50 protein-coding genes and 2 pseudogenes (2 of these 52 running past the window's edge) are annotated in these 56,645 nt (G+C 61.8%); 22 read left to right on the top strand and 30 right to left on the bottom strand.

The window, feature by feature from the left end:
• Both AC3WJP_RS09815 and AC3WJP_RS09810 read right to left on the bottom strand, forming a co-directional pair.
• Positions 1–1,444, bottom strand: the 5' portion of a protein-coding gene (locus tag AC3WJP_RS09815; RefSeq protein WP_493720716.1) for a sugar ABC transporter ATP-binding protein. The gene continues 83 nt to the left of window position 1, outside the view; only the first 1,444 of its 1,527 coding nucleotides appear in the window; it begins with the start codon at positions 1,442–1,444; its stop codon lies beyond the left edge, outside the window.
• A gap of 19 nt (positions 1,445–1,463) precedes the next feature.
• Complete coding sequence (locus AC3WJP_RS09810; protein ID WP_493720715.1) at positions 1,464–2,540, bottom strand: ABC transporter substrate-binding protein; 1,077 nt, start codon at positions 2,538–2,540, stop codon at positions 1,464–1,466.
• 144 nt (positions 2,541–2,684) lie between these two features.
• Between AC3WJP_RS09810 and AC3WJP_RS09805 the strand changes: the two genes are divergently transcribed.
• The 4 genes from AC3WJP_RS09805 to AC3WJP_RS09790 all read left to right on the top strand — a co-directional run bounded on the left by AC3WJP_RS09805 (position 2,685) and on the right by AC3WJP_RS09790 (position 6,689).
• The gene (locus AC3WJP_RS09805; protein ID WP_493720714.1) at positions 2,685–3,374 is read left to right on the top strand and encodes a GntR family transcriptional regulator; all 690 of its coding nucleotides are present in this window, start codon (positions 2,685–2,687) and stop codon (positions 3,372–3,374) included.
• A 111-nt stretch (positions 3,375–3,485) separates the two neighbouring features.
• The gene (locus tag AC3WJP_RS09800) at positions 3,486–4,562 is read left to right on the top strand and encodes a lactonase family protein (protein ID WP_493720713.1); all 1,077 of its coding nucleotides are present in this window, start codon (positions 3,486–3,488) and stop codon (positions 4,560–4,562) included.
• A 33-nt stretch (positions 4,563–4,595) separates the two neighbouring features.
• Complete coding sequence (locus tag AC3WJP_RS09795; protein WP_493720712.1) at positions 4,596–5,510, top strand: NAD-dependent epimerase/dehydratase family protein; 915 nt, start codon at positions 4,596–4,598, stop codon at positions 5,508–5,510.
• Between the two features lie 18 nt (positions 5,511–5,528).
• Entirely contained in the window at positions 5,529–6,689 is a 1,161-nt protein-coding gene (locus AC3WJP_RS09790) for an alpha-hydroxy acid oxidase (protein WP_493720711.1), read from the top strand.
• Between the two features lie 132 nt (positions 6,690–6,821).
• Here the strand turns inward: AC3WJP_RS09790 and AC3WJP_RS09785 are convergent, their stop codons facing one another.
• Complete coding sequence (locus tag AC3WJP_RS09785) at positions 6,822–7,328, bottom strand: SRPBCC family protein (protein ID WP_493720710.1); 507 nt, start codon at positions 7,326–7,328, stop codon at positions 6,822–6,824.
• Between the two features lie 84 nt (positions 7,329–7,412).
• Here AC3WJP_RS09785 and AC3WJP_RS09780 point away from each other — a divergent pair, with 84 nt between their 5' ends.
• Positions 7,413–8,324, top strand: a complete 912-nt coding sequence (locus AC3WJP_RS09780) for a LysR family transcriptional regulator (RefSeq protein WP_493720709.1) — start codon at positions 7,413–7,415, stop codon at positions 8,322–8,324.
• Positions 8,325–8,437: 113 nt separating this feature from the next.
• Positions 8,438–9,184: an IclR family transcriptional regulator gene (locus AC3WJP_RS09775; RefSeq protein ID WP_493720708.1), complete on the top strand. Its 747-nt coding sequence runs from the start codon at positions 8,438–8,440 to the stop codon at positions 9,182–9,184.
• 31 nt (positions 9,185–9,215) lie between these two features.
• Here the strand turns inward: AC3WJP_RS09775 and AC3WJP_RS09770 are convergent, their stop codons facing one another.
• From AC3WJP_RS09770 to AC3WJP_RS09755, 4 genes are all read right to left on the bottom strand, one after another.
• Positions 9,216–10,361, bottom strand: a complete 1,146-nt coding sequence (locus AC3WJP_RS09770; RefSeq protein ID WP_493720707.1) for a mandelate racemase/muconate lactonizing enzyme family protein — start codon at positions 10,359–10,361, stop codon at positions 9,216–9,218.
• Positions 10,358–11,722, bottom strand: a complete 1,365-nt coding sequence (locus AC3WJP_RS09765; protein ID WP_493720706.1) for an MFS transporter — start codon at positions 11,720–11,722, stop codon at positions 10,358–10,360. The genes AC3WJP_RS09770 and AC3WJP_RS09765 overlap by 4 nt, the downstream gene beginning before the upstream one ends.
• A 68-nt stretch (positions 11,723–11,790) precedes the next feature.
• On the bottom strand, positions 11,791–12,468 hold the full coding sequence (locus tag AC3WJP_RS09760; RefSeq protein ID WP_493720705.1) for an RraA family protein: 678 nt from the start codon (positions 12,466–12,468) through the stop codon (positions 11,791–11,793).
• 18 nt (positions 12,469–12,486) lie between these two features.
• Positions 12,487–13,461, bottom strand: a complete 975-nt coding sequence (locus AC3WJP_RS09755) for a C-terminal binding protein (RefSeq protein ID WP_493720704.1) — start codon at positions 13,459–13,461, stop codon at positions 12,487–12,489.
• A gap of 253 nt (positions 13,462–13,714) precedes the next feature.
• On the opposite strand from AC3WJP_RS09755, the gene AC3WJP_RS09750 reads away from it, so the two are divergent.
• From AC3WJP_RS09750 to AC3WJP_RS09735, 4 genes are all read left to right on the top strand, one after another.
• Positions 13,715–14,263, top strand: a complete 549-nt coding sequence (locus AC3WJP_RS09750; RefSeq protein WP_493720703.1) for a 2,4'-dihydroxyacetophenone dioxygenase family protein — start codon at positions 13,715–13,717, stop codon at positions 14,261–14,263.
• Positions 14,264–14,344: 81 nt separating this feature from the next.
• The gene (locus AC3WJP_RS09745; protein WP_493720702.1) at positions 14,345–15,670 is read left to right on the top strand and encodes an MFS transporter; all 1,326 of its coding nucleotides are present in this window, start codon (positions 14,345–14,347) and stop codon (positions 15,668–15,670) included.
• Positions 15,667–16,392, top strand: coding sequence for an SDR family NAD(P)-dependent oxidoreductase (locus AC3WJP_RS09740; protein WP_493720701.1), 726 nt, complete (start codon positions 15,667–15,669; stop codon positions 16,390–16,392). Before AC3WJP_RS09745 ends, AC3WJP_RS09740 begins: the two co-directional genes overlap by 4 nt.
• A gap of 9 nt (positions 16,393–16,401) precedes the next feature.
• Positions 16,402–17,196 (top strand): IclR family transcriptional regulator, encoded by a 795-nt coding sequence (locus AC3WJP_RS09735; RefSeq protein WP_493720700.1) that lies wholly within the window; start codon positions 16,402–16,404, stop codon positions 17,194–17,196.
• Between the two features lie 161 nt (positions 17,197–17,357).
• Here AC3WJP_RS09735 and AC3WJP_RS09730 read toward each other — a convergent pair whose 3' ends face one another.
• Positions 17,358–18,419 carry an MsnO8 family LLM class oxidoreductase gene (locus tag AC3WJP_RS09730; RefSeq protein WP_493720699.1) on the bottom strand — a complete coding sequence of 354 codons (1,062 nt, stop codon included), beginning with the start codon at positions 18,417–18,419 and terminating at the stop codon, positions 17,358–17,360.
• Between the two features lie 3 nt (positions 18,420–18,422).
• Positions 18,423–18,902, bottom strand: coding sequence for a nuclear transport factor 2 family protein (locus tag AC3WJP_RS09725; RefSeq protein ID WP_493720698.1), 480 nt, complete (start codon positions 18,900–18,902; stop codon positions 18,423–18,425).
• A gap of 477 nt (positions 18,903–19,379) precedes the next feature.
• Here AC3WJP_RS09725 and AC3WJP_RS09720 point away from each other — a divergent pair, with 477 nt between their 5' ends.
• Positions 19,380–20,492, top strand: coding sequence for an alkene reductase (locus tag AC3WJP_RS09720; protein WP_493720697.1), 1,113 nt, complete (start codon positions 19,380–19,382; stop codon positions 20,490–20,492).
• Between the two features lie 51 nt (positions 20,493–20,543).
• On the opposite strand, the gene AC3WJP_RS09715 is transcribed toward AC3WJP_RS09720, so the two are convergent.
• From AC3WJP_RS09715 to AC3WJP_RS09700, 4 genes and pseudogenes are all read right to left on the bottom strand, one after another.
• On the bottom strand, positions 20,544–21,497 hold the full coding sequence (locus AC3WJP_RS09715; RefSeq protein ID WP_493720696.1) for a LysR family transcriptional regulator: 954 nt from the start codon (positions 21,495–21,497) through the stop codon (positions 20,544–20,546).
• Between the two features lie 438 nt (positions 21,498–21,935).
• The gene (locus AC3WJP_RS09710) at positions 21,936–22,535 is read right to left on the bottom strand and encodes an MmgE/PrpD family protein (RefSeq protein WP_493720877.1); all 600 of its coding nucleotides are present in this window, start codon (positions 22,533–22,535) and stop codon (positions 21,936–21,938) included.
• Between the two features lie 63 nt (positions 22,536–22,598).
• Positions 22,599–23,257, bottom strand: a pseudogene (locus AC3WJP_RS09705) (MmgE/PrpD family protein); the annotation flags it as partial.
• Positions 23,258–23,443: 186 nt separating this feature from the next.
• A complete protein-coding gene (locus AC3WJP_RS09700; RefSeq protein ID WP_493720695.1) occupies positions 23,444–24,922 on the bottom strand; it encodes an MmgE/PrpD family protein in 1,479 nt (492 codons plus the stop codon).
• 106 nt (positions 24,923–25,028) lie between these two features.
• On the opposite strand from AC3WJP_RS09700, the gene AC3WJP_RS09695 reads away from it, so the two are divergent.
• Positions 25,029–25,934, top strand: a complete 906-nt coding sequence (locus AC3WJP_RS09695; RefSeq protein ID WP_493720694.1) for a LysR family transcriptional regulator — start codon at positions 25,029–25,031, stop codon at positions 25,932–25,934.
• 262 nt (positions 25,935–26,196) lie between these two features.
• Here the strand turns inward: AC3WJP_RS09695 and AC3WJP_RS09690 are convergent, their stop codons facing one another.
• A complete protein-coding gene (locus AC3WJP_RS09690; protein ID WP_493720693.1) occupies positions 26,197–28,611 on the bottom strand; it encodes a membrane-bound PQQ-dependent dehydrogenase, glucose/quinate/shikimate family in 2,415 nt (804 codons plus the stop codon).
• Between the two features lie 125 nt (positions 28,612–28,736).
• Here AC3WJP_RS09690 and AC3WJP_RS09685 point away from each other — a divergent pair, with 125 nt between their 5' ends.
• Both AC3WJP_RS09685 and AC3WJP_RS09680 read left to right on the top strand, forming a co-directional pair.
• Positions 28,737–29,027, top strand: a complete 291-nt coding sequence (locus AC3WJP_RS09685; RefSeq protein ID WP_493720692.1) for a hypothetical protein — start codon at positions 28,737–28,739, stop codon at positions 29,025–29,027.
• Positions 29,024–30,028, top strand: a complete 1,005-nt coding sequence (locus AC3WJP_RS09680; RefSeq protein WP_493720691.1) for a LacI family DNA-binding transcriptional regulator — start codon at positions 29,024–29,026, stop codon at positions 30,026–30,028. Before AC3WJP_RS09685 ends, AC3WJP_RS09680 begins: the two co-directional genes overlap by 4 nt.
• Positions 30,029–30,172: 144 nt before the next feature.
• On the opposite strand, the gene AC3WJP_RS09675 is transcribed toward AC3WJP_RS09680, so the two are convergent.
• The 5 genes from AC3WJP_RS09675 to AC3WJP_RS09655 form a co-directional block, all read right to left on the bottom strand.
• Positions 30,173–31,693, bottom strand: coding sequence for an amino acid ABC transporter permease/ATP-binding protein (locus tag AC3WJP_RS09675; protein WP_493720690.1), 1,521 nt, complete (start codon positions 31,691–31,693; stop codon positions 30,173–30,175).
• Between the two features lie 65 nt (positions 31,694–31,758).
• Entirely contained in the window at positions 31,759–32,589 is an 831-nt protein-coding gene (locus AC3WJP_RS09670) for an ABC transporter substrate-binding protein (protein ID WP_493720689.1), read from the bottom strand.
• 29 nt (positions 32,590–32,618) lie between these two features.
• Entirely contained in the window at positions 32,619–33,779 is a 1,161-nt protein-coding gene (locus AC3WJP_RS09665) for a M24 family metallopeptidase (RefSeq protein ID WP_493720688.1), read from the bottom strand.
• Between the two features lie 42 nt (positions 33,780–33,821).
• Positions 33,822–35,051: a M20 family metallo-hydrolase gene (locus AC3WJP_RS09660; RefSeq protein WP_493720687.1), complete on the bottom strand. Its 1,230-nt coding sequence runs from the start codon at positions 35,049–35,051 to the stop codon at positions 33,822–33,824.
• Positions 35,048–36,238 (bottom strand): diaminopropionate ammonia-lyase, encoded by a 1,191-nt coding sequence (locus tag AC3WJP_RS09655; protein WP_493720686.1) that lies wholly within the window; start codon positions 36,236–36,238, stop codon positions 35,048–35,050. Before AC3WJP_RS09655 ends, AC3WJP_RS09660 begins: the two co-directional genes overlap by 4 nt.
• A gap of 81 nt (positions 36,239–36,319) precedes the next feature.
• Here AC3WJP_RS09655 and AC3WJP_RS09650 point away from each other — a divergent pair, with 81 nt between their 5' ends.
• Complete coding sequence (locus tag AC3WJP_RS09650) at positions 36,320–36,829, top strand: Lrp/AsnC family transcriptional regulator (RefSeq protein ID WP_493720685.1); 510 nt, start codon at positions 36,320–36,322, stop codon at positions 36,827–36,829.
• Positions 36,830–37,158: 329 nt separating this feature from the next.
• Positions 37,159–38,028, top strand: a complete 870-nt coding sequence (locus AC3WJP_RS09645; RefSeq protein ID WP_493720684.1) for a sugar phosphate isomerase/epimerase family protein — start codon at positions 37,159–37,161, stop codon at positions 38,026–38,028.
• A 15-nt stretch (positions 38,029–38,043) separates the two neighbouring features.
• Here the strand turns inward: AC3WJP_RS09645 and AC3WJP_RS09640 are convergent, their stop codons facing one another.
• The 11 genes from AC3WJP_RS09640 to AC3WJP_RS09590 all read right to left on the bottom strand — a co-directional run bounded on the left by AC3WJP_RS09640 (position 38,044) and on the right by AC3WJP_RS09590 (position 50,512).
• The gene (locus tag AC3WJP_RS09640; RefSeq protein ID WP_493720683.1) at positions 38,044–38,373 is read right to left on the bottom strand and encodes a Dabb family protein; all 330 of its coding nucleotides are present in this window, start codon (positions 38,371–38,373) and stop codon (positions 38,044–38,046) included.
• 36 nt (positions 38,374–38,409) lie between these two features.
• Positions 38,410–39,600: a multiple monosaccharide ABC transporter permease gene (gene mmsB, locus AC3WJP_RS09635; RefSeq protein WP_493720682.1), complete on the bottom strand. Its 1,191-nt coding sequence runs from the start codon at positions 39,598–39,600 to the stop codon at positions 38,410–38,412.
• Positions 39,597–41,132 carry a multiple monosaccharide ABC transporter ATP-binding protein gene (mmsA, locus tag AC3WJP_RS09630; protein ID WP_493720681.1) on the bottom strand — a complete coding sequence of 512 codons (1,536 nt, stop codon included), beginning with the start codon at positions 41,130–41,132 and terminating at the stop codon, positions 39,597–39,599. Before mmsA ends, mmsB begins: the two co-directional genes overlap by 4 nt.
• 53 nt (positions 41,133–41,185) lie before the next feature.
• Positions 41,186–42,256, bottom strand: a complete 1,071-nt coding sequence (chvE, locus tag AC3WJP_RS09625; RefSeq protein WP_493720680.1) for a multiple monosaccharide ABC transporter substrate-binding protein — start codon at positions 42,254–42,256, stop codon at positions 41,186–41,188.
• A 108-nt stretch (positions 42,257–42,364) separates the two neighbouring features.
• Positions 42,365–43,456, bottom strand: coding sequence for a Gfo/Idh/MocA family protein (locus tag AC3WJP_RS09620; RefSeq protein ID WP_493720679.1), 1,092 nt, complete (start codon positions 43,454–43,456; stop codon positions 42,365–42,367).
• A gap of 51 nt (positions 43,457–43,507) precedes the next feature.
• Positions 43,508–44,503 carry an inositol 2-dehydrogenase gene (gene iolG / locus AC3WJP_RS09615; protein ID WP_493720678.1) on the bottom strand — a complete coding sequence of 332 codons (996 nt, stop codon included), beginning with the start codon at positions 44,501–44,503 and terminating at the stop codon, positions 43,508–43,510.
• Between the two features lie 50 nt (positions 44,504–44,553).
• Positions 44,554–45,429 carry a sugar phosphate isomerase/epimerase family protein gene (locus AC3WJP_RS09610; RefSeq protein ID WP_493720677.1) on the bottom strand — a complete coding sequence of 292 codons (876 nt, stop codon included), beginning with the start codon at positions 45,427–45,429 and terminating at the stop codon, positions 44,554–44,556.
• Positions 45,430–45,473: 44 nt separating this feature from the next.
• Positions 45,474–46,370 (bottom strand): intradiol ring-cleavage dioxygenase, encoded by an 897-nt coding sequence (locus tag AC3WJP_RS09605; protein ID WP_493720676.1) that lies wholly within the window; start codon positions 46,368–46,370, stop codon positions 45,474–45,476.
• A 78-nt stretch (positions 46,371–46,448) separates the two neighbouring features.
• Complete coding sequence (locus tag AC3WJP_RS09600) at positions 46,449–47,882, bottom strand: sugar porter family MFS transporter (RefSeq protein ID WP_493720675.1); 1,434 nt, start codon at positions 47,880–47,882, stop codon at positions 46,449–46,451.
• A gap of 177 nt (positions 47,883–48,059) precedes the next feature.
• Positions 48,060–49,415 (bottom strand): carbohydrate porin, encoded by a 1,356-nt coding sequence (locus tag AC3WJP_RS09595; protein WP_493720876.1) that lies wholly within the window; start codon positions 49,413–49,415, stop codon positions 48,060–48,062.
• A gap of 182 nt (positions 49,416–49,597) precedes the next feature.
• Positions 49,598–50,512, bottom strand: a complete 915-nt coding sequence (locus tag AC3WJP_RS09590) for a LysR family transcriptional regulator (RefSeq protein ID WP_493720674.1) — start codon at positions 50,510–50,512, stop codon at positions 49,598–49,600.
• 172 nt (positions 50,513–50,684) lie between these two features.
• On the opposite strand from AC3WJP_RS09590, the gene AC3WJP_RS09585 reads away from it, so the two are divergent.
• The 6 genes and pseudogenes from AC3WJP_RS09585 to AC3WJP_RS09560 form a co-directional block, all read left to right on the top strand.
• Positions 50,685–51,509, top strand: coding sequence for a dioxygenase (locus AC3WJP_RS09585; protein WP_493720673.1), 825 nt, complete (start codon positions 50,685–50,687; stop codon positions 51,507–51,509).
• Between the two features lie 89 nt (positions 51,510–51,598).
• Positions 51,599–52,666 (top strand): maleylacetate reductase, encoded by a 1,068-nt coding sequence (locus AC3WJP_RS09580; protein WP_493720672.1) that lies wholly within the window; start codon positions 51,599–51,601, stop codon positions 52,664–52,666.
• Positions 52,667–52,846: 180 nt separating this feature from the next.
• Positions 52,847–52,954: pseudogene (locus AC3WJP_RS09575) on the top strand (short-chain dehydrogenase); the annotation flags it as partial.
• Between the two features lie 246 nt (positions 52,955–53,200).
• Positions 53,201–53,704, top strand: coding sequence for a sigma-70 family RNA polymerase sigma factor (locus AC3WJP_RS09570; RefSeq protein ID WP_493720671.1), 504 nt, complete (start codon positions 53,201–53,203; stop codon positions 53,702–53,704).
• Between the two features lie 14 nt (positions 53,705–53,718).
• The gene (locus tag AC3WJP_RS09565; RefSeq protein WP_493720670.1) at positions 53,719–54,654 is read left to right on the top strand and encodes a FecR domain-containing protein; all 936 of its coding nucleotides are present in this window, start codon (positions 53,719–53,721) and stop codon (positions 54,652–54,654) included.
• A 75-nt stretch (positions 54,655–54,729) separates the two neighbouring features.
• A protein-coding gene (locus tag AC3WJP_RS09560; protein WP_493720669.1) for a TonB-dependent siderophore receptor crosses the window boundary here: on the top strand, positions 54,730–56,645 show its 5' portion. The gene runs 478 nt beyond the window's last position; the window shows 1,916 of its 2,394 coding nt (coding positions 1–1,916); its start codon is at positions 54,730–54,732; its stop codon lies off the right edge, out of view.

The following is a 56,645-nucleotide window of genomic DNA, read 5'->3' as shown; positions in this document are numbered from 1 at the left end:
GCTCGGCGACGATGACCCGGCCCTTGATCACCAGCACGCGATCGGCGACGCCTATCACTTCCGGCAGCTCCCGTGAGGTGAACAGCACCGTGCCGCCCTTGGCGCAGAACGCGCGCAGGGCGTTGTAGATCTCGGTCTTGGCGCCGACATCGACACCCCGGGTCGGCTCCTCGATCAGCAACACTTTGGCGCCTACCGCCAGCCAGCGCCCGAGCATGACCTTCTGCTGGTTGCCACCCGAGAGGTTGATCACCGCGAGGGAGGTGCTGCTGGCGCGGATGCTCAACTCCTTGACCAGCCCGGCGACCACGCCGGAGCAGCGCTGGGCCAAGGTCCACGGCCTGCACCGCTGGTGAATACCGAGCGTGAGGTTGGCATGGATGGGCAAATCCAGGTAGAGACCTTCGCCCTTGCGGTCCTCTGGCATGAATGCCAGCCCGTGCCGCAGCGAGCGAGCACTGCCGCTACCCGGGTTGAACTGGGCCACTGCCCCCGTGCCATCGCGCACCTTGACCTTGACCTGGGCCTGACCATGCAACTGAACACCGGCCAAAGTCCGCACGATCTCGCGCTGACCCTGCCCTTCGAGCCCGGCCAAGGCGACGATCTCGCCGCGCTTGAGGTTGAAGCTCAACGGCGTGGCCTGCTTGTCCACCTGCAATCCATCGACCTCCAGTACCGCGTCGCCCAGTACCTGCGCCTTGGGCGGGTACAGCTGCGACAGGTCGCGCCCGACCATCAGCGACAACAGCCGGTCGGGGTTCAACTCGCGGGTGGCGTAGCTACCCACCAGCTTGCCGTCCTTGAGCACCGTGGTGGTATCGCACAGCTCGAAGATCTCGCGCATGCGGTGGGAGATGTAGAAGATGCATTTGCCGCGGTCGCGCAACGCCTTGAGCAGCGTTTCCAGGCGCGCCACTTCCTGGGTGTTGAGGGCCGCGGTGGGCTCGTCGAAAATGAAAATCTGCGCATCGACGGTCAGGCCCTTGGCGATTTCCACCGACTGCTGCTCGGCGACGGTCAGCGAACTGACACTGCGCCGCGGGTCGATTGCCAGGCCGACCTGGGCCAGGGCCTTCTCGGCCGCCGCGTTCATTGCCGCACGGTCCAGCTGCGGGCCACAACGCAACTCGCGCCCCAGGAACATGGTCTCGGCCACGGTCAGGTTGGGCACCAGAGAAAACTCCTGGAACACTGTCGAGATCCCCGCGTTCAGGGCATCGAGCGGCGATCGGAACGTTACCGGCCGGCCCTGCAGGAACAGCTCGCCCTCCGACGGCTTGACCACGCCGGCGATGATTTTCATCAAGGTCGACTTGCCTGCGCCGTTCTCACCGGTCACGGCATGAATCGAACCGGTCCGGCCTTCGATCGCGACCTGGGTAAGCGAAGGCACACCGTCATAGCGTTTGGAAATGTTGCGCGCTGCAATAAGGGTTTGCATTACCAGATCTCCCGGTCAGTCATTGCTTGCCGTAGAGTTTTTTCAGCTGATCGTCCGGCAGGCCGCTCGGTACCCAATAGTTGTCATTCAGATCGGGACGGTAGTACTGGTCGAAGGTCGCTTTGGTGACCGGATCCGGCAGGGCGACGTAGCGTTTGTGCAGCGGCTTGCCGTCGAGCAGCGCCAGCGCCGCGCGAATACCAGCAGAACCCTGCTCGGAGGGGAACAGCGCGGCCATGGAGTTGGCGCCGCTGTCTTTCCAGGCCTTGAGGAAACCGTTGTTGCCTTCGCCGGTGATCGGCGGCACGGGGCGGCCGAATTCCTTGAACACATCGATGCAGGCACGGCTCATGTCGCCGCCCGACGACCAGATGCCGTCGACATCCGGGTTGCTCAGCATGAGCGCCTCGCAGACCTGCTTGCCCTTGTTATAGGACCAGTCGCCGTACTGCTCGGCGGCGATCTTGATATCCGAACCCTTCAGGCCCGCCAGCAGACCTTGATAGCGCTGGGTATCGGCAGCGATGCCGGCCTGGCCGCGCAGTACCCAGATATTGCCTTTGCCCTTGAGGGTATCTACCAGGAACTTGCCTCCCACCTCACCGAAGTGCAGGGCGTCACCCTGGATCTCGACGGTAAATTTGTCGGTGTCGATTTCAGTGGAATGGATGATGACTGGAATGCCCGCCGCTACGGCTTTCTCGATCACCGGAGTGAGCGCTGTGTAGGACACCGGGGCAATGATGATTGCATCGACCTTCTGGGCGATCATGTCTTCGATATCGGCGATCTGCTTGGCCGGCTTGGACTGGGCATCGGCGAACACCAGTTGCTTGATGTCTTTGTGCAGCGAAGCTTCGTAACGCGACTCATGCACCATCTGGGTCATCCAGGTGTTGCCGAAACCCCATATGCTCAAGCCGATGCGATAAGGCGCGGGCTTCTTGTACTGGTTGGCGGTGGTCATGGGGTTATCCCCCGCGCGCACCGTCAAGCCTTTCATCAACGCGGTGGCGTCGTCTTCCGCCATGGCAGGCAGGTTGAACAGCGCGCAAAAACTCAAAGCCAGGGCACAGATGATCTTTTTGTTCTTCATGGGCGGTCTTCTTTATTATTGGTTTGGAGATGACGCTTGCAATGTCACATCTGACGTGTAACATATTAGACATTAGATGTGGTGTCAAACAGCGTTCACCGTGATCAGCGCGTCCACTGACGAAGACGCTGCAGGAGAAATTCAATGAGCTCGACATGGACCCCGATCCAGCACACCCACCTCACCGACCAGGTGTACGCCGCTGTGCGCGACCGCATTCTGTCGCGCCTGATCAAGATCGATGAGCAGGTCAACGTGGAGGAAATAGCCGCCGAGCTGCGCGTCAGCCGCACGCCCGTGGTCGACGCCATCAAGCGCCTGGCCGCCGAGGGCCTGGTCGAAGTCAAGGCGCGCCGCGGCACTTATGTGCGTGGCATCAGCGAGCACGACCTGATCGAGATCTTCCAGATTCGTGAAGCACTGGAGCTGTTCGCCCTGCGCCACGCCATCGAAAGCGATGTGCACGACCAGGTGGTGGAGGAGATGTCGACATTGCTGCAAGCCATGGGCGACAGCATCGATGGTGACACCTTCAGCGATTATTCGCGCTTCACCATGGCCGACCGCGCCTTCCACACCGTGATGATCGACTCGTGCGACAACCAGCGCATGAAGGATGCGTACGAGAACCTCAACATCCACCTGCACATCATGCGCAGCCACTTCTTCGAAGGCCTGGAGCCGCCAAAGCGCGTGCACGCCGACCATACGGAAATCCTCGAAGCGCTAATCGCTCGCGACTATGCCAGCGCTGAAAAGGTGGTGCGCAACCACCTGAGCTCGATTCGCACCAAGATGATCGACAACATTCGCAAGGCCGGCGGCATGTTGTAAGCCGCCGGCAGGATCCTCAGGCGCGGCCTGAGCCAGCGTCCGGAAAATGAAGACTCGCCCGCCGTTGAAGCAACGGCGGAGCACAATAAAAAACCAGCGAGAGTCATGACCATGAGCACTGCAAACAATCCGTTATTGGCGGTTGGTACCTACACGCTGAAAATGCCCCATGTCGACGGTAAAGGCCGCGGTATCGAACTACTGCGCTTCGACCCGGCCACCGCCACGCTGAGCCCGGCGGGCGGCTACCCCGACCTGACCAACCCCTCTTACCTCTGCGTGTCCCAGAACCGGCGCCACCTGTACAGCGTTCGCGAGATCGGCGCCGACGGTGATCCCGGCATCGACGTATTCACCCTGGATGCCCGTGGCGCGACCTTGCAGCTCGAGCAGCGCATCTCCAGTCCCGGCGAGTGGCCCTGCTACATCGCCGTGGATGCCAGCAGTCAGCTGCTGTTGCTCTCCAACTACCTGAGCGGTGAAGTACTCGCCTACCCTTTGGCCACCGATGGCCAGGTGATCGACACCCCTACCGTGCTGCAACGCAGCGGCCAGGGGCCGAACGCCGAGCGCCAGGAAGGTCCCCATGCCCACTGCGCGCTGGTCAGCCCCGATGGCCGCTTCGCCTACCTGGCCGACCTGGGCATCGACGCCGTGGTGCGCCATGCCATCGACGCCGGCAAGGTCAACCCCGAGCCCGACCTGGCGCTCCCCGCAGTGCCCGGCGCCGGCCCGCGTCACCTGGCATTCACCGCCGATGGCAAACACTTGCTGGTCAACCACGAGCTGGGCTCATCGGTGAGCCTGTACCGCCTCGATGGCCCGCAGGTGCGGCGCCTGGCGGAAGTCTCCAGCCTGCCGCCAGCCTTCGATGGCCAGAGCGGCGCGGGCGGCATGCACTTGCACCCCAACGAGCGCTTCGTGTACGTGGCCAACCGCGGCCATGACAGCGTTTTTGCAGCGCGGGTGGATGTCGAAAACGGCAGCCTCACGCCCATCGGCACTTGGCCCTCGGGCGGTCGCACACCTCGCGACTTCACTTTCTCGCCCGACGGCGGCCACCTGCTGTGCGCCTCCCAGGATGACGCCGTGATCCGCATTTTCAGCATCGACCCGCACAGCGGCGAACTCACTCACGTGGGCGAGGATTACCCGATCGCCAGCGCGGTCTGCCTGCAGTTCATCTGACCCAGCCTCTCTACAAGAACAAGGACAATCGGCATGCCAACCACAGCACAACGCCCACGCACGGTGATGGTCACTGGTGCGGGGGGCAACCTCGGGCAAAAAGTCGTCGAAGCCCTGGCCCGCGAGCCCTGGTGCTCGAAAGTCATCGGCATCGACCGCAGCGGCGACTATTCGAAATTTTCCGCCGAGGCCCGCGAGCGCCTCGAACTGGTCAAGGGCGACCTCACCGTACGCGGCGGCGCCTGGACCACCGCCATGGCCGAGGTCGACACGGTGATCCACTTCGCCGCCCTGCACCCACTGCCAGACGCCAGCTGGGAGCAGGCCCTGGCGTCCTACGACATGACCCTTAACTTGCTGCTCGAAGCGACCGCCAACGGTGTCGAGCGGTTCGTCTTCGCTTCGTCCAACCACGCCATGGGCGCCTACAAGGACCTGCCCCTGGCCGCGCAGATGGGTCCCGGGAAACTGACCGCCGAACTGCCACCCGCTCCCGGCACCCGCTGGCACAACGGCGACCACGAAGAGCATTCGCTGGCCTATGGCACGTCCAAGGTGATGGGTGAAAAGCTCTGCGCCGCGGTCGCCGAACTCGCCGCTGGCAAACTCAGCGCGGTGTCGGTGCGGGTGGGCTGGTCACTGACCGGCGCCAACGACCCCCGCGACATTACTCATTCCGGCTCGCCCGCCTCTAGCGCCGATGCGCAGCAATTGGATGATGACGCCAAACGCGCGCTGCGATGGTTCCGCAACATGTGGCTGTCCAATGGCGACCTCGAGCGCCTGTTCATCGCCGCGGTACTGGCCGACAGCAGCCACTGGCCGGCGCCGGCAGTGATCGTCAACGGCGTGTCGAACAACCGCGGCATGGACTGGGATCTCAGCAGCGCCGCCCGATACCTCGGCTACCAGGCCCAGGACGACCTCTACCGCCATGTCGATGCTTGACCCGCCCAGGTACCGCACATGATCAACGCCAACGTAGAGGACCTGCGGCGCAGCGCGCGCCGCAAGCTGCCGAAGATGTTTTTCGATTACATCGACGGCGGCGCATTCAGTGAGCACACGCTGGGCACCAACGTCAGTGACTTCGACCAATGGTGGCTGGAGCAGGAGATCATGGTCGATCTCAGCGAGCGGCGCTTGAACACGCGCCTGCTGGGCAACGACCACGCCCTGCCCTTCATGCTTGCGCCGGTCGGCTTCGCCGGCATGTTCTGGCCCCAGGGCGAGGTGGCGGCGGCGCGCGCGGCGAGAGCGGCAGGCATCCCCATGTGCCTGTCGACCTTCTCCATCAATTCCATGGAGCAGGTGGCGGCCGCGCTGCCCAAGGGCCTGGCCTTCCAGCTGTATGTGTTCAAGGATCGGCAACTGGCGGAAGAAATGATTGCCCACGCCCTGGCGGCGGGAATCGATACCCTGTTCCTGACCGCCGACACCGACATTTCTTCGGTACGTGAGCGCGACACCCGCAACGGTTTTCGCACTGCGGCCAACCTCAATCTCAGCGCCCTGCTCGACTTCGCCTCACGCCCCGGCTGGTGCCTGCGCATGGCCCGCAATGGCAAGGCGCAGCTGGGCAACGTCGGCCACCGCCCGGAGCTGGCCGGGGATTTCATGTCCCAGGCCTCGTACCTGTCCGGCAACGTAGATCCGAGCATGACCTGGAAAGACCTCGAGTGGCTGCGTCAGCGATGGCCCGGGCGGTTGGTGCTCAAGGGCGTGCTGTCGGTACGCGATGCCGAGCGCGCGTTGAACGCCGGTGTCGATGCCATCGTCGTCTCCAACCACGGTGGCCGGCAACTCGACGGCGCGCGTTCGAGCATCACGGCGCTGCCAGAGATCGCCGCTTGGGTCGACGGCCGTATGGAGATTCTGTTCGACGGCGGCATCCGGCGTGGCAGCCAGATCGTCAAGGCGCTGGCCCTCGGCGCCGACGGCGTACTGCTGGGCCGGGCGTTCGCCTACGGCCTGGCAGTGAATGGCGAAGCAGGGGTGCGCGAAGCGATCGAATTGCTGCGCGCCGAGACCGACATCACCCTGGCGCTGATGGGCATCACCAGCATAGACGCGCTCAAAGCCAATCGCCACAGGCTGATCAAACGCAAGGATCAGCCCGAACGATAGGGGCGCAACGCTCGATAGCTATCGCGATTCGCTTGCAGGATCGACCCCGCCGCACGTTCGCAGGATACCGACTTCTTGCTCGAGGCCTGCGAAAATGCGAATCGACAGGGACATGCACAGCGGCATGGATGGTTACCTGGCCTGGCGCGCCGCGCCGACCAGCCCGTCCAGCCAGTCCTGGTGGCCGTTGATCATCGGGTTGGGCTTGGCCTTGGCCAGTTCCTCGGCAGGTTTGCCCTTCTGGGTTTCCTGGGTGAGGATGCGCACGCGGCCCTCGGACAGGTCTTCTATCAGCCAGGCGTGGTGCACGTCCAGGCGGGTGTCGCCCTCGCCGGCCCAGCCATGCCAGGCGACGCGGCCGGGCTGGCCTTGAGTGGGAGGCACATGTTCGGTGCACTGAGCCTCAACCGGGAAGCCGAAGGTTTCGAAATAAAAACGCACGCCCTCAGAAAGCTCCGGGCCTTTGTCGTCGTAAAAACGGATGTTCGCCGCATTGGAGTAGTAGGTTGGCCACTTCGGGGCGAAGCTGAGCAGCGGCCAGATGTCAGCAGCGCTGAGGCCGGCGACGATAACTTCGTTGGAACAGAAGTTTTCGGTGAAGCCCGGCAGATAGTCTTGTGGCCAGATGATTTCGTGCATGTCCGATACTCGATGGGTTAGACGTGGCCCATCTTGGCTGCTAGCCTGAAATAACGCCAATCGCCATATTTTATCCTAGACATCATGAATCCTGATATCAGACATCTAGACTTCAATCTGCTCAAAACGCTGGATGCGCTGCTGGACGAGCGCAGCGTCACCCGGGCCGCCGAGCGCCTGGCCCTGACCCAACCGGCGGTGAGCGGCATGCTTACGCGCCTGCGCGAGAGCTTTGGCGACCCGCTGTTCGTGCGCGCGCAACGCGGCATGGTACCGACCCTGCGCGCCGAACAGTTGGCCGGGCCGGTCAAGCAGTTGCTCAGTGACATCGAAGCGATCCTGCAACCCGAAGCGTTCGAGCCGGCAACGGCAAGCATGACCGTGACCCTGGCGTCCACCGACTATGCCTTGCGCGCCGTGGTGGTGCCCTTTCTGGCCGCGCTCAGGCTGCAGGCGCCGAATATACGCGTGGCGGTTCAGGCGATCGACAATCAAGCGCTGCTCACGCAACTCGACCGCGGCGATGTTGACCTGGCACTGGTCACGCCGGACTTCACCGCGCCAGGTCTGCACGCTCAGGCGCTTTTCGATGAACGCTACGTGTGCGTCATGCGCGCCGACCACCCGGACGCCGCCATCGGCACGTTGTCGCTGGAGCGTTTTTGCGCGCTGGATCATGTATTGGTGTCCTCCTCGGGGGGCTCATTTCATGGGGTCACGGACGAGGCCCTGGAAAAGCTCGGACGGTCGCGGCGCGTGACAATCTCGGTGACCAGTTTTCTGGTGCTGCCAGAGATCCTCGCCGTCAGCGACATGATCGCTGTCGTGCCTCGGCGATTGGCGCTGCACCGCAATGATCTGGCGATGATCGAGCCACCGCTGGCCATCCAAGGCTTTAGCAAGACCGTCGCCTGGCATGAACGCACGCACCGCGATGCAGGTCAGCGCTGGTTGCGCTCGTTACTGATCAAGACCTGCTCGCAGCACGCTCGATGACGGTGCCGATGCGTAGGGTCGCAGGTGCAAACGGGGTATCATGAGCGCCGCTGTCGCCCCGCCGAATGCCAGCTACCGGTCTTCTCACCCACGTTGGTCCCTCGAGGTAGCCTGTGTCCCAAAGTATTGAACGCGCCATCGAAGTCCTCATGCTGATCGGCAACGAACCTCTGACCCCTGCCGAGATTGCCCGTCGCCTCGACGTGCACCGCTCCACCGCCCTGCGCATCATGGATGTGCTGTTCAGCCAGCGGCTCCTGCGCAAGCTGCCGGATGGCCGTTATGGCATCGGTCCGGCGCTGCTGTCGCTGGCCTACCACGCGCAGGACCAATACAGCCTGGTGAGGCTGGCACGGCCACGGCTGGTGCAGCTGAGCGAGATATACGACCAGACCGTGCACCTGGCTGAACTGCAAAGCGACCAGATCGTGTACATCGACAAGATCGAGCCCAAGCGCTCCATTCGCCTGACCTCGCGGGTGGGCGACGCGGTGTGCCTGCACACCGCCAGTGTCGCCAAGTCGATCCTGGCATTCGCCGGCGAAGAAGTGCGCGAGCAACTGCTGGCAGGCCATGAGTTCACTCGTTTCACCCCCACCAGCATCCAGTCGCGTGAGGCTTATCTTGAGGCACTGGAGGGGGTGCGCGAGCGCGGTTGGTCGACCGACGACGGTGAGCTGGAGGAGTACATCAACTGCCTGGGCGTGCCGATTCGCGATGTCACCGGCAATGTGGTGGCGGCGGTGTCGATCATCGAACTCAAAGCTAAAAGCGACCTGAGCGCGATGCAGCAGACCGTGCTCGAGCCCCTGCAGGAAGCGGCTCGGGCCATCTCCCGTGACCTGGGATGGAACGGCTGAGAAAGCCCGCCGCCCCCGGGCCGCAGCGAACTCAGCGCTGCGCTGTGCGGGCGAGGAAATCCTCGTCGATATCGAACCCCAGGCCCGGCCCCTCAGGCAACGTCAACCAACCCTGCTCATGACTCAACGGCTGGTGCACCAGCGCCGTGCGGAACGGATGCGACGAGGTGTCGTACTCGAACAGCGGCTGGTCGGCGAACAGACCGAAGTGAGTGGTCGGCGTGTTGGCGATACTGTGCAACGAGGCGTACTGGCCCACCGCAGTGCCCCACACATGGGGGTTGACCTGCACCCCGCCCGCTTGCGCAAGCACGTTGATGTGCTTGAGCGCGGTGAAGCCGCCGGCCAGGCAGATATCCGGCTGGGCGATGTCCACCGCGCCGGCGGCGATCAGGTCGCGGAAACCGTACAGCGAGAACTCTGCTTCGCCACCGGCAATCGGCGTGTCCAGAGCATCGCGCACGCGCCGGTAGCCGGCCAGGTCCTCGGGCACCACCGGTTCTTCGATCCAGCGCAGGCGCAGATTGTCGAGGGCGCGGCCCAGGCGGATGCTGTCGTTGGCGCCGTAGCCGTGGTTGACGTCGATCATCAACTGCACGCCCTCCCCCAGCGCCTCGCGAATGGCTTGCATCACCGCGATGTCGTCGTCCAGGCCGAAGCCGAGCTTGACCTTCATGATGCTGAAACCAGCCTCCGCGTGTCGTACCGCCTCGGCCGCCATGTCCGCCGCCTGGCCCTGGCCGCGGCTGCGAAAGAAACCGGTGGCGTAGCATTGCACGCGCTCGCGGAACGCCCCGCCCAGCAGGCGCCACACCGGCAGTCCGGCGGCCTTGCCACGAATGTCCCAAAGGGCGATGTCGATGGCGCTGATGGCGCCGAGCACCACACCTTTGCGGCCATAGTCGCGGGTACGCACATACATCGTGTCCCATAGCACGTCGGTGGCCAGCGGATCCTGGCCGATCAGCAGCGGCTTGAGGGCACTGTCGATCACCGCAGCGCTAATCTCCGGCGGCTGCAGGCCGACGCTGAAGGTCTCGCCCCAGCCTTCGATACCGGTGTCGGTGACCACCCGCACCAGGGTGGTTGAGCGTCCCGTTACCCAGCCTTGGGAATAGGCGAAGGGGCGTTCGAGCGGGCTCTTGAGCAGATAGGTTTCGATACGGGCGATTTTCATACCAGGGCTCCATTGAGGTTGGCTGCTGGCGCGCCGGCCGCTGCGGACGGCGAAGCAACGATGGGTTGGCGCACGCCGAAGTGATAGAACAGCGCCGACAGCACCGCGACACCGGCGGAAATGAAGAACACCAGATTGAACGAGTGCGTGGCATCGATGATCAGCCCGGCCACGAGCGGCGACAGGGTGGCGCCGATAAAGCCGCCGAAATTCTGAATCGACCCCACTGAGGCCACCGTCGAGGGCGTGGTGAATTCGCAGGGCAGCGACCAGGCGTGGGCGACCACCGCGCCATTGAAGCCCAGGGCGAAGGCCATCAACGTGACGGCGATGGCCAGCCCAGCGCCTTCGCCGAACAGGCCGTTGAACGGAATCAACGCCAGCACCAGCGCCTGCAGCAGCATCGAGGCGATGATGGTGACCTTCTTGGCCTTCATGGTGGTCCAGCCAGCGCGCTCGCTGAGCCTGCCGGAAATCAGCCCGCTGGCCAGGTCGCCGATGATGGCGCCAACCCAGGGCACGCTGGCGATCAGCCCCAGCGAAGCAAACTTGACACCGAACTGGTTGATGATGAACAGCGGGATGAACACCAGGAAGATCTGGTATGCCCACATGTTGCAGAAGAAGCCGGCCATCATCCCCCACATCGACCGCTTCCTGAACAGGCTCGCCCAAGGCACCCACGGACCTTCATCGAGCTGGACGCCGCTATCCTGGCGAATATAGCTGAGCTCCTCGACGCTGACGTTCGGCGACTTGTCCAGGTCGCGGTAGAACAGCAGGAAAATCGCCGCCACCACGACCCCGGCGATGCCGGCGAGAATGAACATCTCGCGCCAGCCAAACTCGGCGACTATCCATACCAGCAACACGGTGAAGAAAGCCGGGCCGGCCTTGAGCGCCGAATCCCAGCAGCCGTTGGCGAAGCCATGCTCTTTCTTCGGAAACCATTGGGTGACGATCTTGTTGGTGGACGGCAGCGAAGGCGCCTCGGCCAGGCCCAGGCAGGCCCGCGCGACGATGAAACCCGGCAGGCTGCCGATAAAGCCCATGGCCGCAGTGGCGCCGCTCCACACCGCCACCGACAGCCCCAACAGTTTGCGCGGCCCGAAGCGGTCGACGAACCAGCCGGAGGGCAGTTGACCGAACGCATAGAACAGCGAGAAGGCGCTGCCCAGCAGGCCGATATGAGTGGCGGTGAGGCCCAGTTCCGATTGCATCGCGGGGGCGGCAATCGACAGCGCCAGGCGGTCGATGTTGTTGATCAGCGCCAACAGGCACAGCAACGACAGCACCACCCAGCGTTTGCGGCCCTGGGGTTTGGGCAGGCTGGATGGACCGACCGGGGTTTTCATCATCATGTTAAGCGTCTCCATTTATGGATTTTGTAAGGCTGGACGACGATCGTGGAATAGGCTGCAGGGGGCGGTCAGATGCGCCCGAACTTGGCAAGCAGATCCTGGAAGGTGGCACCCTCCAGGATCAACTCGCGCATCGAGGCTTCGTTGCGGGCGATGGTCTGCGCGCGTTCGTACACCGCTTCCATGCGCGCCTGAGGAACCACCGCCACGCCGATTTCGTCAGCCACGATGAGGTCGCCGGGGTAGATCATCACGCCGCCGCAGGAGATCGGTACGTTGATGGCGATGGGTTCGCGCCGGCCGCTCAGGGCGGTGTGCGCCTGGCGCGGGCCGCTGGCTTTGGCCGAGACCGGAAAGTCGAGAAAGCGCGCCTCGTCGGTGTCGCGGCAGCTGCCATCGATCACTGCGCCGACGACGCCGGCGTTCTTCGCCAGGCCGGTCATCAGCCCACCCCAGATCGAGGTTTCGGTTTCGCCGAAGGCGTCGATGACGATGACGTCGCCGGGCATGGCGACAGTGAACACTTCGAGGCAATCGACGATGTCGCCCGCTGCCAGTTGCACGGTCAGGGCGGTTCCGATGATCTTCTTGTCGGCACCCTTGGGCTTGATGTCGGTACGCATGGTGCCGGAGCGCTCGAGGGCGTCGGAGACCACGCAAGACAGCGACATCACCTCGGCCATGGCGACGAAACGCGCAACCAGTTCACGGTCTACCTGGGGGCTTGGGTTAACGGTAATGCTCATGGGGATATCCTCTGGGATTCAAGGGTAAACAGGGTTGAGGGGTTTTTCGCCCTGCAACACCGCGCGCACGTTCAAGGCAGCGGTGCGGCGGCATTCGTCCAGGGCCTCTTGCGAGACGTAGGCGACGTGAGGGGTGACCAGGCAGTTGGCGAGGGCGAACAGGGGATTGCCGGCCGGCGACCAGGCTTGTTGCTTGGCGGGTTCTTCTTCGGTGTCGTCCAGCGCGGCAGCGGCGATATGGCCGCTTGCCAAGGCATGGTGCAACGCGCTGTTGTCGATCACCTTGCCCCGCGAGCAATTGACCACCAGTGCGCCCTTCTTCATCAGCGCAAAGGCGCGCTCGTCCAGCAAATGATGGGTATCGGGAGTGTAGGGGCACATCACATCGACTAGGTCGGCACTGCGCAGCAGGTCATCGAGTTCGACCTTCCGGACCCCGTGGGCGTGCATCAGGCTGGCCGAAACGTAGGGGTCATACGCGATGAGTTCGAGGCCGAACGCCTGAAGCTTGCGCGCCATGTTCTGGGCGATCCGGCCAAAGCCGACCAGGCCGAACACGCTGCCGCGCAAACGCCGGATGGGCCGGTTCCAGTCCGACCAGTGCCAGGCACCCTGGCGCGTGGCGGCAGCGTAAGACGGAATCGAGCGCATGATCGTCAGCGCCATGCTGATGGAGTGGTCGGCGACTTCCTCAATGCAGTAATCCGGCACGTTGGTCACGACGATGCCCGCGCGGTGGGCGGCGTCGACATCAAGGATGTCGACGCCAATGCCGTAGCGCGCAATGACCTTGCAATGTGCCAGCGCGGCGATGGTCGCGGCATCGATGCGCGCGTACTGCTGCAGGAGGCCAGCGGCATCCGCGGCCAGCTCCGCCAGGCCTTCGCCGGAGCGCGCCTGCAGGCCGATCACTTCGATGCCGGCGGGTTCGAGAATGGCTTTTTCAATCGACAGATCGGGATAGTCGAAGTCGGTGACATAGACCTTGGGCACGTGGGTTCACCTGTTGTTATTGGATTTATTGACCGCGGTGTTGTGTCTCTCCATGTTGCGCTATGCGCAACACAATTGCCTCACATGCAACACATTATCAAACCCTAGCTGATAATCCCTCGGCATTCAAAGCTATTTTCATCTCAGGCCATGCCGGGTGACGATCGGGCCACAGGTGCAGGTTGACAGGAACCCCTTTCGGCATCAATCATATTGTGGACACAACATCCACATTGTGGACGGAGAACAAAAAATGTCTGATACCCTCGAGCAACGCCCCGTGTACACCGCCGATGAGCTCAAGCGCATGCCCTTTCAGCACGCGCAACCTCAAGCCATGCTGCCTGATCTCGTGGTACCCAACGCCGTCCCCGTGGACGAGCGCATCTGGGTGCCACAGGCGGAAAACGTGTGGTTCCGCCCCCTGTGCCTGAACCGTTCAGCCGGCTACTGGATCAATCTTCTGCGGGTGCGCAAATCTGGCGTGCTTAGCCGTCACCGCCACCCTGGGCCGGTGCACGCCTATGTGATCAAGGGCCGCTGGCGCTACCTGGAACATGACTGGGAAGCCACCGAAGGCGGCTATGCCTTCGAGCCACCAGGAGAAACCCACACCCTGGTCGTGGATGAGGGGGTCGAAGAGATGATCACCCTGTTCAACGTGCAGGGCTGCATGTACTACGTCGACCCCTGGGGCGCCAACGTCGGCTACGAAGACGTCTTCACCAAGATCGACATGTGCCGCAAGTACTACGAAAGCGTGGGCCTGGGCGCTGATTACGTCGACCAGTTCATTCGCTGACGCCTGACCGTTCAAAGGGCTGGCGGCCTTCCCCAGCCCGTGTGTTTCCTGTCTCGACAATAATCACAAAGAGAGAGAATCATGCCTGCTCCCCTCGCGAAATCCGCGAAGCTTAGGCGTATCCAGTGGATGGCGGTCACCTTCCTGACCGTTGCCGGCTTCGTCAACTACATCGATCGCAGTGCCCTGTCGATCGCCAATTCGGCCATCCGAGAAGAGATGGCCCTGACCCCTACCGAGATGGGCTTGCTGTTGTCGGCCTTCTCCTTGGCCTACGCGTTCTCCCAACTGCCGGTCGGCGCCCTGATCGACCGCCTGGGCAACCGCCTGGTGCTGGGCGCGGGTATCTGCTTCTGGTCCGTGGCGCAGCTGCTGTGCGGCATGGTCAATTCCTTCTCCCAGTTCATGCTGGCTCGCACGGTGCTGGGTATCGGCGAGTCGCCGCTGTTCCCCGCCGGTGCCAAGGTGGTCAGCGAGTGGTTCACGGTGCGCGAGCGCGGTGGGCCGACCGGGATGTTCATCGCCTCCAGCTGCATCGCGCCTTGCCTGGCGCCACCGCTGCTGACTGCGATCATGCTGGCCTTCGGCTGGCGCTGGATGTTCGTGTTCACCGGGATCGCCGGGTTGCTGGTGGGTATCGGCTGGTACGCCTGCTACCGCAACCGCAGTGAAGCGAGTCTGCAGCACAGCGACCTGGAGCACCTGGCGCAGCACGAGGAGGTCGAGCAAAGCAGCGCCAAGATGAGCTGGCGCGAATGGCGCCAGTTGTTCACCCACCGCACCACCTGGGGCATGTTGCTAGGGTTTGCCGGGGTGATCTACATGGTCTGGCTGTATCTGACCTGGCTGCCGAGCTATCTGGAGCACGACCGCGGCCTTTCGGTGGCGCACGCCGGTTGGGTGGTGGCCATTCCTTATGTGTTCGGCGCCTTGGGGATGATCAGCGCCGGGCAGATCGCCGACTACCTGTCGCGGCGCAACCTGCCGGTCATTGCCTCGCGTAAGTGGACCGTGTGCATCGGCCTGCTGGGCGGCGCTCTAGCCACAGTGCCGGCTGCCTACACGCCGGACCTGGTTTGGGCCATGGTGCTGATTTCCATCGCCATGTTCTTCATCAACCTGGCCAGCGCCGCTTGCTGGACCATGGTCAGCGTCATCGCGCCCAAGCGCAAAGTCGCGTCGGTAGGCAGCATCCAGAATTTCGGCGGCTACCTGGGCGGCTCCTTCGCGCCCGTGATCACCGGTTGGGTGGTGCAGACCACCGGCACCTATGAAGGCGCCCTGGTCGCCAGCGGTGTAATCGCCGTGCTGGGCGCCATCGCCTACGCCGTGCTGGTCAAGGAGCCGATTCCCGCCGTCGACAGTGCCGACCTCTATTCCCCTTCCCCTGCGGAGCAACACTCATGACCTATACCCCTGACCTGTTTGCCGGCAAGACCGCGGTCGTCACCGGCGGCACCACCGGCATTGGCGCCGGCGTGGCGCTGATGCTGGCCGAACTGGGCGCCGAAGTACTCGCCATCGGGTTCAATCCCGAAGCCCTGGAAATACCCGCCGGCCGCAAGCTGCGCGCGATGCAAGTAGACGTCACCGACACCGAGGCACTCCGCGCCGTGTTCAGCGCCTTGCCGCGCCTGGACATACTGATCAACTGCGCCGGGGTGATACGCCGCGTCGAGGAGCACGAGATCGACGTGTTCGAAAAGGTCATCGACATCAACCTCAACGGCACCATGCGCTGCTGCCGCCTGGCCCGCGAGAAACTCGCTGCAAACGCTGGGGTGATCGTCAATACCGCATCGATGCTGAGCTTTTTCGGCGGCGCTCTGGTGCCTGCCTACAGCGCCAGCAAGGGCGCGGTGATGCAATTGACGAAATCGCTCGCCATTGCGTACGCTGCCGATGGCATTCGGGTCAATGCCGTGGCGCCAGGCTGGATTGCCACGCCGTTGACCGCGGCGCTGCAGCAGGATCCAAAACGCTCGCAGCCCATTCTTCAACGCACCCCCCTGGGCCGCTGGGGCCAGCCGCAGGACATCGCCCAAGCGGTGGTGTTCCTGTGCAGCCCTGCCGCGGCCTTCATCACCGGCACTATCCTGCCGGTGGACGGGGGCTACCTGGTGGCATAGATACCTGACATGGCTTCAGCTCAAAACGATGTACCCGGCACGGCGGCCTTCACCAAGTTCATGAACGTGTTGCAGGCCGTGGCCGATGCGCCCCAGGCGCCCTCGGTGACCGAGCTGTCGAAAACCCTTGGCTATCCGCGTCCTACGACCCATCGCATCGTCGCGGCGCTGTTGGCCGAGGGCATGTTGCTGGAAATGGGCAGCGACAGCCGCCTGGGCCTGGGGCCGCGGCTGATCGGCCTGGCGTACAAGGCCTGGGAGGGCTCGGACCTGCGTGCAGTGGCTGAGCCGTTCATCGAGCATTTGCGCGACAGCCTCGACGAAACCGTGCACCTGGCTGTGCGCAGCGGCCCGGAAATGACCTACATCAGCAAACTCGAATCGCGTCGCACGGTACGCATGGCCTCACGCGTGGGCACCCGGGTGACCTTGTATTCCAGCTCGGTGGGCAAGGCCTGGCTGTCACAGCGCCCCGCCGATGAGGTACGCAGGCTGTTGAAAGGCTTGACGCTAAGCCCCTTCACGCCCAAGACCACCACCGATCTCGACAGCCTGATCGCGGAGATCGAGCTCAGCGCACGCCGCGGCTACACCACCGATATCGAAGAAAACGAAGAAGACATCTGCTGCTTCGGTTGCCCCATCGTCACCGCCAGCCAGGGCGTGGTGGCCTGCGTCAGCGTGAGCATGCCCAGCTACCGCTTCCACGCCCTTGATCCTCAGGTCGCAATCGCCGCGATTCAAACCTGCACTGCAAAGATTTCCCGGCAGCTGGAGTTGCGCATGGGCAAAAGCCAGGGCTGAGCGCTGGCCTTTACTCGGCGGGCTCGCCCACGCGGTCGGATCGCGGCGTCGACAGCGGCAAGATCATGCTGGGCGAGGCTGTCCACTCACATCAGTACTCACTGCGGCGATCAGGATGTTTGCCGGGGGGATTATTGTGTGGAGCTGGTGGTGACAGCGGATCATGCGCGTCCTCCTGCGCTCTCTCGCTCGACGCCGTCACCTGATGGCTCTTGGGAGCACATCGCAGCACTCAGCGAATCGATCGCCTTCAGCCTCGCCGGCTCCCCAGGCATCATGAGGTTGATCATGACTTCATGGGTGCCATAGTCATCGGCCAGCCGCCGGAGCTGTGCTGCAACCTGGGGTCCGGTACCGTAGATAAGCCTGCCGCGATTACGCTCACGAACAGCCAACTCCTCATGGCCCCAACGGTGAGCACGGGTAGTGGCCAACGACGGCACCCGATCAAAGGGGCTGGCGCTTTCGGCATAGGTCAGCCAGAGATGAAAAGCATCGGCAAACTCCTCGGCCTGAGCTTCGGTGTCGCCTACTGCAACGAATACGGTGGCAATCACTGAGGGGTTGCTGGCGAAATCAGTCGGCTGGAATGCCGCCCGGTACGCTTTGGCCGCCAGCGGGCCGTCGCCGCGCGGATTGATGAAGTGCGCGAACGTGAAGCCTAGCCCCGCTTGTGCAGCAATCTCTGCCGTCGCACCTGATGCACCGAGTACGAAAGGCTGTGGCACGCCCGCGGTGAGCGGATGCGCTTGCATCCCTTCATAGTCCGAATCCGGCGCGTGGTTACCCGTCACGAACCCCAGCAGATCGACAACCTTGCGTTGATAGGGAAGCGATCGGCCCTTCTCGTCGTTGAGCGCCGTGCTCGTACGGCGGTCGGCGCCTGGTGCGCGGCCAAAACCCAAATCGACGCGCCGCGGAAAAAGCGCTTCCAGCAATTGATAATTTTCGGCGAGCTTCAAGCTGCTGTAGTTAGGCAAGAGCACGCCACCGGAGCCAACGCGAATATGTTGCGTTGCCGAAGCAATGCGGGCCATGAGTATTTCTGGAGAATTACCGGCTGTCGCGGGAGCGCCATGGTGCTCGGACACCCAGAACCGCTTGAAGCCCTTGGATTCAACGTGCTGAGCCAGGCGTACGGAGGCCGCGAGGGCGTCCACCGGCTGGAGATTTTCATCCACCGGGGAGTAGTCCAGGATGCTCAGTTCAATAGACCGGGACATGGATCACGCTCCTTGCGATGCGGAAATACTCTGCGCGGGGCTTGCTTCACCCGTCGGCCAAACCACGTCAAGCCGGGTGCGAGTAATGCGCCACTGTCCATCGATACGCCGATACTCATCGGCATAAAGCCCCAGTAGCAACAGGGGATTGGGGTCCGGCTTGGTGGCTGTCTCGAAATCGATCAGATAGCAACGACCTTCAGCGGTATCCGGCCCGGTCAGTTGTACCCAATGATTTGTGATTGCATGCATAAAGGGGTAGCTACCCCGATGATCGCGGTCGTAGAGCTTGAAGGCTTCAGCCAGTCCGGCCCGGATCGCGTCGATGCCCTCCATCCTGCCGACGGTAACCTCCACCACCGCATCGACAGAGAAAACCTGATCGAGGGCTTGAATGTCGTTGCTGTCCAGATGATGGGCGTAGAGCGTCCTGAGGTTACGTATCTCTTCGCGGTCGAGCAGGCCTTTGAGTAGTGCTTCCATGGTATTGATCTCTGTGAATGGTGGTGATGAAGAGGTCCAAGCCCGCGCTACCCCTGCTCTCCAGCGGCTCCATGGGGGCGAAGCCACCGGCGGCGTCATCCGAGTGGCAATCGGTGAGCAGCGCGATCCATGATCCTCCTCGCCTGATGAGTGAAGAACGATATGGACCCACTCTAAGCTTGCTTCTCGAAAAGAAAATCCACCTTCAAGTACGAGCATTCTGGAACTAGAGGATCAACTGGTAGTTTTCCTAATAAGGCTGACCGCATGGAGTCAGCAGCGGCGGTATCGCCTCGCCTGCGACGCTGGTCCGAACGAAAGACGGCTGAAGTTCACCACGCATTCCAGCCTCCCAGGACAATCTCAGTATCTTTTTCACTCATTAATCGCTGCCAGCCAATGAATTATTCTCGGGATCCACTTTGAAACCTTCGCGAGCGATATCCCGCTCTGCACTCTTCATAAGCGAGAACAGCGATGAGCAAACTCTTTCAGCCCTTCGACCTGGCAGGCACGCCAATGACGAACCGTATTGTCATGGCGCCCATGACCCGCGCCCGTGCCCTGGAGGATATTCCCGACGAGCACACCGTTCTTTACTACCAACAGCGGGCATCGGCGGGCTTGATCATTACCGAAGGCGTACCGATTTCGCGCCAGGGTTGTGGCTACCTCTTCAACCCTGGCCTCTACAACGACGAGCAAACCCAAGCGTGGCGCAGCGTGACTGACGCCGTTCATGGCGCCGGCGGGCATATCTTTGCGCAACTCTGGCATGTCGGGCGCCTGTCACACGTGTCGATTCAACCGGATAACGCCGCCCCGGTATCATCAGTGGCGGTCACTGCCGCAAACAGCAAGGCCTACGCATGGGTCGAGCCCGGCCAGCCCGGCCCGGTACAAGCCAGCAAGCCACGCGCACTCACCGTCGACGAGATACACGACATTACCGCTGAGTTCGTCGAAGCGGCGCGCCGTGCCATCGACGCCGGATTCGACGGCATTGAACTGCATGGCGCCAACGGCTATCTGTTCGAACAGTTTCTCAATGGCGCGTTGAACACTCGCACAGACGAGTACGGCGGCTCCCCAGACAACCGGCAGCGTTTTTTGCTCGAAACGCTCGATGCGTTATGCGCCGAAATTGGCCGCCGTCGAGTGAGCGTTCGACTGTCGCCATTCGGTCGCCTCTACGACATGCAGCCCTATGCCGACGAAAAGGAAACATGGCTGACGCTGGCGCAGGCATTGTCACAACGTGACCTTGCCTATGTGCATCTCAGCGACCAACTGACCATCGGCGCTCAGCGCATCCCCGAAGGCTTCGCCACCCAGTTCCGCCACGCTTACCGCGGTACGCTAGTGGCGGCCGGCGGATTCACCCGTGAGACGGCCGATCTGGCACTGGAGCGTGGCGACCTCGACCTCATCGCGTTCGGTCGCCCTTTCATCGCCAATCCAGATCTGGTCGAGCGCCTGAAAAATGGATTACCTATTGCCGAGGCCGACCGCGCAACCTGGTATGGCGTCGAGGACTCCATCACCCGCGGGTACACAGACTACCCGACCTACGACGCCGCCCAAGCCTGATAGGTCGACAGGAGCGAGGGCAGCAACAGCTGTTCCTGCCTTCGCCACCTGTCATGCGTCGCCCGGCGCAAACAACTCGCTGTACTGCTCCGACATCGCCAGCAACTCGTCGATGATGATCCTGACCTTGGGTTGTATGTAGCGGGTGCGCGGCCAGATGACATGGATCGGCATACGCGCACCGGCGTATTGATCCAGCACCGTCACCAATGCACCGCTTTGCAAGTGCTCGTCTACCAGCCACGTCGGCAACTGGCATAGCCCGCCGCCCTCCACGGTCGCTTTGAGCATCATTTCACCGTCACCGAACTCGTGGCGTACACGTATCTCCTGGTGCTCCAGCAAGCCCTTCTCGCCTTTGAGCAGCCATGTCGCCCGCAGGCCTTTGCGCCAGGCGATGATGCAATCGTGGGTAAGCAGATCGGCTTTTTCCTTCACCGGCGAGCGGCCGCGCAGGTATCCAGGCGCTGCGCATATCACCAGCCGTTGCTCGCCCAACCGTCGCGCCACGAGCTCGGGGTCATCCATCAAATCACCGATGCGTACAGCCAGATCGATACCCTCGGCCACCATGTCGACTTTGCGCTCGCCGAACGTCATGGTCAGATCCAACTGAGTGAACTGCGACGTCAGACGAATCAGCATGGGTGCGATGTGGCGCCGTCCAAACGCCGCTGGCAGGTCTATGCGCAAGCGCCCCCTGGGTTCGGCATGCCCGGTCGATAGCCAGCTTTCGGTTTGCTGCAAGCTCTCCATCACCTGCACGCAGGTCGCCAGATAAGCCTCGCCCTCGTTGGTCAGGCTCAACCGTCGTGTAGTGCGGTGCAGCAATTTGATGCCAAGGCGTTTTTCCAGACGTGAAACGCTCTTGCCCACGGCAGAACTGGTGACGCCCAACTTCAGTGAGGCCGCAGTGAAGCTCTCGAGCTGAGCCGCGAGAATGAACTCAGGGATACCATCGACTTGCAGGGTTTCCATCAACATCACCGATCGCGAAAAATTCATTGAACGATGCTATCGCATCGGCGCAACAGAGCGCTTGGGCGCGGCGCTTACTCCAAGCCGATCTCCCAAGGTGGCAGCGGCGTCCAGGCCGCCACCAGCGCATCGATGAACTGGCGAGTCTTGGGGCTCAGACCGCCTGGCTCAACTAAGCGCGCAGGTGCAGCTGTACAAAGCGCTGGGGGGTGGCTGGCAGACATCCATCGCAGTCATCAGTAAATGAACGATGCACGCGACCACTACCGGTCGCGCCGCACTGAAGCGCAACCTGATGGAATCGCCATTGACGAACAATTGCTATCTGGCTCTGAGCTAATCTGCAGGTGACCTTCGTCGAGCTGTACCGCGAGCGCAGCGTGTCGCGCACAGCCCTGGCAAGTGCCGTTGGCCAAACGCTCGAGCCGTTGCAGCGCCGCGCCCACCGCCGTTGACCCCACGCGATCAGGCCGGTGAAAACAGTCCGCTCAAAGCAGCCATATCCTGAACCCGTTCCAGGTGATTGATCTGGTCAATCAGCTGTTCGGCGCGCTCGCTGCCGATCACCGGCGTGATCAAATCACGCACCTTCGCGTTCACCGCCTCGACGCTCAAAGGATTCTCCTTCGTTCCAGAGGGAAAACGGGTGTGTTGGGTAAACGACTGGCCATCGTTGAGCGTCACGGTCACGATGGCGCCCCGGGGCGCGGCGGGATCGTCCAGGGCCTTGTCGATGGCGACCGAGATCTTGCGCCGCTGTTCGAGCATCTTCGGATCATGCATCAGCGCCACATCGTGGCTATCGGCAAACGACACCGCGCCCTTGACCAACGCGATCGCGACCATGTGCGCGCAGTTGACGTCAGGCATCGCGCTATCGCCTACTATGCCAATCGCGTCGCTGGGGACCTTCACCTCCACGCGCTGCACCTGGTCGGCCGTGAGCTGGTGCTGCTTGCGCAGGGTCAGCAGCGCGTCGAGCGGCGCCTGAATCGGGTAGCCGACCGAATAGGTCTTGATCGCCGTCTCGGTGATGAAGAAGCGGCTGCCCAGGCCGGCGATCATCTCTTGCGGATTCGGCTTGGCCGACAGCGCGATCAGCAGGTTATGAGTACCGTCCAGCACATCACCGACGCCAGTCATCCCAGCCTGCACCATGGTCACCGCCTGCACGCCATTGCGCGCGCCCATACCGGCAAAGTCGAAGGCCTTTTCGATATGGTCCTTGTCCTTGACCCAGCTCCACAGGCCCGACTCCTGCTGCGCCGCGTACGACAGCGCGAAGCAGGTGCGCTGCTCGTCCAGCTCGGCCAGCGAAGCCGCGGCACCGACCGCGCCGAAGGTCGCTGCGGTGCCCTCGGCGCTGCGGTGCGAGGCCCGCACGCTGTCGGGCCCCAAGGCCATCAACAGCCGGCAGCCGGTGTCATAGCGAGGGTCACGGCACGCATGAAGGCTTCGCCGCTGCGCTGTTGCCATTGCGCCATGGCCAGCGCCGCCGGCACCACCGAGCTGCCGGGGTGGGCCTTGGTAACGGGTTCGAAATCATCGGTTTCATCCGAATGCGCGCACATGGCATTCGCGAGTGCCGCGTTGACCACCGTCGTGCGCACCTTGGAACCTATGACGCTGGCCTGCTCGGTGCCGCCCTGCCCTTGCACATAAGCCGTCGCCAGTTGCCCGGGGCGCATGCGCGAGCCCGAGAGCATGGCGCCGAAGGTGTCGAGAATGTGGCTCTTGCAGGCCGCCGCGACTTCGGCCGGCAAGGGTGTGGAACGCGCAGCGACCATATAGGCCGCCAACTGGCGGGTGATGTCGGCGCCCGGATCGGCGGCCAGCAACGAGCGCAGCGGGGTCATGCCAGCGCTGAGCGCGAGACTGCCCTGCAAGACGCGGCGGCGCGACCATGATGGTAGATGGGACATGTAAAACCTCCTGGCCTTCACGGCGCCACGGGCGCCAGGCTTCTGTAATGGTCAGCCCGCCACGGTGGCAGCTTTGGCGATGGCGTCGGCGCTCTGCAGTTGCTCCACGTCGCGGCACAGGGCGATCAGCTTTTGGGCCTGTGCGTCAGGGAGGATGCCTTTGGCCAGGTCGGTGAATTTGGCCTCCAGCTGTTGGTCGGTCATGGGTACCTCCAGGCTGCCGATGGCGTGCTGAATGAACTTGTGCAAGGTACGGCCATCCTTGAGGGTGATGGTCATGTCGACCTGCTCGGGCCTGATCGCTGGGTCGACGGTGGCGACCACCTTGTCGCGCAGGGCGATCACGTCCGGGTCTTGCACCGCCTGGTCGCTGTATTGGCGCTCGCCAGCGGCGCCCTGGATGATGGCCACGGCCACCGAGTGGTAGATGCTGAACTTGCCCTCGAGGCCGATTTTCGGGGTCTTCTTGCCCGTCAGTTCAAGCACCAGTGGATGAACCTTGAGATCGACCTTGGCAATCTGGTCGGCTTTCAAGTTATTTTCGTTGCGTAGCTGAATCGCCGCGTCCAGCGCCGGGTGAATGACGATACCGCAAGCGAACGGCTTGTAAGTATTGAGCGCCGACTCGTAGCGCGTGCCGAGCCCATCGGTGATCTGGGCGAAATCCTGCTTGGTGCTGATAGTGTGAGCCCAGCCGCGCTTGGCTTCGATCATGGCGTCGGAGCTGGTGTAGTTCTGCGCTGCCAGCAGCGCCGCGAACAGGCCGTTGGCGGCGGCGCGCCCGGGGTTGAAACTCTTGTTCATCGAACCGAAGGATTCGCGCAGGCCTACTGGCTGCGACGCGGCCAGGCCCAATGCCCAGATCATCTGCTGTTCACTGAGCCCGAGAATCTTACCGGCTGCAGCGGCGGCCCCGAACACCCCTGCCGTCCCGGTGATATGCCAACCCACATCGTAGTGCTCGGGATAGACCGAGTTGCCGATCCGGCATTCGGTCTCGACGCCGAGCACCAGCGCGTTGAGAAATTCCTTGCCGGACACGGGATGGTATTCGCACAGCGCCAGAATCGCCGAGACCACCGGCCCCGCCGGGTGGATGATGGTCTTGAGGTGGGTGTCGTCGAAATCGAAGATATGGCTGGCAACGCCGTTGAGAAAGGCCGCGTTCATGATATCGAAGCGCTCCGAACGCCCTAGCAGGTGCGCCTGGGGCGGCCCGGAAAACGGCGTAAGGGCTGCGATCGCCCGCTGCACCGTTTCGTGGTGCGAACCGCCTACCGCAACGCCTACCCAGTTGAGCAAGGTGCGCACGCCTTCCTTGCGCACCTTGGCGGGCAGGTCTTCATAGCGTGCGGTGACGATGTAATGGGCAAGGATGCGGGTCACGTCCTTGCCATCGTTGTTGTTCGCCGGGGCAGCACCGGTGCTGCCGGGGGCCGCGTCGGCGGCGAAGGTCAGGCGTGGCGCAGCGGCGGCCAGCGAGGCAAGCGCCCCGACTTTCAAAAGGCCGCGGCGGTTGAATGAGTCCATCTGAGTGCTCCCTGTGCTTGTCTTTGTGTGGTGGCACGTGCGTGACGCACAGAACGATCATGAAGGAGCTGACTCAGTATGTTAATTGCAGCCATCGGATGGATTTATGCACGGCGAACATAAAGTCGAGATGAGCGACCTGCGCACGTTCGTGACAGTTGCCGAGCGCGGCAGCTTCAGCGCCGCCGCTCGCGACCTGCACCTGTCGCAACCGGCGCTGTCCAGGCGCATCGCCAAGCTGGAGGCGCGCCTGGGCTTGAGCCTGATCGAGCGCACCACGCGCCACGTCGACCTGACCACTGCCGGCCGCGACTTCGCGCGCAAGGCGCGGGAGGTACTGAACCTGTTCGAGTCATCGCTGCAGGGCGTCAGCGGCAGCGCCAACCCGTTGTACGGCGAGGTCACGGTCGCCTGCGTGCCCTCGGCGGTGATCCACTCCCTGCCCGAGGTGCTCCAGCGCTACCGCAGCCTGTATCCGCGGGTGCTGGTGCGGGTCATCGACGAAGGCGCCAGCCATGGGCTTTCCTGCGTAGTGAAGGGTGAAGCGGACTTCGGTATCAACTACGTCGGCGCGCAGGAGATGAACATCGAATTCGAGGCCATCTCCAGGGAGCGCTTCGTGGTCGCCTGTCGCCACGATCACCCCTTGGCCCACCGTACCTCGTTGACCTGGGCCGACCTGCGAGGCCATGACTACATCGCCGTGGCCAAGGCCAGTGGTAATCGCTTCCTGCTGGACATGGCCTTGGCCGACTTCCCCGAACTGCCTCAGCCGGTGTGTGAAGCCCGCCACGTTCGCACCGTGGTCGATATGGTCGAAGCCGGCCTGGGCATCGCCGCCGTGCCGCTGTCGGCGATTCCCGCGCGGGCGCCGGGCTTGCGGGCGATCAGCCTGGAAGGGCCGCAGGTCTTTCGCACCCTTGGGCTGATCAAGCGCCGTGGACGGGTGCTGTCGAACGTGGCGCAGCATTTGTACGAGATGCTCAGGGAGTCGCATGCTTGCGAGGGGTAAAGGCTGCAGAGCATAGCCACCTTCGGCGTAATCGAACGGCATATGGCTGGTGCCGAGGCGGCGAGGTGCTGGAGTGCCGAACGAGGCCAAGCCATAGCGTCAGGTTCCGCCCTATCGACCTTGGCCTCGGGCATGGTGGCGGCACACGCGGCGTCGAACGGCAACGACAAACACCCCCCGTTATGCGAGCTGATCATCGATGGCGCAATAAGAACAACAATCCAGCCCCGCAGGACGCAGGGCCGGAACATCGGGGTAGCCTTTACTGGCCTTTGACCGCACCTGGCAGCGCGTAAGCGATAACGTAGTCACCGCGGTTGTCGTTGGTACCGGTGCGCGTCGCGCCACCAACCGTGATTACCACGTATTGCTTGCCATCACGACCGACATACGACATCGGTGCGCCCTGCCCGCCCACCGGCAGGCGATCGCGCCACAGTTCCTTGCCGGTGTCATTGTCCAACGCACGGACGTAGTAGTCCAAGGTGCCGTGGAAGAACGTCAGACCACCCTTGGTCACCAGCGGCCCGCCCATGGTCGGCATGCCCAGCGGCATGTTCACACCGGGAACGAAGCCATGCACCGGCGCGTCCTGGATGCTGCCCATCGGCACTTGCCACTTGGTTTTGCCGGTGGTCAGGTCGATTGCCGTCATGCTGCCGAACGGCGGCTTGAAGCACGGAACGCCCAGCGCCGAAACGAACATCGAGCGCTCCACTCCCCATGGCGTACCCAACTGCTCGGAATACTCCCCTTCAGTGGTCGGCTTGTAGCCTTTGCGTGCCGCGTCTTCGCGTTTGATGAACCGGCCCCACTGCGCCATGCGGATATCGTTGACGATCAGCGTGCCGGTGGAGGCGTCAATGGCACCTCCACCCCAATTGATGCCGCCGTAATAACCTGGGTAGATCAGCGTCCGCTGGCCATCGGTAATCGGCGTGAACTCGCCTTCCCAACGCATTTCCTTGAAGTCGATGCGGCACATCAGTTGGTCGAACACCGTCGCCCCCCACATGTCCGACTCTTTAAGGCGCTCGGCGCCCACGGACAACTGCGAGTAGGGTTGAGTCGGCGCAATGTGCATCCCCGGCATGCCATCGGTGGCCACCTTACGCTGTTCCACAGGGAACACCGGAGTACCGTCACGGCGGTCGAGCACAAAGATCTGACCACGCTTGGTCATCGCGATGATGACAGAGGTGGTGCCGCCCTTTTTGTTTGGCAGATCATAGAGAATCGGCTGGGCCGACACGTCATAGTCGAACATGTCATGGTTGGCGGTACGGAAGTGCCACTTGTCGACACCGGTTTTTACGTCGATGGCGACGATCGAGTCGTTGTACTCGTCCGAGCCCTCATGTCGGTTGCCGTTCCAGAAATCCGGAGTCTGATTGCCTGTCGGAATGTACACCAGGCCCAGCTTGGCGTCGTAGGCTGCAGTGCCCCAGAAGTTTGGCGACTCTTTCGGGTACAGTTCGCCGTCAGGCAGAGGAATGCCGCGCTTTGGATTGCGTGCATCCCAGGCCCACAGCAGCTCGCCGGTGCGCACGTCGAAACCACGGGTCACACCCGAAGGTTCATCGGTTTTCAGGTTGTCGTTGATCTTGCCGCCGACAACCACGACATCACCCGCCACCAGAGGCGCGGAGGTCAGGTAATAGGAACCGTCGGTGTTAGGCCCGATGCCCTTGAGCAGATCGACCACACCGTGATCGCCGAACGAGTCGCAGAGCTTGCCGGTATCGGCGTCGAGTTCGAGCAGACGCGCATCGACCGTGGTGGTCACGATGCGGCGGCGGCATTCGGCAGGTTGAGCCGCAGCAGCGCCAGCAGCAGGTACCGCTGGCACATCGGCGTTGGCCTGGGCCTTGTCGAGGTCGTAATAGCCCACACCGCGGCAACGCTTCCAGCCTTTGTTCGCCGGCGTTTCCTTGATGTGCGCGTCGAATTTCCATTTTTGCGCGCCTGTGACCGGGTCCAGGGCGAACACGTTGTTCAGTGGCGAACAGAGGTAGACGGTGTCGTCGACCTTGAGCGGTGTGCCCTGGTATTCAGCGCCGTCGATGGCCATGTCGCCCGTATGGAAGGTCCAGGCAACCTGGAGGTCCTTGACGTTGGCCTTGTTGATCTGGTCGAACTGTGCGAAACGCTCACCGTGAGTGTTGCGGCCATAAGCGGTCCAGTCGTTGCCATCGGCATTTCCCGCCTCGGGTGCGATCACCTTCGCCTTGGCGCCAGCCTCGGCGACCGCGGTCGGGTGCGGCTGAAACATGCCATAGCCGATGCCCAGGATGCTGACGACCAGTACCAATGACACAACGGCGCGGGGGGCAGCAGTCAGCAGCCGACGATCACCGTCGAGCAAGGGAGCGATCAGGGTCACCACCAAGGCAATCACGATGAAGGTCATCAATCGCGGCACCAACTGCCAGAAATCGAAGCCCACTTCCCACAGCGCCCAAGCCAGTGTGACCACCAGCAAAGCCAGGGCCAGCCAGACGGCTGCGACCCTGCGTCGAATCAGCGTAGCCCCGCAGGCGACCATCAGCACACCCGCCAGCAGGTAGTACCAGCTACCGCCCAGCGAGGCGAGCTTGCCACCGCACACCAGTACCGCCACGCCCAGTAGCGCCAGGATGGAGCCTATGGCGATGGGTACAACGTTTCTCAGTTTCATGCTTGATCCCTGTTCGAATTCGACGATCGCCGAAGCCCATGCTGCGGTCGCCGGCCTGTGCGCAGCACAATGGAGCGGTTGCCCGAAGCCGAACTCCGGAGAGGCGCGGGCTTGGCGGCGTAAAAATGGAAGCGCTTCCATTGCAGAAGCAAAAAAAACAGCACGCTGTGAATGCCCACATTCAAATTGTGGCTGATTGCCAGCTGCTGACCGCCGCAAAGTTTATGGACAGTCATTCACTGCGTCAATGCGCCACAGGACAAAGATGGAATTATTCTCATCCGGTCTCGCCAGCGCTCTGCTTCGCCACTTTCATGGCATTCACACCCCAGTTTCACGCGAAACCGCTATCATGCCGTGCGACGACCATAGCGCTGCCGCAATTCCGTTCCGATGCTGAAGCCGTATTGCCATGACCAAACCCTTCGTAACCCTTGACGATGTCGCCGCTGCCGCCGGCTTGTCACGCGCGCAAGTCTCGCGCGCCCTGAGTGGTCACCCCGGGGTGCGCCCACAAACGCGCGAACGCATCGAATCGCTCGCCGCGCAACTCGGCTACCAGCCCAACCTCGCTGCGCGCAGCCTGGCTTCGGCGCGCTCGTCGATCGTGGGGCTGATCATCGGCGACCTGCACAACCCTTTCCACATCCAGCTCGCCGAGGCGGTCGACTGCGAGTTGAGCGAGGCCGGTTTCGACACGGTAACGTCGTTGCGCACTGCGCAAGAGCCTACCGCGCTCACCCAACGGTTACTGCGCCTGCGCGCCACCGGCGTGGTGATGATCGGCACCCACCACACCACCCGCGCGATTGCCGCGATCGCCGATGCCATGCCCTGCGTGTACATCGGCAGCAAACGCATCAGCCACCCGCGCATCAGCACGATTGCCATCGATGACGAGACTGGGGTGCGCTTGGCCATGGAACATCTGCTGGCGCTTGGGCACGAACGGATTGTCAATTTCGGTGGCAGCCCTATCGAAGCGTCTGCACGTCAGCGCACCAAGGTCTACCACGACATGATGGCCCAGGCCGGCCTGAACCCACTGGCAATACCAGGCTTCCACGACGCGGCTACCGGGCGCCGCGGTGTCGATCTGGCGTTCGCCAGCGGCGAGCCGCCCACGGCCATCTTCGCCTCGAACGATTGCATCGCACTCGGCGCAATCGACCGGCTCAAGGGCATGGGGTTGAGTGTGCCCGAAGCGGTGTCGGTGGTGGGGTTCGACGATATCCCCGACGCCAGCTCCCAGGTATTTTCCCTGACCACCGTGCGCCAGGACTGCAATGCCCAGGCCTCGGCCGCCGTGGCTGCCCTGAAAGCGATCATCGCCGGCAGTAGCGACGTACGCCGCAAGCAGGTGATGCCCGTCGAATTGGTAATCCGGCGCTCCACCGCGGCGCCCGGGAACCGCTGACAGGGCCGGCAGCGTCGATGCGCTGAACGGGAAACAGTTTCCTGGTATTGCCGCTGACAGCAGCAGCCCTACTCCCAATAGTTCGGATGCCTGCGGGCATCGAGCGATTGAGGCAGCGAGCATCCAGTATTGAACCGAAGCCCATCAAGCAGCAGTCATCACTCCTTCCATGAATTTTTGAAGGCGCGCGGAGTCCGTCCTCCTGAGCAGCATCTGTGGTGTCGAATCGTATAAAACCTCGCCGCCTTCCATATAAACGACGCGGTCGGACACACTAAAAGCAAAGTTCATCTCATGGGTGACGATGACCATTGTCATGCCTTCTTCAGCCAACTGCGTGATGACCTTCAGCACTTCATGGACCAGTTCAGGATCAAGCGCAGACGTTGGCTCGTCAAACAGCATCACGGCAGGCCGCATGGCCAAGGCTCGGGCAATGGCGACACGCTGTTGTTGACCGCCGGAGAGTTGATGCGGGTACTTGTAGGCGTGTTCAGCGAGCCCGACCTTGGTCAGCATCGCCAGGCTCAACAAGCGGATCGCTTCCCGGCTGTCGTGGCGGTGATACAGCGGCGCCATCATCACGTTATCTAGCACCGTGCGATGCGCAATCAGATTGAAGCCCTGGAATACCATGCCCACGTGAACGACACGATCCAGATGCTGCTTGGCAGCGCCGCCCTTACCCGGGTGTACAGCCCCGCTCAAGAAGGGCGCCCCCTGCAAGAGCACCGTACCTTTGTCGAGCGTTTCCAGACCGTTCAGGCACCGTATCAGCGTGGTTTTGCCCGACCCTGAAGGACCGATGATAGAGATAACCTCGCCCCATTTAACCTTCAGGGATACCCCCTTGATGACCTCGTTGGTGCCATAGGACTTGCGCCCCTCAATCAGTTCCAACGCATACTCGCCCTTGTGCTCCAGCTCGAGCGCCTTGCGAGTGCTGACTTGCACACTGCTGACCCGTTCCGCATTGGCAACGGCCGGTGCGCGACGAGCGATGTCCAGCTTTCGCTCCAGTGCCTTGAGCAGGAAGGTGAACACCGTGACGATCAGAACGTAGTAGCACGCGACTGCCGCCAGCGTCTCAAGAATCAAAAAGTTTTGCGTGTACAGACGCTCGCCCACCAGCAGAATTTCCGCGAGGGAAATTACCGAAACCAGAGAGGTCAGTTTGACGATGGTGATGTATTCATTGATCAGCGTGGGCAGCGCGATACGAAACGCCTGCGGCACCACGATTAGCCGCTGAATCCCGACATAACGAATGCCCAAGGCTTTCCCAGCTTCGAGCTGCCCTTTGGCAACGGCCAGTAGCCCGCCCCTGTGAATTTCCGCGATATAGGCCGCTTCGCTCAACACCAAGGCAATCAGACCGGCAACGAAAGGATTACCGAGCCAGGCGCTGGCGTGGGGAAGGACCTGAGGAACGTTGTAGATGAAAATCAGCAGTACCAGCAACGGCAAGCTGCGGAAGAACCAGATGTAGATACCGGCGGCGCCGCGTATCAGCGGGTTCCCGGATTGCTTGCCCAGCGCGAGAACAAAGCCTGCAACAATACCGAGCAGCCATGTGGTGACGCTTAGCTGGACAACAGTCCAGGACGCCTGCCAGAAAGCAGCATCGGCAAATAAAGTGATGACGTAATTCCAATCGAACGGCATAACGACTCCTGCACCGCCAGGCCACCCAAGCCTCCCGCCCATGGGAAGCTGGGGTGGCAGGTCGATTACTTGCCGGCGTAAGCCGCCGCGATGTCTTGGGGGGTAGGTTCTTGAAGGTTGTAGCTGGTCAGCATGGCCTGGTACTCACCGTTCTTCTTCAGGTGATCCAACTGCTCAGTGAGCGCCGTGACCAATTCAGAATTGCCTTTGGCTACGCCCAAGCCGATGACGACCGGTTCCAGGACCGTTTCGGAAGAGATGGCCAGACGGCCGTTGGTTTGCTTGACCAGCATTTGCGAAACCGCAGCATCGTCGAATTGCACATCGGCGGCCCGCGATAGCAGGGCCTGTGCGGCCAGGGGCGATGAGTCGTACTCCTGCACAACGATAGGGCCCTGCCCTGCGGGTACACAGTGATCGGTGGATAGCTTGGCAAGGGTGGGCACCCACGCCGCGCCCTTGAGGGAGGCAACCTTTTTGCCGCACAGATCCTCGGGGGTTTGGGGATGGAAATCACTTCCCTTGAGGGTCATCAGCGAGCCGCCGGTTTTCAGGTAAGGCACGTAGTCGATCTGCTTGGCGCGAGCCGGGGTAATGTAAAGCGCCGAAGCAACGACATCGAATTTTTTCCCGGTCAGGCCAATCACCAGATTGGCGAACCGGGTGTCCTGTATTTTGGGGGTAAGCGAAAGGCCCTTGGCGATCTTGCCCATGAGTTCGGCATCGAAGCCGGCGGGCACGTCTTTTTCAAAGTAATCGAAGGGAGCCCAGGTCAGGTCGGAGCCTATTGTAAGGACACCACTTTCAAGCGTCTGCAATGGGGCCGCGCTGGCAGTCGCAGCGATAGCGGTGAAACCACAGACCCACAGGGTTTTAACTAAGCGAGAGCTGGACATGAGATATTCCTGGATCGAGTAGATAGCGTTCAGAGGGCGATGATCGGCATTTCGCGCGGTGCGCGGCGGGTCAAGATCTGCGGACCGCAAGCAGTGATATGGACGTTCTCTTCGTGCACTATCATTTTCCCGGGGGCATACTCCATGCCCGGCTCTATCGTGATGACCATACCTTCCGCCAGTACCGTGTCGTCTCCCGGCATATGCGAAGGCGGCTCCGTCAATTGCAGGCCCAACCCATGCCCTAGCCGGCCGACGTTATTGCGCAGCATTCCGGCGGGCTCCAGCACGTCCATCATGGCGCGCCACAGCTCGGACACCCTGGTACCCGGCACTGCGATACTCATGGCCGCTTCGGTAGCATCCCAGATGGCTTCGTTGGCGCGCAGCGCTTGATCGGCTACCGTGCCAAAGCCAAAGTTGCGGTCGAAATCGCAAAAGTAGCCGTTCACGGTCGCCCCGACATCGATGATCAACACGTCACCGTTTTCGATCACCCGTCCACTGGGCCGCGAAATGATCTGCTCGTAGCCGCCCGCCCCAGAGGCCGCCGCCATGAAAGGCACGGCGTGGGCACCGCCCTGGATGATATCCACCGTCAGCGCCTTGGCGATGTCGCGTTCAGTCTGACCGCAACGGGCATGGGCCGGCAGGTTGTCGAACGCATCGCTAACGATGGAGCATGATTCACGAATATAGGCCACTTCCGCAGGTGACTTGATCGCCCGCACGTTCCAGATACAGGGCGAGCCATCCACCAGCTCGAAAGCCGTGAGGCTGTCCTTGAGCTTGAACAGATCGTTGACGGGCATGCGGATAGTCGACTCACGGCCCATCTCCATCCCCACTCGACCATAGCGGCGCGGCAGCCCCAGCAACGCGTTGGTTAGCAGGCTGACGCCTTCGTCACCAGGGCACGGCGCGGGCCAGCTCAAGGTCTGGCCGATCCAACTGCCCTTGAGCAGTGGTGCGCCGATTTCAGGAACGACCGCGATGCACAAACCACTGGCCGGAATGATCAGAAACCATGGCCGAGTCGGGCTTTCCCAGAACTGGCTGTCGAAACCGCTGAAATAGCGGAAATTGGGGGGTGAGGTCACCAGCAAGGCATCGAGCCGATGCTCTTTCATCTCAGCTTGGGCGCGTGCTACACGCCCCTCGAACTCAGCGCTGGGAAAGGCGAGGTCCATGGTCATCTCCGGAAATTAAGTAAGTGGCAGGGAAACAAGAACTCACGCCGTCGTCGCAAGCGACCACATCGCATCGGTCAATATCTGTGCGCCTGCAACGAGGTCCTCGTCGAGCGTCTTCTCTTTAGGGTTGTGGCTGATGCCGCCGATACTGGGAACGAACAGCATGGCGGTCGGACAAAGCGTGGCCATCATCTGGGCATCGTGGCTCGCACCCGAAACCATACGTTGGCTGCTGGCACCTCGCGACTTCGCGGTGGCTTGCAGGGTGTCGCATAACGTCGTGTCGAACCTTACGCCAAGGGCTCTGGACAGATGGCTCAGCTGCACCACGAATCCTAGGTCCTCCAGCTTTTTGGCCTCGGTTCTGAGCAGCAGGTCCGCTTCGCGCAATTGGCCATCCTCTGCGTCGCGAAAATCCACAGTGAAGCGGGCAAGACCTGGTACGACATTGATGGCATTGGGCTCCAGAGTGAAAGTCCCCACGGTAGCGACGGCTGGCAGACGTTCGAGACAGGCCGAGGCTTGCAGTGCGCAGGCCAGGCGCATAGCCGCCACACCGGCGTCGAGCCGGAGCCCCATTGGTGTGGTCCCGGCATGGTTGGCGCAGCCTTGCACTACCACCTCCCACCATGAGTGGCCCTGAACACCCTCAACAATCCCGATTGCTGTGCCGTTGGCCTCCAGACAGGGTCCTTGCTCGATATGCAACTCTATGAATTTGCTTGGTAGAAGCGCCCAGGGAGAAGACTCGCCGGCGTAGCCGATGCGCTTCAGTTCGCCGGCAACGGATTTTCCATCTCGCGATTGCGTTGCCAATGCGTCTTCAAGACTGATGTCCTTGGCGATGACCCGAGAGCCGAGAAGATCCGGAGAAAACCGCACGCCTTCTTCATTACTGAACACCGCGACTGCCAACGATACGTTGGGTTGCAACGCTGCGTCGCGGATCGCCTGAAGCATCTCGATGCCAGCTACCACGCCATAGCAGCCATCGAGCAGCCCGCCTCGCGCAACTGTGTCGATATGCGAGCCGGTCATGACGGGCGCGCCTGATGACACACCCTGAATGGCGCCATAGAGATTACCGATGCTGTCCACGGTCACCGCTGCACCAGCGTTTTCTAGCCATGTCTTGATCAGATCACGCGCCTGGCCGTCTTCATCGCTGAACGCCAGGCGAGTACACCCACCTGATTCGACGGCACCGATTTGGCCGAGCGATCGAAGACGAGCGAGCATCCGTTCGCCACTAATGATTGGACGACTCATGGTAGGGCCCTGGCTTTGCGCAAAAGCGACTCGTAGAGGGCTTCGTCAGTGGCGCCCTCGGTGTTGAACAGCAGAACGACCGAATTGGTGTTCAAACCTAGTACCTGGCGAGCTTGCGCGGACAACATGAGTGCCTGCAGCCCGCCCAGGCCGGCCGCGCCACTTTCTCCGCCTTTTATCACCGGGTCATCGCCCAAAGGCGTCGCCATCGCGGCCATCGCGCGTAAACCCGCTTCATCCGAGATGGTCACGAAAGCCGATGCCTGTTTGGCTAGAATGCGCCACGCGATCAGCGAAGGTTCGTAGCACTCCAGCATCGCCATGACCGTGGCTTGCTGCGGCGCGCTGCGGGTGGCGCAGCCATTTATAGCGCTCTCATACAGGCATGCCGCCTTGTCTGGCTCGACCACAATGACCTTCGGTGCGGCCTCTTCCAAGCTGTTGGTCAGGTAGGCAGAAACCGCAGCTGCAAATCCGCCCACGCCGGCTTGTAAAAACACATGGGTGACCGACTGGCCCAACACCTGCATCTGAGCCACGGCTTCCTGCGCCATGATCAGATAACCCTGCATGACCCAAGTAGGAATGCTTTCATAGCCGGGCCATGACGTATCGGATACAACGTACCAGCCGCGCTCGGCGGCCATGCGCGAAGCATGTTCAACCGAATCGTCATAATTGCCTGGCACGCGGATAACCTCTGCCCCTAGCGCCCTGATAGCATCGGCTCGGCTTTGGCTGACGCCTGCATGGACAAATATGACCGACCTGCAACCTACAACCCTCGCGGCGGCCGCCACCGCACGCCCATGGTTTCCGTCCGTCGCGCAGGTCACGGTCAAGCCGGCGGCGCCTGCTCGTACCGAGGGAAGGTCGAGATCTGCAGCGTCCAGTTGCCGCCCCAACGCATTTCCGACCTCCTGGAGCACCAGCCTGATAACTGCATGACCACCTCCCAATGCTTTGAAACTTCGCAGGCTGGAGCGTTGCCCCTCATCCTTGACCAGAATCGCCCCCACACCGAGGCTGCGAGCTAGAGCAGTGAGTTCATACAAAGGAGTTTGCTGGTAGTCGACGCAGGCCAGATGCTTCTGTACCTCCTCGACCGCATCCGGGGAGAACGCCTCGGTCGAAGCCTGCCGAGCCGAAGGTGATTGAGAAAAACCAGAATTGAGATGAAAAGACATCGAAGGACCTGGGGATCAAGGTAAGATGGAGAGAATATAGGCTCTTCATACTTATAATTGGTCTCTCAAACAGGACCATCGATGATAAAAATTATCGCGCATGATATGGGAAGACCGATGAACCGCGCACACACCGCCCTTGATACGTTCGACCTCAAATTGCTGGATCTCGTCCAGCACAATAACCAGATGCCCATACGCGAACTCGCTGGGCACGTGAGTCTTTCTCTGCCCGCCGTCGCCAAAAGACTGCAGCGTTTGAGAAAGGCCGGGGTGATCGCTGCGGATATCAGCGTCCTGTCTCCCGAGTTGACGGGGGTCAGCACCACAATCATCGTCAACGTCTCGGTTGAAAACGAGGCCGTTGAACAACTGGATGAAATACGCGAAAGGTTTTTGCGCTGTCCCCAGGTTCAACAGTGCTACTACGTGACCGGCGATATCGACTTCATCTTGATCATGGCGGTCAAGGACATGAAAGAGTACGAGAGGCTCACTCGGGAGCTGTTTTTCGAGGGTGGCAATGTCCGCCGCTTCAGGACGTTTGTGACAATGGATCGTGTCAAGGTTTCGCTCGAACTAAGGCTCTGAAAAAGCTACGCCAGCCCCGGTTGAAAACTCCTTCTAGGCGTAGGCAATCGGGCCTTGCAAGCGCCCTGTAACGCCTTCAGAAAGGATAGATCTGCAAAGACCTGGAGGGGGATGCGCACAGTATCCCCGCGGTAGCAGTGCACGCCGCAGGCGGCTGATGCCAGTGGAACTGGTAGTGCAGCGTTCCACCGCAGCGCCGGGGAGCAGATGACAGGGCCGGCAGCGTCGATGCGCTGAACGGGAAACAGTTTTCCAGTTTCGACGCTGACAGAGCCCGTACCACTCCCTAGAGTTGGCGGGCACTGGTTGCATAATAATCAGGAATGAACATGCCCGCGTCCAATAGCCCTCTGCGCACCGACCTCAAGCTTTCAATGCCATTTTCTAACGTATTGCATCTGCCGTTCCCCGAAAAACTGCGGGCCACGCGCCTGGCTGGGTTCTCCCGGTTGGCCCTGCAGCCACAGGAAGTAAACCGTATCTGCTCGGCGGGCACGCCGCTGAAAACAATCCGGCAGATGGCTGCGGATGAGGGCATTGCCCTCAGCCGGCTCGACCCTCTATGCACCTGGAACCCGCACTGGCATCCCGACAACATGGACAAGGCCTTCGTCGCCGATCATTCGATGAGCGCCGAGGTTTTCTTCAAGCTATGCGAGACACTGGGCTGCAGCCATATGAGTCTTAACGCGACTTTCGCCCACACGCGCTATTCGCTCGCTGAACAAGTGGAGTATTACGCGCAGATCTGCAGTCGTGCAGCGGAGCATGGATTAGTGTGCGACCTGGAGCCGATCCCCATGTGGGGCGTCAGGTCACTTGAGCAGGCCTGGGAGATCATCAAGCAGGCGGGTAGTCCGAACGGTGGGCTAGTGCTGGATACCTTGCACTTCATGCGCAGCCATTCGAGCGTGCAGACTCTGGCGACCATTCCAGGCGCCCTGATCCACTGCGTGCAACTGTGCGATGGTGTGCACCCACTGCCAGCCGATGTCAGCCTCGAGGAAGATTGCTTCAACCGCCTATGGCCAGGGGAAGGCAACTTTCCACTGGCACAGCTCGTCGCGCAGCTCGATGCCATGGGCGCCCTTAACGAAGTGGGGCCCGAGGTGTTCTCGGCCAACAACGCAGCGCTTTGCGCCGAACAGGTGGCCAGCGCCAGTCGCGCGTCCCTTGCGCGCTATCCGGCCTTCGGCTAGTCACGACGAAGGCGGTCAATACGGGCCACCCTCGCCCTTCCCCCAGGAAACCACGTAGTCCACTTGATGGCGGGCGATCCTGCAATTGCCGAGTTCACCCTTGACCCGCAGATGCTCCGGGTGCACCGCGTAATCGGCCAGCGCCTGCGCCGACTCGAACTCGGTGTACAGCACCACGTCGCAGGCATAGTCGATGCGGCTGATATCTACGCCGACTTCCACCTTGAGCAGCCCTGGGATCAATCCCGCCAACCCCTCGAAGCGCTCCTTGAGGAACTGGCACGCGTCGCGATTGTGTTGCGGGGTGTCCCCGGCCAGGTTCCACATGACGATGTGCTTGATCATCGCTGCCTCCTTGCGATTCTGTTCAGCCTTGGCATATCAACCCTTGCTCTTCTGATAGACATCAACGAATACCGCCGCCAACAACACGGCGCCTTTGATCATTTGCTGGTAATCGATGCCGATGCCCATGATCGACATCCCGTTGTTCAGCACGCCCATGATGAAGGCGCCGATTACCACACCGACCACCTTGCCGACGCCGCCCGAGGCCGAAGCTCCGCCGATGAACACGGCAGCAATCACGTCCAGCTCGAAGCCGGTGCCGCCGCGCGGCGTAGCGCTGTTCAGGCGGGCCACGAAGATCAGCCCCGCCACCGCCGCCAGGACGCCCATGTTGACGAAGGCGAAGAAGGTCACGCGCGAGGTATTGATACCTGAAAGCTTGGCGGCCTTGAGGTTGCCACCCACGGCGTAGACCCAGCGGCCGATGACGGTGCGGTTCATCACGAAGGTGTAGATGCCGATCAGCACGCTCATGATCACCATCACCGTGGGGATGCCGCGGTAGGTCGCCAACAAGTAGCAGAAGTACACCAGCAGCGCTGCCACGACGCCGTTCTTCAACGCGAGCAAGGCTGCGGGTGCGGCAACCCCACCGCTTTTGACAGTGCGTCGGCGGCTGCGGTACTCGACCACCCAGAACAGCGCCGCTACGGCCACGCCAAGCAGCAGCGAAGTGATCCGCAGCCCCGGGTAGGCGAAGACTTCTGGAATGAAACCGGAGCTCAGCGCGGTGAAGGCTGGAGGAAAGGGCCCGATCGATTGCCCTTGCGAGATGGCGATGGTGGCGCCGCGGAAGATCAGCATCCCGGCCAGGGTCACGATGAACGACGGCATCCGCCACACCGCCACCCAGTAACCCTGCGCGGCGCCGATCAAGGCACCGGCCAGCAGGCAGATCAACGTCACGCTGAAGAAGTCCATGTGGTACTGCACCATCAGCACCGCGGCGATTGAGCCAATCACGCCGACCACCGAGCCCACCGACAGATCGATGTGCCCGCACACGATCACCATCAGCATGCCAAGCGCCATCACCACGATGTAGCTGTTTTGCAGCAACAGGTTGGTCAGGTTCAGCGGCTGCATCAGGGCGCCGCCAGTAGCGACCTGGAAGAACACCATGATGACGATCAAAGACGCCAGTAACCCGTACTCGCGCGCGCCGCGCTTGAGTGACGCCAGGGCCGTGGGTTTGGCAGAGATAGGCAAACTGACCTCGCTCATTGGAGCACCTCGTTTTGCATGATTGCTTGCATGATTTTTTCCTGGGAAGCCTCAGCGATCGGGAACTCGCCCACGAAGCGCCCCTCGTTCATTACATAGATGCGGTCGCAGGTGCCCAGCAGTTCCGGCATCTCCGAAGAGATCATGATCACCCCCCTGCCCTCGCTGACCACCTGGTTGACCACCCCGTAGATCTCGTATTTGGCGCCCACGTCGATGCCCCGCGTCGGCTCATCGAGGATCAGCACCCGAGGGTCCGAGAACAGCCACTTGCCCAGCACCACTTTTTGCTGGTTGCCGCCGGAGAGCTTCTCCACTGACTGCTCGACATCGGGGCTGCGAATACGCAAACGCGAGCGGTAGTCCATGGCCACCGCCGTCTCGGCCAGGCCATTGAGCACCCAGCGGCTCGATACGGCGGCGAGGTTGGCCATGCTGGTGTTGTGGGCGATGCTGTCGCCAAGCACCAGCCCGGCGCCCTTGCGGTCTTCGGTGGCGTAGGCCAGGCCCAGGTCGATGGCCTTGCGCACGGTGCTGACATTGACTTCCTGCCCTTCCAGCCGCGCCGTGCCACGGATACGGGTGCCGTAGGAGCGGCCAAATACGCTCATGGCCAACTCCGTGCGCCCAGCGCCCATCAATCCAGCGATACCGACAACTTCGCCGCTGCGCACGTGGAAGTTGATGTCGCTGATGCGATCGCGCCCTGGATGGTCAGGATCACCCACCGACCAGCCTTCAACCTCGAACAGTACCTTGCCGATGTTGGGCACCCGCGCCGGGTAACGGTCCGACAGCTCGCGGCCGACCATGGAGCGAATGACGCGAGCTTCGTCGATGCCGTCGGCGCGGCAGTCGATGACATCGACCGTACTGCCATCGCGGATCACCGTGATCTCGTCTGCCACGCGCCCGATCTCATTGAGCTTGTGCGAGATGATGATCGAGGTGATGCCGCGGCCCTTGAGCTCCAGCATCAGCCTGAGCAAGGTGTCACTGTCTTTTTCGTTGAGGCTGGCGGTCGGCTCGTCGAGAATCAGCAATCTCACGTCCTTGGCCAGCGCCTTGGCGATCTCGACCATCTGCTGCTGACCGATCCCGAGATTGGCGACCAGGGTTTGCGGCGGCACCTGCAGACCCACCCGTTTGAGCAGCTCGCGGGCCTGGCGGTGTGCCCTGTCCCAGTCGATCACGCCACGGGTGGCGATTTCATTGCCCAGAAACAGGTTTTCAGTGACCGACAGCATGGGCACCAGCGCCAGTTCCTGGTGGATGATGCAAATGCCCAGCGCTTCACTGTCGCGCAAATTACTGAATGCTCTGGGCGCGCCGTCGAAGATGATTTCGCCGCCATAGCTGCCGTGGGGATAGACGCCGCTGAGGATCTTCATCAGGGTCGACTTGCCCGCGCCGTTCTCGCCACAGATGGCGTGAATTTCGCCCTCACCGACCTTGAGGTTGACGCGGGTCAGCGCCTTGACCGGGCCGAAGCTCTTCTGGATGTCGCGCATGTCGAGAATAGTCTTGTTCATTGTCTCTCTCCTGCCGCTAGGTGGCCGCACGCGGCCACCTAAGGTGCAATCGGCTAGCGCAGCAGCTCCGGGGTGTAGAACTTGGTGTCGTCGACGAGAATTTTCTGCCAGTTGCTGCGATCAACCAGTTGCGGCGTCAGAAGCTGCGTAGGCACGACCATCGAACCGTTGTCATAGGACTTGGTGTCGTTGACGGTGACTGTCTTGCCGGTCATCTCGGCGTCCATCATCTGCGCGGCTGCATTGGCCAGTGCACGGGTATCCTTGAAAATGGTCGAAGACTGGTTACCGGCGATGATCGATTTGACGCTGGAGACCTCGGCGTCCTGGCCGGTGACGATCGGCATCGCTGACTTGCCACTGCCGTAGCCCACGCCGCGCAACGACGACACCACGCCGTTGGCAATCTGGTCGTTCATCGCCAGCACTGCATCAAGGTGGGCGGTGCCGTAGAACGCACTTAGCAAGTTATCCATGCGCGCCTGGGCCAAGGCGCCATCCCAATTGGGCGTGGCGGTCTTGTCGATGTCGATCTGGCCGCTACGCACCACCAGCTTGCCGCTGTCGATATAGGGTTTGAGCTGTGACATCACGCCGGCGTACACCACATGAGCGTTATTGTCGTCGGTCGACCCGGCGAAAATCTCCAGGTTGAACGGCCCCTTCCCCCCTTTCAGTCCAAGGCTGTCGACAATGGACTGCCCCTGCAGCACGCCGGTGCGGTAGTTGTCGAAGGTCACGTAGTAGTCGAAGTCCTTGGAGTTGCGGATCAACCGGTCATAGGAAATGACCTTGATGCCCTTCTCCTTGGCCTGTTTGAGCACATCGGCCATGGTCGTGCCGTCGATCGGCGCCACGATCAGACCCTTGATGCCCTTGACCATCATGTTTTCGATCTGCGAAAGCTGCGTGGGAGCTTCGTACTGTGCATATTGCAGGTCGGTGTCGTAGCCCAGCTTTTTCAAAGAGTCGACGATGCTACTGCCGTCCGACACCCAACGGGCTTCGGTCTTCGAAGGCAAGGCGATACCGATGGTCCCCTTGCTACTGCTGTCCTGCTTGGAACAGGCCACCACGGCCAGCCCAAGGGCCAAAGTCGCAACCAGCTTGATGATCTTGTGCATAGTGTCCTCAAGTTTTTTTGTTGTTGTCATTTCTCAGGGTGCAAAGCCCCGGCCGGCCCTGAAAACAGGGCCGGGCGCGAGATGGTCAGCGGGTGAAAAAGCCGCGCGCTACCAGGCCAGGTGAACTTCCTGACCGTTGGCATCAGCGGACTCGAACAGCGCTTCGAGGATCACGTTGATGTGGTGAGCCTGGCTGGCCGGCACTGTCGATGGCGCGCCAGTGCGCAACGAGTTGACGAAAGCGGCGGCTTCGCGGTCGAAGTACACCGGGTTGCCGATCTCGGCGACTTCCGGTGAATAGACGGTTTTGCGCACCGCCCAGATCTCCGGAAAGCTGTTCTCGTTCCAGTGCGTCCAACCTTGCTGATGGCCGTTTTTGCCGTCGTGGTAGAGCTTGTACGAGGCCGGCATTGGCGTCGAATGCATGATCCCGTGGGTACCATAGGCGGTGATATCCCAACTTTCGGTCCAAGGCGTCGGGTCCCACGACATGAAGTCGATGGTCACCAGTTTGTCGTCGTAGTTGAGCACCGCACCGACCGCGTCTTCGCGGGCCGAATCACTCATCTGCCCGGCGAACTTGGTAATGCGTGCGTTCACCGAGTTGGGCTTGCCGAAATGCAGGAGGATGCGGTCGATGGTGTGGCAACCGATCACGTAGAACGCCCCGCCGCGATCGCCCGGCTGCTTCATGTGGTTGGTGTCGGCCTCGTCGTGGGAGCAACCGGCGTGGGCGCGAACCTGCAGCACCTTGCCGATTTCGCCGCTTTGCAGCACTTGCTGCATCTTCTCTACCGACGGTGCATAGCGCCAGCAGTAGCCGACCTGGAACAGGCCGCCGGTGCGCTCCACTGCGTCGACGATACGGGTGGTGTCGTGGCTGCCCCGGCCGGCCGGTTTTTCACACAGTACTGCCTTGCCGGCTTCCAGTGCTTCAATCGCCCATTCGGCCATCAGGTAGCTTTTGGGATGCACAAGCACCACGTGCACATTGGGGTCAGCAAGAATGTCTTCCTTGCTGCGCGCCTGTAATTCCAGCGCGTCGCAGAACGGTGCCAACAATGGGCTGTCATCGTAGGCACCGAGAAATTGCACATCAGCCATGCGCTTGAACGCTTTCACGCGCCCGGAGGTATGAGGGTGGGTGATACCCAGGCAGGCCACCCCGAGGGTAGTGCCCTTTTCGATCTGGTAAGACATGACGAGTCTCCTGAATATTCTGATCCGACTGACCGCCGCACCGCGCCTGGCTTACAGGCGAACGGCCCGGCCGGTTTTCACCGACTCGACGGCCGCATCCGCCAATTGCAAGGCCTTGAGGCCGTCCTGCACCGAAGTCGGCAGCGGCTTGCGGTGTGCCAGGGCGTCGATGTAGGTATCCAGTTCGGCCTTGTAGGCTTGCTGGTAGCGTTCGAGGAAGAAGTTGAGCAGCGGCTCGCGGGCGTCGGTCACCTGCTCGCTCCAGCGGCGAATGGTGGTCGGGCGCAGGTTGTCCATCTGCAACATGCCCTTGGAACCATAGACCTCGATGCGCTGGTCATAGCCGTAGACGGCCTGGCGGCAGTTGTTGATATGGCACTGTTTGCCCGAGGCGGTCTGCATGTGCACCATCGCGGTGTCGTAGTCGTCGTACTTTTCCATCATCGCCGGGTCGACCAGGCGACTGCCGATGGCGCTCAGTTCAACTGGCTCTTCGCCCAGCAACCAGCGGCCGATGTCCAGGTCGTGAATGGTCATGTCGCGGAAGATGCCGCCCGAGTGCTTGATGTACTCCTCAGGCGCCAGGCCCGGGTCACGGCTGGTGATGATCACCTGGCGCAGTTCGCCGATATCGCCGGCGACGATGGCGTTGCGCATTTGCGCGAAGGTGGTTTCGAAACGGCGGTTGAAGGCCAGCATCACGCGGCCGTTCAACCGCTGGACCTCTTCGACGGCGGCCAGGCTCTTGGCCATGTCGAGGTCGATCGGTTTCTCGCACAGTACCGCCTTGCCCTGGCGCACAGCGCGCAGCATCAGGTTGATGTGCGTGTGCGTCGGCGTGCCAATGACTATGGCGTCGACATCCGCGCGGTCGATCGCCGCTTCGCAATCGGTCATGGCTTGCGCGCCTAAATCGTCGGCCAGGCTGGCGGCAGCTTCTTCGAAAGGGTCGGCCACGACCACCAAGGTAGCGAACTTGCTCGCCGCTACGTTGGCAGCGTGAATCTTGCCGATACGGCCGGCGCCCAGAACTGCGATACCCACCATGATTATTTCTCCACGATATGATTATTGGTTGTTATTGAAAGAACAGCGGGTCATGCCGGAAACTTGATGTTTTCAAACTGGGCCAAGGTGGTATCGAAGGCGCGCTTGGCGGCCACCTCCAATGGCAACTTGCGGCATTCGGCGCTGATCAGTTCAACGCCCCATGGCCCGCGATAACCGATATCGACGATTTGCTGAATGAACTCTGGAACATCCAACTGGCCATCGCCGCAGAATTTACGATGGTGGGTCGAATCATTGAACAGCGATTCGACGATGGTGTGGTTGGCGTCGTCCAGTTCGATGGACTTGACCAGTTCCAGCGGTAGTTTGGCGATCTCGTCGAAACTCATGCCTCCACGGGCGACATGCCAGGTATCTACCAGTACACCACCATTGGGGCGCACGCCCTCGGTGACGGCGATCGCGCGGTCGATGGTGTCGACACTGGAAAACGGCAGGAACTCGATCACCACGTTGACGTTGTAGGGCTGGGCGCGGTCGCACAGCACGGCGAAGGTGTCACGCATCCGCGCCACGTCGGGCGGGCCTTCCTCGAACAGGCCGCCGGCTACCTTCAGGTTGCGCGCGCCCAGTTCACCGGCAATCTCCAGCAGTTCGTCACGAATGCGATCGGACACATCGCGTACTACCCCGTCCAGGTGCCAGTCGGTGAGGAACTCGACCTCTAGGTGCTTGATGCCATTGTCCTTGAAAATACTGCGCATGGTCGGCAGGCCGAGCTTGGCGACGTTGTGCTGCAGGTCTTGGTAGACCAACCCCATGCCGCGCCAGCCTGCCTTTGCCGCCGCTTCGGCGCGCGCCTGCAGGGAAAACGGACTGATTTCGCTCGGCGCACCGGGGTAGGTGTCGCCCGCCAGGGTCCAGTACGCAGCCAGTAACTCAACTTTGTTTTTATCGGACATGACTTTCACTTCTGGAAGTAGTTGAACAGCGGATGTTCGGTATATCAGTTTGGGGTCAGGACAAAATCCCAATTCACCGCTAAAAACGGCACCTCCAGGTCGTAGCGTTCGGCTACGGCCGGGTCGGTCTGGGTGGTGAACTGGGCGATCAGTTCTTTCTTGACGCCGAAGACTGTGTCTTCGTGCAGGTACGGGCAATCCGGCGTGAAGATGTGGGTGATGACCTGGTCATAACCCGGGGCGGTGACGATAAAGTGCAGATGCGCCGCTCGGTTGGGATGGCGCCCCAGGCTGCCAAGCAGCTTGCCCACCGGGCCATCGGCCGGGATCGGGTAGTGCCGCGGCTTGACGGTGCGAAACGCATAGAAGCCGTCGGCATCGCTGGTGAACAGGCCGCGCAAGTTGTACTGCGGCTGCACACCCTTCTGCTGTACGTCGTAGAAGCCGTCGTCGTTGGTCTGCCAGATGTCCAGCGTCGCGCCGGCGATGGGTCGGCCCTCGGTATCCAGCACGCGGCCGCTGACCAGGGTGGGCTCACCCTTGCCGTCAAGGCAGATGTTGGCGCCATTCTCGTACCGCGGCGCATCGGCCACGTAGAAAGGACCCAGGATGGTGTTGGGTGTGGCGCCGCTGGGACGGCGATGGTTGATCGCATCCACCAGCATGGTCACCCCCAGCACGTCCGAGAGCAGAATGTATTCCTGGCGCCAGTCGGTGCACATCTGGCCGGTCTTGGTGAGGAAATCAATGGCCGCGAACCATTCTTCATGGGTGGGTTCGATTTCCTTGACCGCCGCGTGCAGGTGGCGAGTCAATACCGACATCACTTCCTTTAACCGTGGGCTGGCCGCCTCGGTGATACGAGCATTGACGATCTCGGCGGAGCGTTCTTCCTCGAACAGGCCGCCAATTGGCGTTTCGGCATCCAGATGCGCAGTCATCGCGTGTACTCCTTGCTTTTTATTCGTGAAATTCGGCGCGGCCAGTTGGCCATCCGCCGGCGTCTGCCGCGGCGCTGCTCAATAAGCCCTGGCTTCGCCAGCCACGCGCTTGCCGCCGCTGAGGCGCTGCTCCATCAGTGTTTCGATCTCTTCGAGGCTCAAGCCCTTGGTTTCAGGCAACCACAGGGTGCAGAACAGGATCGAGCCGATGTTGATGACCGCGAACAGAAAGAAGGTCATGCCGCCCAGCACGCTCAGCAGGATCGGGAAAACCATGGCGACGATGGCGTTGAATATCCAGAATACGCCCACCGCGATGCCATTCATCAACCCCCGTGCATGGGTGGGGAACAGCTCGGACATCAGCAGCCAGTAGACCGGGCCGATGCACATCTGCATGAAGAACAGGAACAACAGCACACCGCCGAGCGCGAGGTAGCTCTGCATAAGGGTGTGGGGCAGAAAGTTCACTACGCCGCCCAGGAAGATCTGCGCGAATACCACCACAGTCAGGCCCATCAGCAGCATCGTGCGACGGCCCATGCGGTTGATCAGCCACATGCCGACCAAGGTCGCCAGCACAGACACCACGCCGTTGCCGATGGTTGCGATGAGTGCGGCGTTGGTACCCATGCCGGTTTCCTTGAGGATCATCGGGGTGTAGTACATGAAGGCGTTGACACCGGTGAACTGGATGACGAAGCCCAGGCCGATACCGATACCCAACAACTTGAGCATCCACGGCTGCTTCAGTTTGCTCCAGGCACCCGAGTGCTTCTGCTCGACCTTGTGCTGGGCAATCATTTCGCGCATTTCCTGGTCGACTTCGCGCTGCGTATCGCGGATACCGGTCAGGGTGGTCTTGGCTTCGGCGATGCGGCCTTTGCTCACCAGCCAGCGCGGCGAGGTGGGCACGAAGTACATGCCGATGTACAGGAGTACCGCCGGGATCAGGGCGATCGCCAGCATGTAGCGCCAGATGATCGGGCTGTCGAACAGGTGAGCCAGGCCGGCGCTGGCAACGTAGGCCAGGCATTGGCCGGAGACGATCATCAGTTCGCTCTGGCACACCAGCCGTCCGCGGTGCCGGGGTGCCGCCAGCTCGGCGATCAACACAGGTACGGTGGAGGATGCACCGCCCACGGCGATACCGAGAATGAAACGGGTAATGACCATGATGGTCAGGTCGGGGGCGCAGGCGGTACCCAGCGCACCCAAGGCAAACAGCAGGGCCAGGCCCTTGAGGACCCCCAGGCGGCCGTAGCGGTCGGAGAGCTGGCCAGCGAACAAGGCACCGAAGGCGCCACCGAAGATCAGCGCCGAGGCCACCAGGCCCTCGGAAACAGGGGTCAACCCCAGGCCACCCTGTGCGGCATCGAGCGTCATGAACGGCAGCGCGCCGGAAATGACACCTGTGTCATAACCGAAACCCAACGAGCCCATGGTAGTGATGGCGGCGATGCGCCAAAGAATCTTTGCCGAAGCACTGACAGCGGTCGGAGAACTGGACATGAGGTCAACCTTATTGAAATTGTATGTACGCTCAGTGGGAGTGAGATTACTGCCAATGAAACGGAAAACAAATGCTTGATCGGCAAATGTGTTTTCCGCCTGATGGAAAACCGGAGTTGCCACCACGGGGTTGTCCATGACCCTGTGGCAGCGCTCCGGTGATACCTTGCGGCCGCTTTAGAACTTGGCTTGCAGCTTCAGGCCAGCGATCAGCGCGGCATCGACTTCATGCACACCGCCCGGGTTTTTCACGTATTGCAGGTTCGGGCGAACGGTCAGCCAGTTGGTGACGTGCACGCCGTAGTAGATCTCGCTGCTGATCTCATTGCGCTGTACTGGTACGTAGCCCGGATCGCTGTAGTCGTTGATGCCGCTTTGCTGGTTGGCCAGTTCGGCACGCTTGCGAAAGGCCGGGTTGGTATGGACCTCGGCGATACCGATCCCCAGCGCGTCCTTCGGCCGATCATCGAACAGGCCCTTGTAGACGATCCCCGCCTGGATGAAATGGTCAACCTGGCTGGTGGCCTTGTCGTGAGCGGTGAGGTTGGCGAACACCGATAGCCCGCGCAGGGGATCGCCGTCACGAGCGGTCAGCTGCTGCTGAGCCACCAACCAATACCCATGGCGACTGGAATGCTGGGCGAATGCCCCACCGCTGACGGGCTGCGGGTTGCCGTTGCGGTCGTCCAGCACGTCGTTGGCGTTGGCGGTACTTTTGTAGTAACCGAAGCGATACTCGCCCGGCAATCCGCCCGGTTTCGGGCTCCACACCAGTTCTGCGGGAATGATCATGCCCTTGGCGCCACTGCCGCTGAGCTTGAACCCATTACCGGTTTCCAAGTACGAAGGGTTCTGTTCGAAGACACCGACCTGGGCATACCACTGGGGCGCGAACTGATAGCGAACCCGCGTGGCCCATTGGCTGACAGGCCAGTTGTACCAGATGTCGCCAATCCAGTTGGCGGCCTGAGCACCACAGAATGGCGTGCTTTGAAAGTCGCAAGGGAAGCTGTTGAAGTCAGAGCCTTCGTCGAAACGGCCGGCCTTGATGTCCAGCGCGCCATCGAGCCAGGCCTTGCTCCACCACATTTCGGTCAGGCGCCAGGTCTGGCCCCGGCCGTAGACTTCCTGTGAAGACGAATAGCCACCCACACGCGGGTCGGCGATACGGTCGTTGGTCAGGTTGCGCCCGTCACGCTCAGTGATGGTCAGCTGGAACTGAGAGTTGTCCCAGCCCAGCAACTTCTGCAGGTCGGCGTTCAGGCCGACGGCGTACTGCTCGGTCCAGCGGGCTGTGTGGTCCTTGTCATAGCCGCCATGGGCGTTGGCAGCCATCTCGCCGGTGTAGCTCAGTTGCACATCGATACCTTGGTCGAGCCATCTGCTGCGTACGCCACCCCAGTCCCCGGTCGCCCAACGCGAGTCACTGGAAAATGCGCTGTTATCGGCATGGGCGAAACCGGGAAGCAGCAGGCAAAGGCTGGCCGCAACCGTGCTCTTGGCAAAGTTTTTCATGGGAAGACGTTTCCTTATTGTAAGTATTATTAAAACGCGCAGGCGCGCAGAAGCGCCCTTGGAACGGCCCGAGTCATTACCTTCAATAGACCGCCGAGTGCGGGCAATAGACCTGAACTGCGAGGCGGATCATAGGGGCCGCCCCGTTCAGGCACTACCCTTGAAAAATATAAAAGTGTATTTCGGTGGTGGAAAACTGACTAACGCGTCCAATAACGTTCGTATTGATGTTCATTGAATTGCGCCAATAGAAAATCAATGAATACTCGCAGTTTGGTCGGCATATAGCGGCGGCTCTGAAAGGCCATGTTGATGGTCAGCCGCGGCAGATCCCAGTCATCGAGCACGGGAATCAGGCGCCCCGCCACCAGGTCCGCGTTGATGATGTACTTGGGCTGCACCAGGATACCGCCGCCGGCGAGCGCGGCAGCCCGTACGATCTGCCCGTCGTTGGTCTCCAGGATGGGCTCGGCCTTGTAGGCGATCTCTTCACCGTCCCGGGTAAAGCGCATCACCCTTGGCTGGTTGGCGTGGCTGTAGATCAGCAAGTCATGGCTTGCCAGATCTTCGATGCTGCGTGGCGTACCCTTGCGCTGCAGATAGCCCGGTGAAGCCGCCAACACCCGGCGGGTTTCGGCCAGGCGGCGAATGGTGATGTTGGAATCGGGCTCGTATTCCTTGGTGCGGATGGCTAGGTCGATCTCGCTGTCAATGATGTCGAAATAGCGGTTCTCTCCTAGCACCTTGATGTTGATGTGCGGGTACAGCTTGCGAAACGCAGGAATCAACGGCGCAATATGCAACATGCAGAAGGAAATCGACGAAGTGATGGTCAGCGTACCAACAGGCTGGACCAGCGACTCGCTGAGCGATGCCTCGGCTTCCTTCAACTCACCCAACAGGCTTTTGCAGCTGGTATAGAACTGGTGGCCGGAGTGGGTCAGCGCCAAGCGTCGAGTATTGCGGTCGATCAAGCGTACGTTGAGGCGCTGCTCGAGGGCGACCAGATGCCGGCTCGCGGCGGCGTTGGACAAACCCAGTATTTCCGCAGCCTTGCTCAAGGTACCAACTTCTGCGGTCAACACGAACAACTCCAGTTCGGTAAGGCGATCCATGGTGCACTCCTTTTCTTATTTTTTCACAGGTGAAATAAAGAATTCCACAAGCGGTCTTTTATAACACTCTGCGGAACTATAACGTGCGGCGCTACAGGCTGAGAAGTGCCCGCGTCTGGCAACGTGCGAGTGCCGGCGCCCCTGTACAGTTATAAAAAGATCGGGAGTAACCATGCGCAACCTGGACGAAACCACCATCACCCAAGCGGTGTTGGCCACGCATCGCGACGCCAGCGATGCGCGCTTGAGCGAAGTCATGACCAGCCTCGTGCAACATCTGCACGCCTTCGCTCGAGACATCCAGCTTAGCGAGCAGGAGTGGCGAAACGCAGTGGTGTTTCTAGAGCAAGCCGCGGCGGCCAGCACTTCCCAGCACTCTGAGGTGGCATTGCTTTCCCATGCCTTGGGCCTGACCACACTGGTGCTGGCGCAGAACCGCAAGCGTCCCGCAGGCTGTACCGAGGCCGCCGCCATAGAGGGCCGCCCTGCTCTGCGGGCTCAAATGTTCGACCTGGGAGCAGATATCACCCCTGGGCAGCCCGGCCCCAAAGGTTGGGTGCAGGGCATCGTTCGCGACAGCCATGCCAGCCCTGTGCCCTATGCCACCTTGCAGGTCAGTGCCTCAGGCTTCAGCGACGCTGGCCCGGCTCTATTGCAGGCCGACGCCCATGGCCATTTTCGCTTTCGCACCAGCCTGCCCCGTAGCCAGCGCGTTGTTGCCGAGGGGCCAGTCGATTGGATGCTGGCTGCGCTGGATCGCCCCGCCTGGCGTCCCGCGCATCTGGAATTCGTGATCGGCGCGGCCGGTTTTCGGCCGTTGGCGACCCTGGTGTTCCGCGAAGGCGACCCGCACCTGGCAAAGGATGCACTGTTTGGCGTGCGTGCCTCGCTGGTCGCCGAGTGGCAGCCACACCCCGCCGGCACCGCGCCCGATGGCACGCCGAGCCTTGAACCCTTTCACACACTGTCGTTCGATTTTGTCCTGGCACACGAATGATGCTTTACGGATGACTGCTACCGACCACCGCGCCGATGGCCAGGCTTGAAGCGCAGCCCTATCCCGCCATGCCACAGGAGAACACTCCCATGTCCACACCCGACTTCGTCTATAACGGCCAGCCCTCACGCGTCATCTTCGGCAAAGGCTCACTGAAGCAACTGGAAGCGGAAATCGATCGTCTTGGCGCTCACCGCGCACTGGTGCTTTGCACCCCGGAGCAACGCGCCCAAGCGGAACACGTTGCCAGCCTGCTAGGCGGCCGCGCCGCCGATATCTTCGATAAAGCGGTAATGCACGTGCCCATCGAAACCGCACGCGAGGCCCGTGAAGTGGCGCGCAAACTGGGCGCCGATTGCGCCGTGGCGATTGGCGGCGGCTCTACCACCGGCCTGGGCAAGGCCATTGCCATGGATTCCGGCTTGCCGATCCTGGCGATCCCGACTACCTATGCGGGCTCCGAAATGACACCGGTGTTCGGCCTCACCGAAAACGGCCTCAAGCGCACCGGCAAAGACCCCCGCGTGCTGCCCAAAACCGTGATCTACGACCCTGAGCTGACCCTGAGCCTGCCACTGGACATGTCGATCACCAGCGGCATGAACGCCATCGCCCACGCCGCAGAAGGTCTGTATGCGCAGGATGGCAACCCCGTGATGTCATTGATGGCCGAGGAAGGCATCCGTGCCCTGGCGCAGGGCATGCGCAGCATCCATCGCAACCCCGAAGACCTCGATGCCCGAGGCGATTGCCTGTATGGCGCGTGGCTATGCGGCACCGTCCTGGGCAACGTCGGCATGGCCCTGCACCACAAGCTGTGCCACACCCTGGGCGGAAGCTTCAACCTGCCCCACGCCCAGACCCATACCATCGTGCTGCCCCACGCCATTGCCTACAACCAGACGGCGGCACCACATCTTGAGCGTATCAAGCGCGCGCTCGGCGCCGAGAACGCCAGCCCGGCCGCAGCGCTGTTCGACCTGTCCAGCTCGCTGGGCGCGCCAACCCGCCTCAAAGACCTGGGCCTGACCGAAGCCGACCTCGACCGCGCCACCGACATCGCGCTGTCCAACCCCTACTGGAACCCGCGCCCGATCGAAGCCACGGCAATTCGCCAGCTGCTGCAGGATGCCTACGAAGGCACCCGTCCGCGGTGACCTGCGCTGCGCAGGGCATATTGAGCGACGCCTCGATCTGCAGCGGTGACGAGGCCATAGGCCCGGTTTTCCAACCTGCCGATATCGCGGGATATGCATGAACACATGGCGCGCATCGACCTGCAGGTCGACGCGCGCCATGATTTTCCGTTCTGCAAGCAGCTGACGCAGCACTCCGGCTTGTCGCGCGAGTCGGGAATGATGACTGGCACCGTAATCGACCTCGAACAAGGCTTGATCGGCTGCAGTGAAGCCACCGCCCCGCGCCCTGACCACGCGTTGAGCCTGCAGGAGCCGCCCACTTTTGCGGTGGCGCACGCCGACATGCCACCTGAATCGGGGGCCGACGATGCTGCTGCCGTTCTCGCAGCATTGCGGCCTGCTCGGCGCCTGAACCTGGCGATGGGGTTGCACGCCGCACTGGTCGCTCTTAGTTCTCGGCGCTCGGCAGGCCAGCTTCGTGATAGAAGGACCAAGACATTGATTTGAGAATGCTTATCAATTATCTTGCGCGTTTCTATTGCGGGGCAGGCCATGAGCAAGGATCTCGGGTTGTTGTATGCGCGGCACCACGGCTGGCTTAAAGGTTGGCTATACCGCCGCCTCGGCTGTTCCAGCCAGGCCGCGGACCTGGCGCAGGATACTTTCCTGCGCCTGCTCGTGGCCCGCTGCAAAGGCAATGAACGCACAGAATTCGAACGGCCACGCGCTTACCTGGCCACCGTCGGGCGACGCCTGGTCTATGACCATTTGCGCCGCGTATCACTGGAGCAGGCCTACCTCGACACCCTGGCCCTGCTGCCCGAGCCGCTAGCCATTTCCCCCGAGCAGCAGTGGTTGTTGCGTGAAACCCTGCTGCAACTGGACCGCTTGCTGGATCGCTTGAAACCGATAGTGCGCACGGTGTTTTTGCACGCTCAACTCGATGGCCTGACCTACGCGCAAATTGCCCAGCAGCTAAGTATCAGCGAGCGCACGGTGCGGCGGCACATGGTCTGTGCCTTTGAAGCCTGCATCCTGCTCGAGGGCGATAGCTGATGGGGCCCCCTGACTTGCCAATCAGCCGCGCCGTTGCGCGGCAAGCGGCCGAGTGGATGATGCGCCTGCATGGGCTACCGCCTGGCTCTGCGCAGCAGCACGCCTGCAGCCAATGGCGCGCCGCGCATCCCGATCACGAACGTGCCTGGCAGCGAGTGCAACGGGTACAGCAGCAACTGGGCGCCCTGCCGCCAGCGCTGGCAATGGGCACCCTCAACCGTGAACGGCGCCAGGCGCTCAAGACGCTGCTGGTGCTGGCCGTGACGCTACCGGTTGGTTACCTGGGCTATCGCTGTGGAGCCGCCCAGGGCTGGGCCGCCGATTATCGCACCGGTGTCGGCGAGCGCCAGCAAGTGACGCTTGCCGATGGCAGTGTGGTGAGCCTCAACACCGACAGCGCTATCGATGTGCGCTTCGACGCGACACGGCGCTTGATCCAACTGGTGCGGGGCGAAATATTCATCGTCAGTGGCACCGACCGCAGTGCCAGCCAGCATCGCCCGCTGCGTGTGACCAGCGCCGATGGGGTGATGGAGCCACTGGGGACGCAATTCAACGTGCGCCAGTTCGACGCCGGTACGCAGCTGGCGGTACTGGAGGGACGGGTCATGGCGACGCCGCACCACGCTGATTTCCAGATCGTCGAGGCAGGCCACATGGTACGGTTCGATCGCCACGGCTTCGGCCCGCTGCAACCCGCGCCGGCGCAGCTCAGCGGTTGGACAAGGGGTCGACTGGTTGCCGACGACCTGCCGCTGGCAGACTTCGCGCGGGAATTGGGGCGTTACCGTATCGGCGTGCTGCGCTGTGATCCGAGCGTCGCCGGGTTGCGCATCAGCGGCGGTTTTCAGTTGGACAACAGCGATGCGATTCTCGCCGCGCTGCCCACCACCTTGCCAGTGCGGGTGAGCTACCGCACGCGGTATTGGGTCACTATCGGCCGCGCATGAAGCTTTTTTGGCCGCTTTTTCCGGCTCGTCAGTCCTTAGATATGAATCTGCCATAACTACAGGACACCTCGTTCGATGATCCCGACTGAACACCGCGCTGGCACCCCCCTGGCCATCTCACTGCTGACGCTTGCGTTACTGGCGGCGTCGCCCGCTACCCTGGCGGCCACCCTCGACGCGCCGCAGCACTACAGCATCGCCGCCGCCAGCCTGGCGCAAGCCCTCGCCAATTTCAGCGCCGAGGCGCAGGTAACGGTGCAATACACGCCCGAGCTGACGCAAGGCCTGCGCTCGCCGGGCGTGACCGGTGACTTCAACGTCGAAGCCGCCCTGGCTCAAGTGCTCGCCGGTTCGAATCTGCAGGCGGTGCGTCTGCAGGACCGGGTGTACGGCCTGATCAAGCGCTCGGCCGACAGCGCCGCAGTCACTCTGGACACCAGCGTGATTTCCAGCACCTCTGTGAACGACGAAACCACCGAAGGCAGCGGCCGCTATACCGCTGGGCCCAGCCGCACGGCGACCAAGTTGCCAATGTCGCAAAAAGAGACGCCGCAATCAGTCAGCGTGATCACCCGCCAGCAGATGGACGATCAGAACATGCAATCCCTCGAAGACGTCGCCAAGGCGACCACCGGGGTGCGCACCGCCAAGGATTTCGGCAGCGAACGCTCGCGCTATTTCTCGCGCGGCTTCCAGGTCAACGACCTGCAGTACGACGGTGTGCCGAGCAGCATTTCCGAGAGCTATTCCATGGACGTGACTTCGGTCAACAACATGGCTATCTACGACCGCGTGGAAATCGTGCGTGGCGCCAACGGCCTGCTGCAAGGCGCGGGCAACCCCTCGGCCGCCATCAACATGGTGCGCAAGCGTCCTACGGATACCTATCAGCTCAAGGCTGAAGTGGGCGCCGGGTCCTGGGAAACCTATCGCGCGCAGATCGACGTCGGCGGCCCTCTCAACGACCAGGGCACCCTCCGTGGCCGCACGGTGCTGATGTACAACACCGGCAACAGCTCCGTCGACAAGGCCGACAAGGATAATCAGCTGTTTTACGCCATCGCTGAAGCGGACCTCAGCGAAGACACCACGGTCAGCCTGGGCACGGTCTTGCAGAAGGATTACCACGGTGGCTACGACTGGGGCGGCCTGCCGACGCGCACCGATGGCAGCTTTTATCCCTTCGCCCGATCAACCTCGTTCGCCACCGACTGGATGCACTTGAACAAGATCAACCGCACGGTGTTCGGCGATGTGAAGCACCGTTTCAACGAAGATTGGAGCCTGACGGTCAACGGCATGCTCAATTGGTCGAACGCCGATTTCCTCGGGGCCTATGGCTACAACATGGGCAACGACCAGATGCGGCTGTACACCAACGACACCAAGTACGACGACGAGCAGATCAACCTGGACATGGCCTTGAACGGCGCCTTCAGCGCTTTTGGCCGCAAGCATGAACTGGTGTTCGGCACCACCGCGCGGCGCGACCGGTTCATCAACGATTCGCGTTACAACAACAACTCGGCGGTGGTCGATATCCTTGATTACAGCGCGTCGCAACTGCCGCTGCCGACCTACGCCTACGACCGTATTCGCTATCGCACCCTGCGCAAGGACAAGGGCCTGTACGCCGCGACACGGTTGAATCCGGTGGACGACCTGCACCTGATTCTAGGTAGCCGCCTGAGCTGGGTCGACTACGATGATGGCAGCAACGTCTACAAGGAAAACAATAAGGTCATTCCCTACGCGGGGATCGTGTACGACCTCACCCCGACCACCTCGGTCTATGCCAGCTACACAGATATCTATCGTCTGCAGAGCAACTACGGGGTCGACAACAGCCTGTTGAATCCCATTACCGGCGAAAACTACGAAATCGGCCTGAAACAAAGCCTGTTCGACAATCGCCTCAACACCAGTTTCGCGCTGTTCGAAGTCGACCAAAGTCATATGCCCGAGGCGGTGGCCGGCACCTTGCGCGTGTG

This window comes from Pseudomonas sp. GW821-FHT01A09 (genome assembly GCF_058986725.1).
The sequence above is the reverse complement of the archived record's forward strand: the minus strand, read 5'-3'. Positions and strand labels throughout refer to the sequence as shown.

Excerpts from the sequence above, each read along its gene's own strand:
- AC3WJP_RS09810 (WP_493720715.1), bottom strand. The coding sequence starts at position 2,540 with ATGAAGAACAAAAAGATCATCTGTGCCCTGGCTTTGAGTTTTTGCGCG.
- AC3WJP_RS09805 (WP_493720714.1), top strand. The coding sequence starts at position 2,685 with ATGAGCTCGACATGGACCCCGATCCAGCACACCCACCTCACCGACCAG.
- AC3WJP_RS09800 (WP_493720713.1), top strand. The coding sequence starts at position 3,486 with ATGAGCACTGCAAACAATCCGTTATTGGCGGTTGGTACCTACACGCTG.
- AC3WJP_RS09795 (WP_493720712.1), top strand. The coding sequence starts at position 4,596 with ATGCCAACCACAGCACAACGCCCACGCACGGTGATGGTCACTGGTGCG.
- AC3WJP_RS09790 (WP_493720711.1), top strand. The coding sequence starts at position 5,529 with ATGATCAACGCCAACGTAGAGGACCTGCGGCGCAGCGCGCGCCGCAAG.
- AC3WJP_RS09785 (WP_493720710.1), bottom strand. The coding sequence starts at position 7,328 with ATGCACGAAATCATCTGGCCACAAGACTATCTGCCGGGCTTCACCGAA.
- AC3WJP_RS09780 (WP_493720709.1), top strand. The coding sequence starts at position 7,413 with ATGAATCCTGATATCAGACATCTAGACTTCAATCTGCTCAAAACGCTG.
- AC3WJP_RS09770 (WP_493720707.1), bottom strand. The coding sequence starts at position 10,361 with ATGAAAATCGCCCGTATCGAAACCTATCTGCTCAAGAGCCCGCTCGAA.
- AC3WJP_RS09765 (WP_493720706.1), bottom strand. The coding sequence starts at position 11,722 with ATGATGATGAAAACCCCGGTCGGTCCATCCAGCCTGCCCAAACCCCAG.
- AC3WJP_RS09760 (WP_493720705.1), bottom strand. The coding sequence starts at position 12,468 with ATGAGCATTACCGTTAACCCAAGCCCCCAGGTAGACCGTGAACTGGTT.
- AC3WJP_RS09750 (WP_493720703.1), top strand. The coding sequence starts at position 13,715 with ATGTCTGATACCCTCGAGCAACGCCCCGTGTACACCGCCGATGAGCTC.
- AC3WJP_RS09745 (WP_493720702.1), top strand. The coding sequence starts at position 14,345 with ATGCCTGCTCCCCTCGCGAAATCCGCGAAGCTTAGGCGTATCCAGTGG.
- AC3WJP_RS09740 (WP_493720701.1), top strand. The coding sequence starts at position 15,667 with ATGACCTATACCCCTGACCTGTTTGCCGGCAAGACCGCGGTCGTCACC.
- AC3WJP_RS09735 (WP_493720700.1), top strand. The coding sequence starts at position 16,402 with ATGGCTTCAGCTCAAAACGATGTACCCGGCACGGCGGCCTTCACCAAG.
- AC3WJP_RS09730 (WP_493720699.1), bottom strand. The coding sequence starts at position 18,419 with ATGTCCCGGTCTATTGAACTGAGCATCCTGGACTACTCCCCGGTGGAT.
- AC3WJP_RS09725 (WP_493720698.1), bottom strand. The coding sequence starts at position 18,902 with ATGGAAGCACTACTCAAAGGCCTGCTCGACCGCGAAGAGATACGTAAC.
- AC3WJP_RS09720 (WP_493720697.1), top strand. The coding sequence starts at position 19,380 with ATGAGCAAACTCTTTCAGCCCTTCGACCTGGCAGGCACGCCAATGACG.
- AC3WJP_RS09715 (WP_493720696.1), bottom strand. The coding sequence starts at position 21,497 with ATGAATTTTTCGCGATCGGTGATGTTGATGGAAACCCTGCAAGTCGAT.
- AC3WJP_RS09710 (WP_493720877.1), bottom strand. The coding sequence starts at position 22,535 with ATGATCGCCGGCCTGGGCAGCCGCTTCTTCATCACCGAGACGGCGATC.
- AC3WJP_RS09700 (WP_493720695.1), bottom strand. The coding sequence starts at position 24,922 with ATGGACTCATTCAACCGCCGCGGCCTTTTGAAAGTCGGGGCGCTTGCC.
- AC3WJP_RS09695 (WP_493720694.1), top strand. The coding sequence starts at position 25,029 with ATGCACGGCGAACATAAAGTCGAGATGAGCGACCTGCGCACGTTCGTG.
- AC3WJP_RS09690 (WP_493720693.1), bottom strand. The coding sequence starts at position 28,611 with ATGAAACTGAGAAACGTTGTACCCATCGCCATAGGCTCCATCCTGGCG.
- AC3WJP_RS09685 (WP_493720692.1), top strand. The coding sequence starts at position 28,737 with ATGGAAGCGCTTCCATTGCAGAAGCAAAAAAAACAGCACGCTGTGAAT.
- AC3WJP_RS09680 (WP_493720691.1), top strand. The coding sequence starts at position 29,024 with ATGACCAAACCCTTCGTAACCCTTGACGATGTCGCCGCTGCCGCCGGC.
- AC3WJP_RS09675 (WP_493720690.1), bottom strand. The coding sequence starts at position 31,693 with ATGCCGTTCGATTGGAATTACGTCATCACTTTATTTGCCGATGCTGCT.
- AC3WJP_RS09670 (WP_493720689.1), bottom strand. The coding sequence starts at position 32,589 with ATGTCCAGCTCTCGCTTAGTTAAAACCCTGTGGGTCTGTGGTTTCACC.
- AC3WJP_RS09665 (WP_493720688.1), bottom strand. The coding sequence starts at position 33,779 with ATGGACCTCGCCTTTCCCAGCGCTGAGTTCGAGGGGCGTGTAGCACGC.
- AC3WJP_RS09660 (WP_493720687.1), bottom strand. The coding sequence starts at position 35,051 with ATGAGTCGTCCAATCATTAGTGGCGAACGGATGCTCGCTCGTCTTCGA.
- AC3WJP_RS09655 (WP_493720686.1), bottom strand. The coding sequence starts at position 36,238 with ATGTCTTTTCATCTCAATTCTGGTTTTTCTCAATCACCTTCGGCTCGG.
- AC3WJP_RS09650 (WP_493720685.1), top strand. The coding sequence starts at position 36,320 with ATGATAAAAATTATCGCGCATGATATGGGAAGACCGATGAACCGCGCA.
- AC3WJP_RS09645 (WP_493720684.1), top strand. The coding sequence starts at position 37,159 with ATGCCCGCGTCCAATAGCCCTCTGCGCACCGACCTCAAGCTTTCAATG.
- AC3WJP_RS09640 (WP_493720683.1), bottom strand. The coding sequence starts at position 38,373 with ATGATCAAGCACATCGTCATGTGGAACCTGGCCGGGGACACCCCGCAA.
- mmsB (WP_493720682.1), bottom strand. The coding sequence starts at position 39,600 with ATGAGCGAGGTCAGTTTGCCTATCTCTGCCAAACCCACGGCCCTGGCG.
- mmsA (WP_493720681.1), bottom strand. The coding sequence starts at position 41,132 with ATGAACAAGACTATTCTCGACATGCGCGACATCCAGAAGAGCTTCGGC.
- chvE (WP_493720680.1), bottom strand. The coding sequence starts at position 42,256 with ATGCACAAGATCATCAAGCTGGTTGCGACTTTGGCCCTTGGGCTGGCC.
- AC3WJP_RS09620 (WP_493720679.1), bottom strand. The coding sequence starts at position 43,456 with ATGTCTTACCAGATCGAAAAGGGCACTACCCTCGGGGTGGCCTGCCTG.
- iolG (WP_493720678.1), bottom strand. The coding sequence starts at position 44,503 with ATGGTGGGTATCGCAGTTCTGGGCGCCGGCCGTATCGGCAAGATTCAC.
- AC3WJP_RS09610 (WP_493720677.1), bottom strand. The coding sequence starts at position 45,429 with ATGTCCGATAAAAACAAAGTTGAGTTACTGGCTGCGTACTGGACCCTG.
- AC3WJP_RS09605 (WP_493720676.1), bottom strand. The coding sequence starts at position 46,370 with ATGACTGCGCATCTGGATGCCGAAACGCCAATTGGCGGCCTGTTCGAG.
- AC3WJP_RS09600 (WP_493720675.1), bottom strand. The coding sequence starts at position 47,882 with ATGTCCAGTTCTCCGACCGCTGTCAGTGCTTCGGCAAAGATTCTTTGG.
- AC3WJP_RS09590 (WP_493720674.1), bottom strand. The coding sequence starts at position 50,512 with ATGGATCGCCTTACCGAACTGGAGTTGTTCGTGTTGACCGCAGAAGTT.
- AC3WJP_RS09585 (WP_493720673.1), top strand. The coding sequence starts at position 50,685 with ATGCGCAACCTGGACGAAACCACCATCACCCAAGCGGTGTTGGCCACG.
- AC3WJP_RS09580 (WP_493720672.1), top strand. The coding sequence starts at position 51,599 with ATGTCCACACCCGACTTCGTCTATAACGGCCAGCCCTCACGCGTCATC.
- AC3WJP_RS09570 (WP_493720671.1), top strand. The coding sequence starts at position 53,201 with ATGAGCAAGGATCTCGGGTTGTTGTATGCGCGGCACCACGGCTGGCTT.